General features: G+C 68.2%; 47 protein-coding genes and 1 other RNA gene (1 of these 48 running past the window's edge). 23 read left to right on the top strand and 25 right to left on the bottom strand.

Annotated features, from left to right (window positions below):
* Positions 1-78: 78 nt before the first annotated feature.
* From AC3WOE_RS00005 to AC3WOE_RS00015, 3 genes are read right to left on the bottom strand one after another with little or no spacing between them, the layout of a single operon-like run.
* On the bottom strand, positions 79-966 hold the full coding sequence (locus AC3WOE_RS00005; protein WP_492687444.1) for an EamA family transporter: 888 nt from the start codon (positions 964-966) through the stop codon (positions 79-81).
* Complete coding sequence (ppsR, locus tag AC3WOE_RS00010) at positions 966-1787, bottom strand: posphoenolpyruvate synthetase regulatory kinase/phosphorylase PpsR (RefSeq protein WP_492687445.1); 822 nt, start codon at positions 1785-1787, stop codon at positions 966-968. Before ppsR ends, AC3WOE_RS00005 begins: the two co-directional genes overlap by 1 nt.
* Before the next feature lie 47 nt (positions 1788-1834).
* Complete coding sequence (locus AC3WOE_RS00015) at positions 1835-3133, bottom strand: HD-GYP domain-containing protein (protein WP_492687446.1); 1299 nt, start codon at positions 3131-3133, stop codon at positions 1835-1837.
* Between the two features lie 310 nt (positions 3134-3443).
* On the opposite strand from AC3WOE_RS00015, the gene ppsA reads away from it, so the two are divergent.
* The 7 genes from ppsA (at position 3444) to dnaB (ending at position 11206) form a co-directional block, all read left to right on the top strand.
* Positions 3444-5840: a phosphoenolpyruvate synthase gene (gene ppsA / locus AC3WOE_RS00020; RefSeq protein ID WP_492687447.1), complete on the top strand. Its 2397-nt coding sequence runs from the start codon at positions 3444-3446 to the stop codon at positions 5838-5840.
* Between the two features lie 64 nt (positions 5841-5904).
* The gene (locus tag AC3WOE_RS00025) at positions 5905-7971 is read left to right on the top strand and encodes a sodium:solute symporter family protein (protein ID WP_492687448.1); all 2067 of its coding nucleotides are present in this window, start codon (positions 5905-5907) and stop codon (positions 7969-7971) included.
* Between the two features lie 147 nt (positions 7972-8118).
* Entirely contained in the window at positions 8119-8481 is a 363-nt protein-coding gene (gene rpsF / locus AC3WOE_RS00030; RefSeq protein WP_492687449.1) for a 30S ribosomal protein S6, read from the top strand.
* Positions 8482-8532: 51 nt separating this feature from the next.
* Positions 8533-8826 carry a primosomal replication protein N gene (gene priB / locus AC3WOE_RS00035; RefSeq protein WP_492687450.1) on the top strand — a complete coding sequence of 98 codons (294 nt, stop codon included), beginning with the start codon at positions 8533-8535 and terminating at the stop codon, positions 8824-8826.
* 44 nt (positions 8827-8870) lie between these two features.
* The gene (rpsR, locus tag AC3WOE_RS00040) at positions 8871-9161 is read left to right on the top strand and encodes a 30S ribosomal protein S18 (protein ID WP_119045494.1); all 291 of its coding nucleotides are present in this window, start codon (positions 8871-8873) and stop codon (positions 9159-9161) included.
* A gap of 12 nt (positions 9162-9173) precedes the next feature.
* Positions 9174-9626 (top strand): 50S ribosomal protein L9, encoded by a 453-nt coding sequence (rplI, locus tag AC3WOE_RS00045; protein WP_492687451.1) that lies wholly within the window; start codon positions 9174-9176, stop codon positions 9624-9626.
* A gap of 155 nt (positions 9627-9781) precedes the next feature.
* A complete protein-coding gene (gene dnaB, locus AC3WOE_RS00050) occupies positions 9782-11206 on the top strand; it encodes a replicative DNA helicase (protein WP_492687452.1) in 1425 nt (474 codons plus the stop codon).
* 179 nt (positions 11207-11385) lie between these two features.
* Here the strand turns inward: dnaB and AC3WOE_RS00055 are convergent, their stop codons facing one another.
* Positions 11386-12666, bottom strand: a complete 1281-nt coding sequence (locus tag AC3WOE_RS00055) for an MFS transporter (RefSeq protein WP_492687453.1) — start codon at positions 12664-12666, stop codon at positions 11386-11388.
* Positions 12667-12859: 193 nt separating this feature from the next.
* On the opposite strand from AC3WOE_RS00055, the gene AC3WOE_RS00060 reads away from it, so the two are divergent.
* On the top strand, positions 12860-13984 hold the full coding sequence (locus tag AC3WOE_RS00060; protein WP_492687454.1) for a PA0069 family radical SAM protein: 1125 nt from the start codon (positions 12860-12862) through the stop codon (positions 13982-13984).
* Here the strand turns inward: AC3WOE_RS00060 and AC3WOE_RS00065 are convergent.
* From AC3WOE_RS00065 to argA, 15 genes are all read right to left on the bottom strand, one after another.
* Positions 13981-15666, bottom strand: coding sequence for a phosphoethanolamine transferase (locus AC3WOE_RS00065; protein WP_492687455.1), 1686 nt, complete (start codon positions 15664-15666; stop codon positions 13981-13983). The two genes, AC3WOE_RS00060 and AC3WOE_RS00065, sit on opposite strands and share 4 nt — an antisense overlap.
* A 96-nt stretch (positions 15667-15762) precedes the next feature.
* Positions 15763-17403, bottom strand: coding sequence for a response regulator (locus tag AC3WOE_RS00070; RefSeq protein ID WP_492687456.1), 1641 nt, complete (start codon positions 17401-17403; stop codon positions 15763-15765).
* Positions 17404-17656: 253 nt separating this feature from the next.
* Positions 17657-18808 (bottom strand): molecular chaperone DnaJ, encoded by a 1152-nt coding sequence (dnaJ, locus tag AC3WOE_RS00075; protein WP_492687457.1) that lies wholly within the window; start codon positions 18806-18808, stop codon positions 17657-17659.
* A 67-nt stretch (positions 18809-18875) separates the two neighbouring features.
* Positions 18876-20840 carry a molecular chaperone DnaK gene (gene dnaK, locus AC3WOE_RS00080; protein ID WP_492687458.1) on the bottom strand — a complete coding sequence of 655 codons (1965 nt, stop codon included), beginning with the start codon at positions 20838-20840 and terminating at the stop codon, positions 18876-18878.
* Between the two features lie 76 nt (positions 20841-20916).
* Positions 20917-21441, bottom strand: coding sequence for a nucleotide exchange factor GrpE (gene grpE / locus AC3WOE_RS00085; protein WP_492687459.1), 525 nt, complete (start codon positions 21439-21441; stop codon positions 20917-20919).
* 81 nt (positions 21442-21522) lie between these two features.
* Complete coding sequence (locus AC3WOE_RS00090; RefSeq protein WP_492687460.1) at positions 21523-21957, bottom strand: RNA-binding S4 domain-containing protein; 435 nt, start codon at positions 21955-21957, stop codon at positions 21523-21525.
* On the bottom strand, positions 21954-23036 hold the full coding sequence (gene hemH, locus AC3WOE_RS00095; protein WP_492687461.1) for a ferrochelatase: 1083 nt from the start codon (positions 23034-23036) through the stop codon (positions 21954-21956). The genes AC3WOE_RS00090 and hemH overlap by 4 nt, the downstream gene beginning before the upstream one ends.
* A 224-nt stretch (positions 23037-23260) precedes the next feature.
* Positions 23261-24229 carry an adenylate/guanylate cyclase domain-containing protein gene (locus tag AC3WOE_RS00100; protein WP_492687462.1) on the bottom strand — a complete coding sequence of 323 codons (969 nt, stop codon included), beginning with the start codon at positions 24227-24229 and terminating at the stop codon, positions 23261-23263.
* 58 nt (positions 24230-24287) lie between these two features.
* Positions 24288-26543 carry an RNA polymerase sigma factor RpoD gene (gene rpoD, locus AC3WOE_RS00105; RefSeq protein ID WP_492687463.1) on the bottom strand — a complete coding sequence of 752 codons (2256 nt, stop codon included), beginning with the start codon at positions 26541-26543 and terminating at the stop codon, positions 24288-24290.
* Positions 26544-26903: 360 nt separating this feature from the next.
* A complete protein-coding gene (gene dnaG / locus AC3WOE_RS00110) occupies positions 26904-28805 on the bottom strand; it encodes a DNA primase (protein ID WP_492687464.1) in 1902 nt (633 codons plus the stop codon).
* 9 nt (positions 28806-28814) lie between these two features.
* The gene (locus AC3WOE_RS00115) at positions 28815-31973 is read right to left on the bottom strand and encodes a putative bifunctional diguanylate cyclase/phosphodiesterase (RefSeq protein WP_492687465.1); all 3159 of its coding nucleotides are present in this window, start codon (positions 31971-31973) and stop codon (positions 28815-28817) included.
* A 274-nt stretch (positions 31974-32247) separates the two neighbouring features.
* The gene (locus AC3WOE_RS00120) at positions 32248-32544 is read right to left on the bottom strand and encodes an H-NS histone family protein (protein WP_492687466.1); all 297 of its coding nucleotides are present in this window, start codon (positions 32542-32544) and stop codon (positions 32248-32250) included.
* A 305-nt stretch (positions 32545-32849) separates the two neighbouring features.
* A complete protein-coding gene (locus AC3WOE_RS00125; RefSeq protein WP_492687467.1) occupies positions 32850-33104 on the bottom strand; it encodes a hypothetical protein in 255 nt (84 codons plus the stop codon).
* Positions 33101-33379: an oxidative damage protection protein gene (locus AC3WOE_RS00130; protein WP_492687468.1), complete on the bottom strand. Its 279-nt coding sequence runs from the start codon at positions 33377-33379 to the stop codon at positions 33101-33103. The genes AC3WOE_RS00125 and AC3WOE_RS00130 overlap by 4 nt, the downstream gene beginning before the upstream one ends.
* An 88-nt stretch (positions 33380-33467) precedes the next feature.
* The gene (argA, locus tag AC3WOE_RS00135; protein ID WP_492687469.1) at positions 33468-34814 is read right to left on the bottom strand and encodes an amino-acid N-acetyltransferase; all 1347 of its coding nucleotides are present in this window, start codon (positions 34812-34814) and stop codon (positions 33468-33470) included.
* A gap of 77 nt (positions 34815-34891) precedes the next feature.
* On the opposite strand from argA, the gene AC3WOE_RS00140 reads away from it, so the two are divergent.
* The 7 genes from AC3WOE_RS00140 to AC3WOE_RS00170 all read left to right on the top strand — a co-directional run bounded on the left by AC3WOE_RS00140 (position 34892) and on the right by AC3WOE_RS00170 (position 45465).
* A complete protein-coding gene (locus AC3WOE_RS00140) occupies positions 34892-35284 on the top strand; it encodes a VOC family protein (RefSeq protein WP_492687470.1) in 393 nt (130 codons plus the stop codon).
* A gap of 25 nt (positions 35285-35309) precedes the next feature.
* Positions 35310-39152 carry an ATP-dependent RNA helicase HrpA gene (gene hrpA, locus AC3WOE_RS00145; RefSeq protein ID WP_492687471.1) on the top strand — a complete coding sequence of 1281 codons (3843 nt, stop codon included), beginning with the start codon at positions 35310-35312 and terminating at the stop codon, positions 39150-39152.
* A gap of 200 nt (positions 39153-39352) precedes the next feature.
* Positions 39353-41122 carry an HDOD domain-containing protein gene (locus AC3WOE_RS00150; protein WP_492687472.1) on the top strand — a complete coding sequence of 590 codons (1770 nt, stop codon included), beginning with the start codon at positions 39353-39355 and terminating at the stop codon, positions 41120-41122.
* A 10-nt stretch (positions 41123-41132) separates the two neighbouring features.
* On the top strand, positions 41133-43511 hold the full coding sequence (locus AC3WOE_RS00155; RefSeq protein WP_492687473.1) for a protein kinase domain-containing protein: 2379 nt from the start codon (positions 41133-41135) through the stop codon (positions 43509-43511).
* Between the two features lie 195 nt (positions 43512-43706).
* A complete protein-coding gene (locus tag AC3WOE_RS00160; RefSeq protein WP_492687474.1) occupies positions 43707-44075 on the top strand; it encodes a DUF4398 domain-containing protein in 369 nt (122 codons plus the stop codon).
* An 18-nt stretch (positions 44076-44093) separates the two neighbouring features.
* Positions 44094-45029, top strand: a complete 936-nt coding sequence (locus tag AC3WOE_RS00165; RefSeq protein ID WP_492687475.1) for an OmpA family protein — start codon at positions 44094-44096, stop codon at positions 45027-45029.
* A 25-nt stretch (positions 45030-45054) separates the two neighbouring features.
* On the top strand, positions 45055-45465 hold the full coding sequence (locus AC3WOE_RS00170; RefSeq protein WP_492687476.1) for a hypothetical protein: 411 nt from the start codon (positions 45055-45057) through the stop codon (positions 45463-45465).
* 131 nt (positions 45466-45596) lie between these two features.
* On the opposite strand, the gene ffs is transcribed toward AC3WOE_RS00170, so the two are convergent.
* From ffs to AC3WOE_RS00190, 4 genes are all read right to left on the bottom strand, one after another.
* An RNA gene (gene ffs / locus AC3WOE_RS00175) (signal recognition particle sRNA small type) lies at positions 45597-45694 on the bottom strand.
* Between the two features lie 10 nt (positions 45695-45704).
* On the bottom strand, positions 45705-46091 hold the full coding sequence (locus AC3WOE_RS00180) for a SirB2 family protein (protein WP_492687477.1): 387 nt from the start codon (positions 46089-46091) through the stop codon (positions 45705-45707).
* Between the two features lie 13 nt (positions 46092-46104).
* Positions 46105-47214, bottom strand: coding sequence for an AIR synthase-related protein (locus AC3WOE_RS00185; protein ID WP_492687478.1), 1110 nt, complete (start codon positions 47212-47214; stop codon positions 46105-46107).
* 37 nt (positions 47215-47251) lie between these two features.
* Positions 47252-48214, bottom strand: a complete 963-nt coding sequence (locus AC3WOE_RS00190; RefSeq protein WP_492687479.1) for a zinc-binding dehydrogenase — start codon at positions 48212-48214, stop codon at positions 47252-47254.
* 90 nt (positions 48215-48304) lie between these two features.
* Here AC3WOE_RS00190 and AC3WOE_RS00195 point away from each other — a divergent pair, with 90 nt between their 5' ends.
* From AC3WOE_RS00195 to AC3WOE_RS00215, 5 genes are read left to right on the top strand one after another with little or no spacing between them, the layout of a single operon-like run.
* Entirely contained in the window at positions 48305-49195 is an 891-nt protein-coding gene (locus AC3WOE_RS00195; RefSeq protein ID WP_492687480.1) for a LysR family transcriptional regulator, read from the top strand.
* A 42-nt stretch (positions 49196-49237) separates the two neighbouring features.
* Positions 49238-51100 carry a DNA polymerase III subunit gamma/tau gene (dnaX, locus tag AC3WOE_RS00200; RefSeq protein WP_492687481.1) on the top strand — a complete coding sequence of 621 codons (1863 nt, stop codon included), beginning with the start codon at positions 49238-49240 and terminating at the stop codon, positions 51098-51100.
* Between the two features lie 14 nt (positions 51101-51114).
* Positions 51115-51441, top strand: coding sequence for a YbaB/EbfC family nucleoid-associated protein (locus tag AC3WOE_RS00205; protein ID WP_492687482.1), 327 nt, complete (start codon positions 51115-51117; stop codon positions 51439-51441).
* A gap of 3 nt (positions 51442-51444) precedes the next feature.
* Positions 51445-52026 carry a recombination mediator RecR gene (gene recR, locus AC3WOE_RS00210; protein WP_492687483.1) on the top strand — a complete coding sequence of 194 codons (582 nt, stop codon included), beginning with the start codon at positions 51445-51447 and terminating at the stop codon, positions 52024-52026.
* Between the two features lie 12 nt (positions 52027-52038).
* Positions 52039-52431, top strand: a complete 393-nt coding sequence (locus tag AC3WOE_RS00215) for an MAPEG family protein (protein ID WP_492687484.1) — start codon at positions 52039-52041, stop codon at positions 52429-52431.
* Between the two features lies 1 nt (position 52432).
* Here AC3WOE_RS00215 and AC3WOE_RS00220 read toward each other — a convergent pair whose 3' ends face one another.
* Both AC3WOE_RS00220 and gloB read right to left on the bottom strand, forming a co-directional pair.
* A complete protein-coding gene (locus AC3WOE_RS00220) occupies positions 52433-54007 on the bottom strand; it encodes a transglycosylase SLT domain-containing protein (RefSeq protein ID WP_492687485.1) in 1575 nt (524 codons plus the stop codon).
* The gene (gloB, locus tag AC3WOE_RS00225; RefSeq protein WP_492687486.1) at positions 54004-54801 is read right to left on the bottom strand and encodes a hydroxyacylglutathione hydrolase; all 798 of its coding nucleotides are present in this window, start codon (positions 54799-54801) and stop codon (positions 54004-54006) included. The genes AC3WOE_RS00220 and gloB overlap by 4 nt, the downstream gene beginning before the upstream one ends.
* 39 nt (positions 54802-54840) lie before the next feature.
* Between gloB and AC3WOE_RS00230 the strand changes: the two genes are divergently transcribed.
* The 3 genes from AC3WOE_RS00230 to AC3WOE_RS00240 form a co-directional block, all read left to right on the top strand.
* A complete protein-coding gene (locus AC3WOE_RS00230) occupies positions 54841-55545 on the top strand; it encodes a class I SAM-dependent methyltransferase (protein ID WP_492688464.1) in 705 nt (234 codons plus the stop codon).
* A 136-nt stretch (positions 55546-55681) separates the two neighbouring features.
* A complete protein-coding gene (gene rnhA, locus AC3WOE_RS00235; protein ID WP_492687487.1) occupies positions 55682-56158 on the top strand; it encodes a ribonuclease HI in 477 nt (158 codons plus the stop codon).
* A 37-nt stretch (positions 56159-56195) separates the two neighbouring features.
* On the top strand, positions 56196-57671 hold the 5' portion of the coding sequence (locus tag AC3WOE_RS00240) for an amidohydrolase family protein (RefSeq protein WP_492687488.1). Its footprint extends 531 nt past the window's final position; the window shows 1476 of its 2007 coding nt (coding positions 1-1476); it begins with the start codon at positions 56196-56198; the stop codon falls past the right edge of the window.

Genomic DNA, 57671 nt, shown 5'->3' on the forward strand with positions numbered 1-57671 from the left:
GACTGGGGGTTTGGCGATTTCCAGTCTCTCAAAACCTCGCCGGGTGAACACCCGCAACAACCTATTGAACCTTCACACCTAGACGGCCAGTGCGATGACCCCGGCGCCGATCAGCGCCGCACCGGCGATGCGCCAGCCGCGCTCGCTCTCGCCCAGCAGCTGCCCACCGAGCAGGGCCGCGAACAGCATCGACACCTCGCGCGCCGGCGCCACGCGCGACAGCGGCGCCTCGCGCATGGCCAGCAGCACCAGGATGTAGGCCAGCGGCCCCAGGCCGGCCACGGCGAGCACGCCCTTCCACGAGCGCTTCAACTCGGGCCAGAAGCTTTGCGGCTGGCGCAGCAGCGTGGGCAGTTGCAGCGGCACGCGCAGCACATTGCCAAAGTAGTCCAGCATCAGCGGCGACACGGCCAGCACCTTGACCGCATAGCCGTCCAGCACCGTGTAGCCGGCGATCAGCGTGCCGGTGGCCGCGCCCCAGTAGACGCCGTGGCGGCGGCGTATCTGTGCCGTCGCTTCATGGTCCACGACGCCGCGGCCGATGAGGCGCGGGCCCAGGGTGATCAGCAGGATGCCGCCGACGACGCCCGCCAGGCCCAGCGCGCCGTAGACGCCCAGGTGCTCGCCCAGCAGCACGACGGCTGCGAGGGCCGACAGGAAGGGCCCGCTGCCACGGGCTACCGGGTAGACGACGGTCAGGTCGCTGGCCCTGTAGCCGGCGATCAGGCAGTTGAAGTAGCCGAGGTGGACGACGGCGCTGGCCGCCACAAAGCCCCAGGCCAGCCACGACCAGCGCGGCAGTTCGTCCAGTCCCACCCACAACACGGCGGGCAGCCACAGCACGCAGACGCCGAGGGCGCAGCTGAAGACGAAATGCGTGCCGCCGCCCCAGCGCTTGGCGGCGAGGTTCCAGATGGCGTGGAGGAGGGCGGCGGTGAGGACGAGGAGGAGGGCGTGGACCGGCATCAGTACATCAAACGGTCGGGCCGGATGTCGCGCAGGATGGTGGTCGCGATCTCTTCGATGGACTTGTGCGTGGACGACAGCCAGGATATGCCGTCGCGCTTCATCATGGCCTCGGCCTCGTTGACTTCGTAGCGGCAGTTCAGCAGGTCGGCGTATTTGCTGCCGGGCCGGCGCTCGTTGCGGATGGAGGCCAGGCGCTCGGGGTCGATGGTCAGGCCGAAGCATTTGCGCTTGTGCGGCAGCAGCGGCGCGGGCAGCTTGCGGCGCTCGAAGTCCTCGGGAATCAGCGGGTAGTTGGCGGCCTTGATGCCGTGCTGCATGGCGAGGTAGAGCGAGGTCGGCGTCTTGCCCGAGCGCGACACGCCGACGAGGATGACGTCGGCCACGTCGAGGTTGCGGGCGGACTGGCCGTCGTCGTGGGCCAGCGAGAAGTTGATGGCCTCGATGCGGTCGTGGTACTCCTTGCTCTCGGCCACGTCCGAGAAGCGGCCCACGCGGTGGTTGCTCTTGATGCCGAATTCGTCCTCCAGCGGCTCGATGAAGGTGCCGAACATGTCCATCACGCGGCCCTGGCAGTGCTCGCGCACCACCTTGAGCACGTCGCGGTCCACCAGCGTGGCGAACACGATGGGGCGCTGGCCTTCGCGGACCGCGGCCTCGTTGATCTCGGCGACGACGGCATGGGCCTTGTCGGCCGAGTCGATGAAGGGCCGGCGCACATGGCGGGCCTTGATGGAGAACTGGGCCAGGATGGAGTTGCCAAAGGTCTCGGCGGTGATGCCGGTGCCGTCAGAGACGAAGTAGACGGTTCGGGCATTCATGGCGGCATTCCATCGAGTTACGGCGCGGCCATGATAGCGACGGGCCTCTAGCCTTCGCCTTTGAGCTTGGCGATCAGCTCGCGCATGACGGCGCTTTCCTCGGCCGGCAGCAGGCCGGCGCGCAGCAGGGACTCGCGCTCCAGCTCGCGCAGCCGCCATTCCAGCTCACCCACCACCGTCATCAGCTCGACCTGCAGCTCCGCGTCGCGCTGCTCCGACAGCACGGCCACGAGGGCATCGGGGTCGTGGGCGTCCAGGCCCGTGCTGGAGAAGGCCGTCTGGATGCGCAGCAGGCGCTGCAGGCCGGCCTGCAGCACCGCCTTGAGCCCCGGGCGCGCGGCGGCGATGCGGTCCTCGATCCACGGTCGGGCTTCGCGAAACCGTTTGAGCATGGCCGCGATGTTGACGACGCGCGGGATGGCCATTTCCAGTGGCTGGGGCTCGACGGGCTTGGCGGCCGGAGTCTGGTCGGCCTGGGCCGCGGCCGTGATGGCCTCGGTCAGCTCGCGGCTGAATTCGCCGGGGATGAGTTTGGTGGCGACGCTGGCCCGCGTCAGCGGCGTCACGCCCGTCTCGATGAGGGCCATCAACCATTCCGCAGCCGCCAGGATCTGGCCCGCCAGGGGCAGGGCGGCACCCTGCACGCCGCGCGGGTAGCCGAAGCCGTCCAGGCGCTCGTGGTGGTGCAGCACGGCGCTGGCGACCTCCTTGCCGGCGCCCGGCATGCCGCGCAGCACGCGCTCACCGACGACGGGATGGGAGGCCACATGCCGCCATTCCTGCGGCCCCAGCGGCGTCCCGGGGCGCATGTACTGCGGGTCGATGTAGAGCTCGCCCACGTCGTGCAGCAGGCCGGCCAGGGCCAGCCTCTTGTGCTGTTCGGTCTCGCCGGGCAGCAGGCGCCGCGCCAGGGCCAGGGCCAGCATGGCGACGCCGACGGTGTGCTTGAGGCGGTCGCCCTGGTATTCGGCATACACCGTCAGCAGCGACTGCACCGGCGCGCTCAGCTTGAGCGTGGCCAGCGTGGCCGGCGCACTGGGATAGAGGTCGTGGGCGCAGAGGGCGCGCAGCAGCGGGTGCTGCTCGAACAGGGCCTGACCCAGCGGGCCGAAGCTCTCCGGCATGACGCCGTCGACGACCTGGATGCAGTCCTCGAGCGGCTTCTGCAGCTTGTGCATCAGCAGCCGGTCCCGCACCTTGTCATTGATCTTGGCGCCCTTGGCCAGCAGCTTGATGCCGTTCTGACTGACGATGTCTTCCCCCGCCTCGACGGAGCGGGACTCCCCGGTCTGGATCACATGATCCAGGTAGTGCGGGTTGACGTCGGGTGCGGATTCGGTCGTCACGCGGGGCATTGTGCACAGCCTCGGCCGCCGAAACCTGATGTGCATCAGCTGGCTGACAACGATTTCACGACACCCCGAAAGAGGGGGCGTTGCGAGATGGCCGGACTTATTGCACGGCCTTCTTTCGTACCCAGGTGAAACCCGGAGCCTAGAATCCGCCGCAATTCCTCGCGATCAGCCCCATGCGCCGCCCCATCCTCCGAGAAGAATCCAGAAATGGATGGAGCCGCGCCTGCCTCGAGCACATTGGCTCGGCCCCGGGCGCGGACGACGCGACGACACCGGTTTTTCAACCTCCCGGAGTTTTCCCATGTCCACCCTGTTCGAGGCGACCGCCCTGGTCGTACCGTTTGAGAACCTGAGGATGAGCGATGTCGAGGCAGTTGGCGGCAAGAACGCCAGCCTCGGCGAAATGATCTCGCAGCTCGCCGCCAGCGGCGTGCGCGTCCCCGGAGGCTTCGCCACCACGGCGCATGCCTTCCGGCAGTTCCTCAAGCACGAGGGTCTGGACGCGCGCATCGCGGCGCGCCTGAGCACGCTCAACACCGACGACGTCCGCGCCCTGGCCGAGGCCGGTGCCGAGATCCGCGGCTGGATCGAGAACCAGCCCTTCCCGGCCGACCTGGAAGCCGGCGTGCGCTCGTCCTTCGAGCAGTTGACGGCCGACAACCCGGGGGTGTCCTTCGCCGTGCGTTCGTCCGCCACGGCCGAAGACCTGCCTGACGCCTCCTTCGCCGGTCAGCAAGAGACCTTTCTGAATGTCGTCGGCATCGACGAGGTGCTGCACAAGATGCGCGAGGTGTTCGCCTCGCTCTACAACGACCGCGCCATCAGCTACCGCGTCCACAAGGGCTTCGCCCACAACGATGTGGCCCTGTCGGCCGGCGTGCAGCGCATGGTGCGCAGCGACCTCGGTTCGGCCGGCGTCATGTTCACCATCGACACCGAGAGCGGCTTTCAGGACGTTGTCTTCATCACCTCCAGCTACGGCCTGGGCGAGACGGTGGTGCAGGGCGCCGTGAACCCGGACGAGTTCTACGTCCACAAGCCGGCGCTGAAGAACGGCAAGCTGGCCATCATCCGCCGCAACCTGGGCTCCAAGCTGATCCGCATGGAGTTCGCGACGCCGGAGGAGAAGGCGGCGTCCGGCAAGCTGGTCAAGACGGTGGACGTGGTGCCCGAACACCGCAACCGCTACTCGCTGAACGACGCCGAGGTCACCGAGCTGGCCCAGTACGCCATGATCATCGAGCAGCACTACGGCCGCGCGATGGACATCGAATGGGGCCGTGACGGCGTCGACGGCAAGCTCTACATCCTGCAGGCCCGCCCGGAGACGGTGAAGAGCCAGGTCGCTGGCCAGGTCGAGCACCACTACAAGCTCAAGGCCCACAGCGCCGTGCTGGCCGAGGGCCGCGCCATCGGCCAGAAGATCGGCACCGGCCCGGTCCGCCTCGTCGACAGCGTCGCCGAGATGGAGCGCGTGCAGCCGGGCGACGTCCTCGTCACCGACATGACCGACCCGAACTGGGAACCGGTCATGAAGCGCGCCAGCGCCATCGTCACCAACCGCGGCGGCCGCACCTGCCACGCGGCCATCATTGCGCGTGAACTGGGCATTCCGGCCGTCGTCGGCTGCGGCGACGCGACGACCAAGCTCAAGGACGGCCAGCTCGTCACCGTGGCCTGCTCGGAAGGCGACACCGGCTACATCTACGACGGCCTGCTGGAGACCGAGGTCAGCGAGGTGCACCGCGGCGAACTGCCGTACTGCCCCATCAAGATCATGATGAACGTCGGCAACCCGCAGCTGGCTTTCAACTTCGCGCAGATGCCCTCGGGCGGCGTGGGCCTGGCCCGCCTCGAGTTCATCATCAACAACAACATCGGCGTCCACCCCAAGGCCATCCTGGACTATCCGAACATCGACGCCGACCTGAAGAAGGCCGTCGAGTCGGTGGCCCGCGGCCATGCCTCGCCGCGCGCCTTCTACGTGGACAAGCTGGCCGAAGGCATCGCGACGATTGCCGCCGCCTTCTTCCCGCGTCCGGTCATCGTGCGCCTGTCGGACTTCAAGTCCAACGAGTACCGCAAGCTCATCGGCGGCAGCCGCTACGAGCCGGACGAAGAGAACCCCATGCTCGGCTTCCGCGGCGCTTCCCGCTACATCAGCGGCGAGTTCCAGGACGCCTTCGCGATGGAGTGCGAGGCTCTCAAGCGAGTGCGCAAGGAGATGGGCCTGACCAACATCGAGATCATGGTGCCCTTCGTGCGCACCGTGAAGCAGGCCGAGAAGGTCGTGACGATGCTGGCCGAGAAGGGTCTCAAGCGCGGCGTCGACGGCCTGCGCGTCATCATGATGTGCGAGGTGCCGAGCAATGCCATCCTGGCCGAGCAGTTCCTGGAGCATTTCGACGGCATGTCCATCGGCTCCAACGACCTGACGCAGCTCACACTCGGCCTGGACCGCGACTCGGGCCTGGAGCAACTGGCCGGCGATTTCGACGAGCGTGACCCGGCCGTCAAGGCCATGATCTCGCGCGCCATCCGCGCCTGCCGCGCCACCGGCAAATACATCGGCATCTGTGGCCAGGGCCCCAGCGACCACCCCGACTTCGCCGACTGGCTGGCCGAGGAAGGCATCGTGTCGATCTCGCTGAACCCCGACACGGTGATCGAGACCTGGCAGCGCCTGGCCGCCAAGTAAGCCTTCGCGATTCAAGATCGGCCCGGGTTCTCCGCAGGGGAACCCGGGCTTTTTGTTGCCGATGATGGCGACCGTGTCCGCCCGCCTTCTCCACCGCCGCTACGCCCTTTTCGCGCTGAGCTTCATCGCGATGGTCGTCGGCCTGGGCCTGGCCGAGAGTCGCGGCCTGCCCAAGGCGTGGATCGGCTACACCTTCCTGGGCGTGACGGTGGCCGTCTACGCCGTCATCGGCATCCTCTGCCGCACCACCGACCCGGCCGAATACTTCGTCGCCGGCCGGCGCGTGCCGCCGCTGTACAACGGCATGGCCGCGGGCGCCGACTGGATGAGCGCCGCCACCTTCATCGGCCTGGCCGGCACCCTCTACGCCAGCGGCTACGCGGGCCTGGCCTATGTGCTGGGCTGGACGGGCGGCTTCGTGCTGGTGGCCCTGTGCATCGCGCCCTATCTGCGCCGCTTCGGGCAGTTCACCCTCGGCGACTTCCTGGCCGAGCGCTTCGACAGTCGCGCGCTGCGGCTGGTGGGCGCCTGCGCCGCCATCCTGGTCTCCTTCGTCTACCTGGTCGCTCAGATCTACGGCGTCGGCCTGATCACGACGCGGCTGACGGGTCTGGGCTTCGAGGTCGGCGTCTTCGTCGGCCTGGGCGGTGTGCTGGTCTGCTCCTTCCTGGGCGGCATGCGGGCCGTCACCTGGACCCAGGTGGCCCAGTACCTCATCATGATCCTGGCCTATCTGGTGCCGGTCATCTGGCTCAGCGTCAAGCAGACCGGCTGGCCGCTGCCCCAACTGGTCTACGGCCAGCAGCTGCACCAGTTGGCCGAGCGCGAGCGCGAGCTGATGCGCGATCCGGGCGAACTGCAGGTGCGCGCCATCCATCAGCAGCGCGCCGATGAGGCCGCGGCCCGCCTGGCCAACGTGCCCCAGGCCCTGGCCGACGAGCAGGCGAGGGCGGCTGCCCAGGTCGCCGCGCTGAAGGCCCAGGACGCACCGCTGGCCCGCATCCAGGCCGCCGAGAAGCAGCGCGCCGCCCTGCCGCGCACGCCGCCCGAGGCCGAGGAGCGCTGGCGGCGCGAGCAGGTCAGCGAGGCCCAGCTGGCCCAGCCGCTGTCCGGCCTCGTGCCCCATACGCAACCCTTTGCCGGCAACCCCGACGGTAGCCCACCGGAGCGCGAGCAGGCCAGCGCGGCGCGGCGCAATTTCATTGCCCTGGCCCTGTGCCTGATGGTCGGCACGGCCGGCCTGCCCCATCTGCTGACGCGCTACTACACGACCACTTCCGTCAGCACGGCGCGCCAGTCGGTCGCCTGGTCCCTGGTCTTCATCTGCCTGCTTTATCTGACGGCGCCGGCCCTGGCCGTGATGGTCAAGACCGAGGTCTTCAACAGCCTGGTAGGGACCTCCTTCGACCAGTTGCCGGCCTGGATTCGCCAGTGGCAGCGTGTCGACCCGACCTTGCTCTCGGCGGTGGACCTGAATGGCGACGGCAAGTTGCAACTGGGCGAGCTGCGCCTGCATCCCGACCTGGTCATGCTGGTCATGCCCGAACTGGGCGGCCTGCCCTATGTCATCTCCGGCATGGTGGCTGCCGGCGGCCTGGCGGCGGCCCTGTCCACGGCGGACGGCCTGCTGCTGGCCATTTCCAGCGCCCTGTCCCACGACCTCTACTACAAGGCCATCAACCCCGACGCCTCGCGCACGCGGCGCGTCACGTTGTCCAAGGCCCTGCTGCTGGCGGCGGCCCTGGCGGCCGCGGCGGTGGCGTCCAGCCGGCCGGCCGACATTCTGGCCGTTGTCACGGCGGCCTTTTCCATTGCCGGCTCGACCTTCTTCCCGGCCCTGGTCGCCGGCGTGTTCTGGCGCCGCGCCAACCGCGCCGGCGCATTGGCCGGCATGCTGACCGGCCTGGTCATCTGCCTCGGCTATCTCGTCATCGCCCACCCCGGCGCTCGGGCCTTGATCGGCTTGCCAGGCCCGGCGACGCTGATCTGGGACATCCAGCCCGCCTCCGCGGGCCTTTTCGGCGTGCCGGCCGGGGCCTTGGTCCTGGCCCTGGTCAGCTTGCTGACCGCCGCGCCAAGTCAGCGCGACCGTGACTTCGTCGATGGATTGCGCAGTCGCCCCAGGGCCTGACTTTGGACGCTGATTTGGCCGTTCCCGCCTTCCAGGCTAGAATCCTTGGTTCCCCCTTGCCGCACCGCGTGTAGACGCCGTGATGCGGCTTCCACAGACCGGTAGTCACTTTCGACAGCGCCGGGCTGGAATCCACAAGGAGTAAAAATGCGTCACTACGAAATCGTTCTGCTGATCCATCCGGATCAAAGCGAACAGGTTCCGGCCATGCTGGAGCGCTACAAGGGCCTGATCACCACCGGTGGTGGTGTCGTGCACCGAGTCGAGGACTGGGGCCGTCGCCAGATGGCTTACCTGATCCAGAAGCTCGCCAAGGCCCACTACCTGTGCCTGAACATCGAGTGCAGCAAGGAAATCCTGGCTGAGCTCGAGACCGGCTTCCGCTTCAACGACGCCGTGCTGCGCCACCTCACCGTGGTTCAGGACAAGGCCATCACGACCCCCTCGGTCATGATGAAGGCTGTCGAGCGCGAAGAAGCCCGCAAGGCTCCGCAACAGGAAGCGGCCTGAGCACTGCTCATCGCTAAAAGAACCAGGTTTTTCGAGCAGCGTGCTTACTGAGTGAACCAGCTTCACCTGCAGGCACAGATCCAGCAACTCGGTCTGATCCGTTACACCCCCGCCGGGCTGATGGCCCTGGACGCAAGCCTCAAGGCTGAGTCCGAAGTCATCGAAGCCGGCAAACCGCGCAAGATCTCCCTGGAGATCAAGGCGGTCGCGGTGGGCGACGTGGCCAAGCAGTTGCAGGCGCTGGGAGTCGGTGGCATCGCGATCTTTCGCGGCTTCCTGACCCACCAGCGCAACGGCCGGGGCTTCATCGCCCATGTCACCGTGATCGAACCCGCTGCTTCCTGAGACCTGGATGTATTGAATCCGGATAGATTTAACAGAGGTCCAACATGCCCCCTCTTCGTGGCAAAGGTCGCTTCTCCAAGGACAAGAAGCCCAAGCGCAACCAACAATCGTTGCTGTTCCGTCGCAAGCGTTTCTGCCGCTTCACCGTCGCCGGTGTCGAGCAGATCGACTACAAGGACATCGACACGCTGCGCGATTTCATCTCCGAAAACGGCAAGATCACGCCCGCCCGCCTGACCGGCACGCGCGCCTTCTTCCAGCGTCAGCTGACGGTGTCCATCAAGCGTGCGCGCTTCCTGGCCCTGCTGCCGTACAGCGACCAGCACAAGGTCTAAGGAGCTGACGACATGCAAGTGATCCTGCTCGAAAAAGTGGCCAACCTCGGCAACCTCGGCGACGTCGTCAAGGTCAAGGACGGTTATGCCCGCAACTTCCTGATCCCGACCAAGGCCGCCCGTCGTGCCACCGAGTCCGCGATCAAGGAATTCGAAGCCAAGCGCGCCGAACTCGAAAAGATCGCCGCCGCCAAGCTGGCCGAAGCCCAGAAGCTGGGTGAAGCCATCGCCGGCAAGACCGTCCGCATCGCCCAGAAGGCCGGCGTGGACGGCCGTCTGTTCGGCTCGGTGACCAACGCCGACGTGGCTGACGCGCTGACCAAGGGTGGCAATGCCATCGCCAAGTCGCAAGTGCGCCTGCCCAACGGTCCGCTGAAGACCGTCGGCGAGTTCCCGGTGAACGTTGCCGCCCACACCGACGTCGTCGTCGAAATCACCGTCCAGGTGGTTGCTGAAGCCGAGTAAATCTCGCTTCCCCTGATGGCGCGGTGACACTTGGTCGCCGCATCATCGAACGAAGGCCGATACCCTCAGGGTTTCGGCCTTCGGTTTTTATGGCCTGAGTTTTCCCGCGCCGCCCACCGGTTGCTCCCAATCCGTTCACAGCTTTATCCACAGGCATGTCCGCGATCTTTCCCGCTTCCTCCTCCGCCGCACCGCAAGACGATGAGGTCGCGCGGCTGCGCGTACCGCCGCACTCGGTCGAGGCCGAGCAGAGCGTGCTTGGCGGCCTGCTGATCGACAACTCGGCCTGGGACCGCGCCGCCGACCTGCTGACCGACAGCGACTTCTATCGCTTCGAGCACAAGCATGTCTACACGGCCATCGGCAAGCTCGTCAACGCCGGCAAGCCCGCCGACGTGGTGACGGTCTTCGACGAACTCACGTCCGTCGGCCGCGCCGAGGAGTGCGGTGGCCTGGCCTATCTGAACGCGCTGGCCCAGAGCGTGCCGAGTGCCGCCAATCTGCGCCGTTATGCCGAGATCGTTCGCGAGCGCGCCATCCTGCGCAAGCTGGTGTCGACATCCGACGAGATCGCCACCGCGGCAATGAACCCGCAGGGCCGCGCCGTCACGCAGATCCTGGACGAGGCCGAGGGCAAGATCTTCAAGATCGGCGAAGAAGGCTCGCGCAGCCGCCAGGGTTTCCAGAGCATGGACAACCTGGTTGTTGCGCTGATCGATCGCGTCAACGAGCTGGCTGAGGCTGGCTATCAGGACGTGACCGGCGTGCGCACCGGCTTCTACGACCTCGACAAGCAGACGGCCGGCCTGCAGCCGGGCGACCTCATCGTGCTCGCCGCGCGCCCTTCGATGGGCAAGACCGCGTTCGCGGTCAACATCGCCGAGAACGTGGCCATCAACGAAGGCCTGCCCGTCGTCATCTACTCGATGGAAATGGGCGCCGCCCAGCTCGCCCTGCGGATGGTCGGCTCCATCGGCCGCATCGACCAGAGCCATCTGCGCACCGGCCAGCTCAAGGACGACGAATGGGGCCGTCTGTCCGAAGCCGTCGACAAGCTCGGCAAGGCCGCCATCTACATTGACGAGAGCCCGGGCCTGTCGCCCAGCGAGGTGCGTGCCCGCGCGCGTCGGCAGGCACGCATCAGCGGTCAGCTCGGCCTCATCGTCATCGACTACCTGCAGCTGATGTCTGGCAGCGGCGGTGGCAGCGAGGAGAACCGCGCCACCGTGCTGGGCGAGATCTCGCGTGGCCTGAAGGCCCTGGCCAAGGAGCTGCGCTGCCCCGTCATCGCGTTGTCGCAGCTGAACCGCTCGGTGGAGCAGCGTCCCGACAAGCGGCCCATGATGTCCGACCTGCGCGAGTCCGGCGCCATCGAGCAGGATGCCGACATCATCATGTTCATCTACCGCGACGAGTACTACACCAAGGACGAGTGCAAGGAACCGGGCGTGGCGGAGATCATCATCGCCAAGCAGCGTAACGGCCCGGTGGGCACGGTGAAGCTGATGTTCCAGCGCATGCACACCAAGTTCGAGAACCTAGCGCCCGGCTATGTGGGCGTGGAGCGCGACGAGTACTGACCCGCCGTTGAAATAGAGAAGGCCCGACGCATGGCATCGGGCCTTCAGTCGTTGGCCCTTGAGCGGCCTGTTGAGGCTACAGCTCCGGCTTCCGACGATTCAACTCCAGGTGCGAGAGGGGCCGCTGGCCATCTCGTCAAGGCCGCGGGCGGGCGTAGGCCATGCCCTACGCGACGACATCAGTGCTGCAAGCCATCCCGTTTCGCCAGGGCCGGGAAAAGCTTGAACCACAGCCCGACGACGGCCAGCGTGCCCAAGCCGCCGAGCAGTACCGAGCCCACGGGACCGAGCAGGGCCGCCGTGGCGCCCGATTCGAACTCGCCGAGCTGGTTGCTCGCGCCGATGAAGACCGAGTTCACGGCACCGACGCGACCACGCATCTCGTCTGGTGTCTCGAGTTGCACCAGCGACTGGCGGATGACGACGCTGACCATGTCGGCGGCGCCGCTGACGGCCAGCACGGCGAAGGCGAGCAGGAAGGAGGTCGTCAGCGCAAAGGCGATCATGGTCAGACCGAACAGCGCCACGGCGCCGAGCAGCCAGCGGCCGGCGCGGCGCGCGATGGGATGGCGGGCCAGCCAGACGCCGACGATCACCGCGCCCAGGGCCGGCGCTGCCCGCAGCAGGCCCAGCCCTTCCGGGCCGGTGTGCAGGATGTCCCTCGCGAAGATGGGCAGCAGCGCCGTGGCGCCGCCAAGCAGCACGGCGAACAGGTCCAGCGAGATGGCGCCGAGCACGACGGGGCGCTGCCAGATGAAACGGATGCCCGCCGTCAGCTGCGCCAGATCGGGCGCGGCGCGGCGCGGCTGGACGGCGCGATGGCGGATGGTCAACACGTTGGCGATGGCCGCGAGCAGCAGCAGCAGCGACACGCTGTAGACCAGCGCCGCGCCCCAATGTGCCGCGTCGCCGGCATGGCCGAGTCCCGACGCGATGGTGGGCCCCAAGGCATAGAGGGCACCCCCCAGGGCCGGGCCGGCAATGATGGAGACCTGCATGGTCGAACTGGCCGCCGCCACGGCACGCGGCAGCAGGATGGGCGTCACCAGCATGGGCATCAGGGCCTGCTGCGATGGCATCTGCAGCGCCCGCGCACAACCCAGCAGGATGGACAGCATGAGGATGAGCCGCGGCCCCACCCAGTGCCCCGCGCTGCCCAGCGCCAGGCAGGTCGCGGCCAGGCATTGCATGCCGAGGCTTGCGGCCAGCAGCAGCCTGCGGTCGCGCTGGTCGACGAGATGACCGGCCGGCAGCGTCAGCAGCAGGGCGGGCAGGAATTGCGCGAGGCCCACCAGGCCCAGGTCCCAGGCGCTGGAGGTCAGGTCATACATCTGCCAGCCCAGGGCCACCATCAGCATCTGGTTGGCGGCGCCGCCGGTCACGCGGGCGCCCAGCAGGCGCAGATAGTCGCGTTGATCACGCAGGCGGGCCGGGGTGCCGGGATTCGCGTCGAGAGGCATGCAGGCGGGCTTGCGCGCCGGTCGGCAGGCGCAGGAGAACCAGGGGCCGGCGGATTATCCCGGCGCTTCAGGAGTCTGGCCTGCGGCGGCGGGTGCGCGTCCAGCGCTCGGCAAGCCGGGTCGAGTCGGCATGCCCGGAATCCAGCAGGGTCATGGCTTTTGCCCTTGGTCGCATACTGTATATATTTACAGTATGTCGCCCGCTCCCACCCGCATCGCCGCTGCCCAGCCGGCCCTGGTTCCGCTGGACTCCATCAAGGGCCGCGGCACGGCGACGGCCATGCCGCATCGCTTCGAGCAGCGCGAGCGCGAGCAGTACGACGACGGCTGGGGTTCGCTGGACCAGGAGGCGACCGAGGAGCACCTGCCACCGGCCACCGAGGTCATCGAGGAGCAGGCGAAGAAGATCGTCACCAGCAACCAGTCGCCCGACATCAGCTTCGACTATTCGATCAACCCGTATCGCGGTTGTGAGCATGGCTGCGTCTACTGCTTCGCGCGGCCGACGCACAGCTATCTGAACCTGTCACCGGGGTTGGACTTCGAGACCCGCATCGTGGCCAAGATCAACGCCGCCGAGCGCCTGCGCGAGACGCTGGCGGGCTCGAGGTACGAGCCGCGCTCGCTGGTGCTGGGCACGGCCACGGATGCTTACCAGCCCATCGAGCGCAAGCTCGGCATCACGCGGCGCCTCGTCGAGGTGCTGGCGGAAACGAGTCACCCCTTTTCGGTCGTCACCAAGTCCAGCGGCATCGAGCGCGAGCTGGACCTGATCGCGCCGATGGCGGCGCAGGGCCTGGTGTCGGTCTATCTGTCGATCACGACGCTGGACAACGAGCTGGCCCGCATCCTCGAGCCTCGCGCGGCGGCCCCGGCGCGGCGGCTGCGCACCATCAAGGCGCTGGCGGATGCGGGCGTGCCGGTGGGCGTCAGCGTGTCGCCCATCATTCCCTTCATCAACGAGCCCGAGCTGGAGCACATCCTGGAGGCGGCCCATGCGGCCGGTGCCAGCAGCGCCTTCAGCATTCCGATCCGCCTGCCCTGGGAGGTCAATCCGCTGTTCCAGGACTGGCTGCAGCGTCATTTCCCCGAGCGCGCCGACCGGGTCATGGCCCGCATCCGCGACATGCGCGGCGGCAAGGACAACGATGCACGCTTCGGCAAGCGGTTCACCGGCGAGGGCATCTGGGCCGACCTGCTGCGCGCGCGGCTGCGGCGGGTGGTGGTTAAGCTGGGGATGAGGACGGAGCGAAGGCCGGTGCAGCTGGCTCTATTCAAGCCGCCGCGCAAGCCTTCGGCGCAGGGCGATCTGTTCTAGCTCCGGCAACCCGCCAACAAATCCCACTCCGCCCTGTAGACATCCGCCCGCGCGCCCACCCAACCCATCACCGTATGGAAGAGGTTGTCATGCGAGGCCGGCTTGTCGCGCAGGCCGGCCAGGCAGCCGGGCTTGAGCGACTTCGCCAGGTCGCCGCCCTCGGGCGCCCACAGCACCATGGGCACATGGGTCTGCTCATCCGGCGCCATGGCGTACGGCATGCCGTGCAGATAGAGGCCGTTCTCGCCCAGGGACTCGCCGTGGTCGGAGACGTAGAGCATGCCGGTGTCGAAGCGCGTCTGCTGGGTTTGCAACCAGGCGATGGAGCGGGCCAGCAGGCGGTCGGTCGTCACCAGGGTGTTGTCATAGCCGTTGACGACCTGCTGGCGCTCGCATTCCTGCAGCAGGTTGCGCTTGCACTCGGGTTGGAAGGGTTTGAGGTCGTCCGGCGAACGCTTGAAATAGGCCGGGCCGTGGCTGCCCATCTGGTGCATGACGAGGACGAGGCCGCGCTTGAGGCGCTCGGGGTCCAGCGCGGCGATGCGCTTGTCGAGCTCATGCAGCAGGGCTTCGTCGAAGCATTCCTCTTCACCCAGTTCGTCCTTGTGGCACAGGCCTGCCGTCAGCGCCGCGGCGCCCTGGGGCAGCTTGGACGTCGGGCTGTTGGGCACGCGGTCGCACAGGCCCTTGCAGCCGCTCTGGTTGTCCAGCCACAGCACGGCCAGGCCGGCGCGCTGCAGCACGTCGAGCAGGTTCTCCTGCGGTTTGCCGGCGTCGAAATCGGCGCGGCCCTGGGGCGCGAACATGCAGGGCAGGGAGGCGGCCGTGGCCGTGCCGCAGGACGTCACCTGGCGCAGGCTCACCAGGCTGGCGCCTTGCAGCTTGGACAGCTCCGGGTTGGTCGGCCGCGCATAGCCGTTGAGGCTGAAGTTCATGGCGCGGGCGGTCTCACCGACGACGAAGAGCAGCAGCGGCGGCTTGGCGCCCTCGGCGCGCGGCAGCAGGTGCGCGTCGGCACCGATGACGACCGGCGGGCCCTTGGGACCGGAGAGGCTGCGCACGCCGACGGCGCTGACCGAATAGACGGCGTTCAGCGGCGTGACCATGTAGCGGATGGTCTTGTAGTTGCGCATCGTCGACGACAGCGTCGCGAACACGCTCAGGGCCAGCAGCACCATGGCGACGACGGCGAGGCCGAAGGCGGCGAGGTTGCCGCCCAGGCGCTTCGGGAAGCCTTGGGCCGGCGCCGCCGGCCGGCGCAGCAGCCACCAGGCGGGCAGGGCACCCAGCAACAGCAGGCTGGCCAGCAGCTTCCAGCTCAGCAGGTCGCGCGTCTCGCGCGCATCGGTCTGCAGCATGTTCACGACCATGGTGGGATCGAAGACGATGCCGTAGCTGCCGATGAAATAGGCCAGGGCACCGGCCGCCAGCAGCAGCAGCGCGATGACGCCCTTGATGAGGCGCGGCCAAGCCAGCAGGCTGAGCACGGCACCGGTCGCGGCGATCACCATGCCGGCGAAGGCGATGATGAAACCCACACCGATGCCGGGCATGGCCTGAAGCTGCTTCCACAGCGGCCAGTTGGCCAACAAGCCCATCCACAGGGCGGCCAGCCAAGCCTGGGTCAGGGGACGCGAGGTGTCGGGCTGGAACCAGGCCAGCAGGCGCTTGAGCAGAGACATCGAAGGGAAAACGAAGCAGCGGGGTCGGCGCGAATTCTCGCGGCCCTGCGTGACCTCCAGGCTCAGGTGATACGAGCCCGGCGAGAAAGGGTCAGTTCACGCGGCGACGGCCGTGGGTGATGTACGCAGGGTGACGCCGCCCGCCGCCCGCGCCTTGCTCGGGCCGCCGGTCATGGGCTTCACATAGCGACCGTGCAGGTCGTCGATCTGTTCGGCCAGGCCCTCGGCGCCATCGATCTTCTCGGCATGGCGCTTCAGCACCAGGCCGGCCATGTCGATGAGCTTGGCATTGCGTGTCGCCTCGCCTTGCTGGATAAGCAGTTCGACGGCCGTCTTGGCGCCGCCGCGCAGGGAATGGCGCATGGCCGTCTCGGCGACGTTGAAGATCTGCTGGTGGCAGTCGCGGAACTGGTCAGCTGCGCCCTGGTGTCCCTCGGACATGGACACCAGGATCTCGGTACTGGCCTTGGCCGTGCAGTGGCGCGTGCCCAGGTTCTTCAGGACGGGCATCATCTCCTCGAGCTCGACCTCCTGGCTGGACAGGCGGATCCACAGCGCGGTCAGCAGCGAGGCGGCTTCGAGGTCGAAGTTGCCGGCGTCGGCATGCTCGGTGAACTCGCGTGCGATGACCAGGGCCGCACCCACGCGACGTTCGAGCAGGCAGGCCAGGCCGCGGAAGACGAGGTCGAAGCGCTGCAGGCGGATGGACCCCGGCGCCCGCTCCAGCGCGGCGATGAGGGAGTCGTGGGTGTACTTGAAGCCCTTGAAGTCCTTGGCGTCGAAGCGCATCAGCCCGATCAGGATGAGGCTGAGCATGTCGAAGAGCTTGGAGCGCAGCCCCTGGGACATGGCCCGTTCCAGCATCTTCAGCGACTCGGCCCGCTGGCCCGCGTAGAAGCCCAGGGTGCCGCAGCGCTGCAGCCGCAGCAGGCAGCCGGGCGTCAGCGTCGCGGCGGTCTGGTAGGTCTTGAGCGCCTCGCCGAGGTCGCCCTGCTCCATCTGCACATGACCCATCAGGTCATGCGAATCGGCGTAGTCCGGCAACTCGCCGATCAGGTTTTCCAGCGTGCGGCGGGCCTTCTGCAGATTGCCGCTGGCCACTTCGGTGCGCGCCACGCCCAGGCGCGCCCAGGGCACGGTCTTGGCAGCGATGATGGCTTCGTAGAGGGTCTTGGCGTCGTCGAAACGCTTCAGGCGCAGCAGCAGCTCGGCGCCGATGCGGGCGGCATAGAGCCAGTATTTGTCCTTGGCCTCGAAACGCGCCAGGCAGAGGTTGGCGGCGGTCTCGAAGTCCTGGTTTTCGATGGCCTCGAAAATGCCCTTCAGGATGCGCTTGCGCTGGCGGGCGCTGGCCAGGCGCTCGGCCAGGTTGGCGCTGGTGTAGGGCTTGATCAGGTAGGCGTCCAGCGCCGCCTCGGCGGCTTCCGCCACCTTGGCATAGGTGGCCTCGCTGGTCACCATGACGAAGACGGTGGAGTAGGGCAGCAGGCCTTCGCGGCGCAACTCGTCCAGCAGGTCCTGGCCGGAGGTGTCGCTGCTGTCGAAGTGGTAGTCGCACAGCACGATGTCGAAGGTCTGGTGCTCCAGCATCACGCGGGCATCCTTGACGCGCGGCGTCTGGCGCACCGTGCCGACGCCCAGGTCGCGCAACTGGGCCGACATCAGGCTGCGCGAGTTGGCGTTGCTGTCGATGATCAGCGCCGACGCCTCCTGGATGGTCTGGTCCATCAGGAACATGTGGCCTCCCGCCCCGGCGCAAGGCCGTGGACTGTGATCGGGAAGGGCGCAGAAGGAGTCACTTATGAGGATTCGGAATCACGGTTGTCCGACTTTAGGGTTTTCGCGTCCAGCCGGGAAACCTCGTTTACGTGTGGGGGCGGCGCCTGCCGTGACTTAAGACGCAGGCTGGCGCGACGTTACCTGCGGAAAGCGGGCACAAAAAAGCCGTGGCCCCTTGCGGGACCACGGCTTAGACGCGCAAGCGAATGGCTTACTTGAACAGGTCCTTGACCCGATCCGTCCAGGTCTTGGCATTGGGCGAGTGCTTCTCGCCGCCCTTCTTCAGCGACTCGTCGAGCTCCTTGAACAGCTTCTTCTGATGCTCGGTAAGCTTGACCGGCGTCTCCACGGCGATGTGGCAATACAGGTCGCCGGGATAGCTGGAGCGCACGCCCTTGATGCCCTTGCCGCGCAGGCGGAAGGTCTTGCCGTGCTGGGTGCCTTCAGGCAGTTCGATCTCGGCCTTGCCGCCCAGGGTCGGCACCTCGATGTTGCCGCCCAGGGCCGCCGTGACGAGGGAGACTGGCATCGTGCAATGCAGGTCGTCGCCGTCGCGCTCGAAGATCTCGTGCTGCTTGATGCGGATCTCGATGTAGAGGTCACCCGCCGGGCCGCCGTTCACGCCGGGCTCGCCATTACCCGCCGAGCGGATGCGCATGCCCTCGTTGATGCCGGCCGGGATCTTGACCTCCAGCGTCTTCTGCTTCTTGACCTTGCCCTGGCCGTTGCAGGTCGTGCAGGGCTCGGGAATGATCTTGCCGGTACCGTGGCAGTGCGGGCAGGTCTGCTGGATGCTGAAGAAGCCCTGGCGCATGTGCACCGTGCCCGAGCCGCCACATGACCCGCAGGTCTTGGCGCTGGTGCCGGGCTTGGCGCCCGTGCCGCCGCAGGTTTCGCAGCCTTCCCAGCTGGGAATGCGGATCTGCGTTTCCTTACCGCGGGCGGCCTCCTCGAGCGTGATCTCCATGGCGTAGCTGAGGTCGCTGCCGCGATAGACCTGCTGGCCACCGCCGCCGCGGCGCTGGCCGCCCTGGCCGCCGAAGATGTCGCCGAAGATGTCGCCGAAGGCCTCGGCAAAGCCACCGAAGCCTTCCGCGCCCGGGCCGCCGCGGCCGGCACCCATATTGGGGTCGACGCCGGCATGGCCGTACTGGTCGTAGGCCGCGCGCTTCTGCGCATCGGACAGCATCTCGTAGGCCTCCTTGGCCTCCTTGAACTGTTCCTCGGCCTTCTTCGCCCCGTCGCCCTGGTTGCGGTCGGGGTGGTACTTCATGGCCAGCTTGCGGTAGGCCTTCTTGATGTCCTCCTCGGACGCGTTCTTGGCGACGCCGAGGATTTCGTAGTAATCGCGCTTGGAAGCCATGCTTCTCTTTCAACGGAAAAGCCCGGGCACGCTGTTCTGAGCGTTCCCGGGCCGGGTCATGGAGGGCTTACTTGCTGTCCTTGACTTCCTTGAACTCGGCATCCACGACGTTGTCGTCCGCAGGGCGCTTGGCTTCACCTTGCGGCGCAGCGTGCGGCTGCTCGGCGCCGGCGGCACCCGCCGCGGCACCCGCCGCGGCTTGCGCGGCCTGCTGGTCGGCGTAGACCTTCTCGCCCAGCTTCTGGCTGGCCGTCATCAGGGCTTCGGTCTTGGCCTCGATGGCGGCCTGGTCGTCGCCCTGGATGGCTTCTTCCAGATCCTTGGCGGCGGCCTCGATGGCTTCCTTCTCGGCAGCTTCGAGCTTGTCGCCATGCTCGCTCAGCGACTTGCGCACGCTGTGGACCATGCCGTCGGCCTGGTTGCGGGCCTGCACCAGTTCGACCTTCTTCTTGTCCTCGGCTGCATTGGCCTCGGCGTCCTTCACCATCTTCTCGATCTCGGCTTCAGAGAGGCCCGAGTTCGCCTTGATGGTGATCTTGTTTTCCTTGCCGGTGCCCTTGTCCTTGGCGCCGACGTGCAGGATGCCGTTGGCGTCGATGTCGAAGCTGACCTCGATCTGGGGCACGCCGCGCGGGGCCGGCGGGATGCCTTCGAGGTTGAACTCGCCCAGCGACTTGTTGGCCTGGGCCAGCTCGCGCTCGCCCTGGTAGACCTTGATGGTCACGGCCGGCTGGTTGTCGTCGGCGGTGGAGAAGGTCTGGCTGAACTTGGTCGGGATGGTCGTGTTCTTCTTGATCATCTTCGTCATCACGCCGCCCAGGGTCTCGATGCCCAGGCTCAGCGGGGTGACGTCCAGCAGCAGCACGTCCTTGCGCTCGCCGCCCAGGACCTGGCCCTGGATGGCAGCGCCGACGGCCACGGCCTCGTCGGGGTTCACGTCACGGCGCGGTTCCTTGCCGAAGAACTCCTTGACCTTGTCCTGCACCTTGGGCATGCGGGTCATGCCGCCGACCAGGATGACGTCGTCGATGTCCGACAGGGCCACGCCAGCGTCCTTGACCGCGGTGCGGCAGGGGGCGATGGTGCGCTCGATCAGTTCGTCGACCAGGCTTTCCAGCTTGGCGCGGGTCAGCTTGACGTTCAGGTGCTTGGGGCCGGTCGCGTCTGCAGTGATGTAGGGCAGGTTGACGTCGGTCTGCGACGAGTTCGACAGCTCGATCTTGGCCTTCTCGGCGGCTTCCTTCAGGCGCTGCAGGGCCAGCACGTCCTTGGTCAGGTCGACGCCCTGGTCCTTTTTGAACTCGGCAATGATGTAGTCGATGATGCGCTGGTCGAAGTCTTCGCCGCCCAGGAAGGTGTCGCCGTTGGTCGACAGCACTTCGAACTGCATCTCGCCGTCGACGTCGGCGATCTCGATGATGGAGACGTCGAAGGTACCGCCGCCGAGGTCATAGACGGCGATCTTGCGGTCGCCCTTGCCATGCTTGTCCAGGCCGAAGGCCAGGGCCGCGGCGGTGGGCTCGTTGATGATGCGCTTGACGTCCAGGCCGGCGATGCGGCCGGCGTCCTTCGTCGCTTGACGCTGGGCGTCGTTGAAGTAGGCCGGCACCGTGATGACGGCCTCGGTCACTTCCTCGCCGAGGTAGTCCTCGGCGGTCTTCTTCATCTTGCGCAGCACTTCGGCCGAGACCTGGGGCGGCGCGAACTTCTTGCCGCGCACTTCCACCCAGGCGTCGCCGTTGTCGGCGGCGGCGATGGTGTAGGGCATCAGGTCGATGTCCTTCTGCACTTCCTTCTCGGAGAACTTGCGGCCGATCAGGCGCTTGACGGCGTACAGCGTGTTCTTCGGGTTGGTCACCGACTGGCGCTTGGCCGAGGCGCCGACGAGGATCTCGCCGTCTTCCTGGTAGGCAATGATGGACGGCGTGGTGCGGGCACCTTCGGCGTTCTCGATGACGCGGGTGGTGTTGCCTTCCATGACGGCCACGCACGAGTTCGTGGTGCCCAGGTCAATGCCGATGATCTTTCCCATGAGGTACTCCTGAAGATTTGTTGATGTTTTCGATTTGTGGATAACTTGCCGTCCTTCAAGGGCAGCAGGTTGTGAATTACTTGGGAGCCGACACGGTCACAAGCGCCGGCCGCAGCACGCGATCAGCGATCAAAAAACCCTTCTGCAGCACGGTGACGACCGTGTTGGGTTCCTGACCCGGCGCCGGCACCATGGAGATGGCCTGGTGCTGGTGGGGGTCGAACTTGGCGCCCTGGCCGGGGTTGATCTCGACGACCTTGTTGCGCTCCAGCGCGCTGGACAGCTGGCGGCGGGTGGCGTGCACGCCTTCCAGCACCGTCTCGACGCTGGCGCTGGGCGTGGCGATGGCGGCCTCCAGGCTGTCCATGATGGGCAGCATGGCTTCGGCGAAGGCCTCGACGGCGAACTTGCGGGCCTTGGAGACATCTTCGTCGGCGCGGCGGCGCACGTTCTCGACCTCGGCCTTGGCGCGCAGATAGGCATCGCTCATCTCGGCGAGGCGGCCTTCCAGCTCGGCGATCTTGATCTCGGGGTTCAGTTCAGCGGCCGTGGGGTCGGCAGCGCCGGCTGCGTCTTCGGGCAGGGGGTTTTCGGTCGTCATGGCAGAAAAGGGGGCAATCGCGTCGACATGGGGCGCGATGCCCTGGTTTCAAGAGGGGGGATTCGAAACGAATTATCCGGGTCAACCCGGTGTGTCTAGGTCGTCGGCGTCGTCGAGGGAGGCCGACCAGCGGTCCCAGTCCGCCAGGCGGCGGCGATCCTGCTTGGTCGGGCGGCCTTGCTCGATGGTCGCTGCCGGCTCCGGCGCCAGGCGTCGGGCCTCGGCGGCGGCCTCCCGGGCCGTGATGCTGGCCTGGGTCTCGGCGTACAGGGCCTGGGCCTGCGGCGCCGGGCCGCGCTGGTTGGACAGGCCGAGGACCGACACCTCGCGGCTGACGACACCGATGCGCAGGCTCAGCAGGTCACCCACCTTCACGTCACGCGACGGCTTGACCGGCTGGCCGGCCATGCGCACGCGGCCGAGGTTGATCTCCTCGACGGCCAGGGCGCGGGTCTTGTAGAAGCGCGCCGCCCACAGCCATTTGTCCAGCCGCATCGAGGCCGGCGCCTCGCTCATTGCTTGGCTCCCGCCGCGAGGGCGCGCTGGCGCTGCAAGGCCAGGGTGTCGGGGTGGGCCGCCTCAAGCGTCCAGCCCTGCAGATGGCGCTGGGCCAGGCTGGCCAGCGCCTTGATGCCGGCCGGGTGGTCGTTCAGGCAGGGGATGTAGGCAAAGCGCTGGCCGCCGGCGGCCAGGAAGGCGGCGCGAGCCTCCTGGGCGATCTCCTCCAGCGTCTCCAGGCAGTCGGCCGCGAAGCCCGGGCAGATGACATCGACAGTCTTCAGCCCGCCCTTGGCCAGCTTGACGAGGCTGGGCTCGGTGTAGGGCTCCAGCCATTTGGCCTTGCCGAAGCGGCTCTGGAAGGTCACCAGCCATTCGCCGTCGTGCAGCCCCAGGGCCTCTGCCAGCAGGCGGCCGGTCTTCAGGCACTCGCAGTGGTAGGGGTCGCCCAGGTGCAGGGTGCGCTCGGGCATGCCGTGGAAGCTCATCACCAGCTTGTCGCCGCGGCCCTCGCGTTGCCAATGCTCGCGCACGGTCTGGGCGAGGGCGCCGATGTAGCCGGGCTCGTCGTGATAGCGGTTGATGAAGCGCAGCTCGGGCAGGTGGCGGGTCTGCAACGTCCAGCGCGCCACGTCGTCGATGACGCTGGCCGTGGTGGCGCCCGAGTACTGCGGATAGGCCGGCAGCACCAGGATGCGGCGCACGCCGTCGCGCTTCAACCCATCCAGCGTGGCGGCAATGGCGGGCTGGCCATAGCGCATGGCCATGGCCACGCGCACACCCAGCTTGCCTTGCAGCAGCTTGGCCTGCTTGTCGGTCCAGACCTTGAGCGGCGAGCCTTCGGGCGTCCAGATGGTGGCGTACTTGGCCGCGGACTTGGCCGGGCGGATGCGCAGGATGATGCCGTGCAGGATCAGGGCCCAGACCAGCCTGGGAATCTCGACGACGCGCGGGTCGGCCAGGAACTGGGCGAGATAGCGGCGCAGGGCGGGGGCGTCCGGCGCGTCGGGAGTGCCGAGATTGCAGAGCAGCACCGCGACGTCGGGACCCGCGGGTGCGGCGCCGTGGCGCTGCGGCGGTTCGGGGAGAAATGGCATGTCAGTTGGTATTTGCGGGCCGAGCGCCGGGCCGTTCCCTAGCCGGGCCGCCCAGGCGATTGGCGTGGCGGTCGATCCCGCACGCATCGCCGTCCTCTCGGGGGCTTCGGCCGGACACATGGCGCCCAGTGGGCGGCATGTGCCTGCCGAAGAGTTGCGGCACATGCCGCAGCGCGGTCTGCAAGACCGGCCAAGGTACTCCTTGGACGAGGGGCTCCATTTCTTCAGCGACGGGACTTGGGGCCGCCGAAAGGCTGGGGCTCGGTGTCGTAGAAGTGCAGCACCTCGAAGCGCACGATGGGCGATTGCTCATCGGTGGGCAGGCCGCCCAGGCCGATGACGCCGCTGCCGTGCAGGGTGCAGCTGCCGCGCTTCAGGCTGAGCAATTCGCCCGAGTCACCGAAGCGCACATAGGTGCCGTTGTAGGACAGGTCGGTCAGCTCGAAGCTGCTGCCCTGCCAGTCGATGCGGGCATGCGAACGCGACACCCGGGCGTCGGTGATGCAGTAGGTGGCCTGCACGCTGCGGCCCAGCACGATGGGCATGGCGCCGATGTCGAAGACGCGGTCCAGGTCCTGCCAGATGAGACGCATGCCATCGGGCTCGGTCGAGCGCATCGGCTCGCCGAACTGCGTGGCCGTGTCGTCGGCGCTGACCAGGGGCGCGGCGTCCATGCGATAGACGTGGACGGGCTCGATGCGGCCGCGCACGGAGATGCGGTCCAGGCTGCGAAAGCGCCCCTTGGAGGCGTGGTGCAGGCCAGCCAGCACCTCGGCCGTGATGAGGATCTCGCCGTCGCCGGCATGGTCGATGAGGCGGGCCGCGACGTTGACGGCGTCGCCGAAGCAGTCGCCGTTGAGCTCGACCACTTCGCCGCGCGCCAGCGCCACCTGCAGCCGCATGGCCAACAGGCCCGGGTTGTTCTGGCGGCGCGCGCGCTGCACGTTCTTCTCGAGCAGCTCCTGCATGCGCTGGGCGGCGCGCACACCGTCGCGTGGCGTCTCGAAAGCGGCCATCAGGCCGTCGCCCAGGGTCTTGATCAGCTGGCCGCCGCTCTCCAGCACGGCTTCGCTGATCTGGCCCACGGTCTGGGTAACCATGCCACTGGCTTCGGCGTTCCCGAGGGCCTCGTACAGCCCGGTGCTGCCGCGCAGGTCGGCAAAAAGGACGGTGCGCTCGCGGATCGCGGTCATATCGAAAGTTTAAGGGCGTAAAAAAGGCCGGGGGAGCCGGCCTTCGTGAATATCCCGATTACAGGTTATCCAGGTAGGTACGCAATTTATCTGAACGGCTCGGGTGCTTCAGCTTGCGGATCGCCTTGGCCTCGATCTGGCGGATGCGCTCACGCGTGACGTCGAACTGCTTGCCGACTTCTTCCAGCGTGTGGTCGCTCTGCATCTCGATGCCGAAGCGCATGCGCAGCACCTTGGCCTCGCGCGGCGTCAGGCTGTCGAGGATGTCCTTCACCACGTCGCGCAGGCCGGCCTGCATCGCGGCCTCGATGGGCGCCGTGTTGTTGGTGTCCTCGATGAAGTCGCCCAGGTGGCTGTCGTCGTCGTCGCCGATCGGCGTCTCCATGGAGATCGGCTCCTTGGCGATCTTCATGATCTTGCGGATCTTGTCTTCCGGGATCTCCATCTTCTCGGCCAGCGTCGGGGCGTCCGGCTCGTAGCCGAACTCCTGCAGGTGCTGGCGCGAGATGCGGTTCATCTTGTTGATCGTCTCGATCATGTGAACCGGGATGCGGATGGTGCGGGCCTGGTCGGCGATGGAGCGCGTGATGGCCTGGCGGATCCACCACGTCGCGTACGTCGAGAACTTGTAGCCGCGGCGGTATTCGAACTTGTCCACCGCCTTCATCAGGCCGATGTTGCCTTCCTGGATCAGGTCCAGGAACTGCAGGCCGCGGTTGGTGTACTTCTTGGCAATGGAGATCACGAGGCGCAGGTTGGCCTCGATCATTTCCTTCTTCGCGTCACGAGAGGCCTTCTCGCCCTCGTTCATCTTCTTGTTGATGTCCTTCAGGTCGTCCAGCGGCACCACGGCCTTGGCCTGGATGTCCGTCAGCTTCTGCTGCAGCTCCTGCACCGGCGGCAGGTTGCGGGCCAGGATGGCGCTGTAGGGCTTGCCCAGCGCCACTTCCTTCTCGGCCCACTTCAGGTTCAGCACATTGGGCGGGAAAGTCTTGATGAAGTGCTCTTGCGGCATGCCGCACTTGTCGACCACGATCTTGCGCAGTTCGCGCTCGTAGCGGCGCACGTCGTCGACCTGGCTGCGCAGGATGTCGCACAGCTTCTCGATCGTCTTGACCGTGAAGCGGATGGTCATCAGCTCGGCGCTGATGGCCTGCTGGGCCTTGTTGTAGGAGACCGACTTGTAGCCTTCCTTCTCGAAGGCCTTGCGCATCTTGTCGAAGGCGGCGGACATCGAGTCCAGCTTCACGAGCGCGGCGTTCTTCAGCTCTTCGAGCTTCTTGGTCAGGGCCTTGGAGCCGCCGTTGCCGTCGTCGTCGTCTTCCTCGTCGAACTCGTCGAAGTCTTCTTCGGCGACATAGTCGTCGGCCTCGTCTTCGGCCACGAAGCCGTCGACGACGTCGGAGATCTGCATCTCGCCGGCGCGGATCTTGGTGGCGAACTCGAGGATGTGGGCGATGGTCGTCGGCGAGGCCGAGATCGCCAGCATCATGGCCTGCAGGCCGCCTTCGATGCGCTTGGCGATTTCGATTTCGCCTTCACGGGTCAGCAGTTCGACCGTGCCCATTTCGCGCATATACATGCGCACCGGGTCGGTCGTGCGGCCGAATTCGGAGTCCACCGTCGACAGCGCGGCTTCGGCGGCTTCCTCGGCTTCTTCCTCGGTTGACGTGGCCGTCGTGTTGCCCTGGATCAGCAGCGTGGCGGCGTCGGGCGCCTGCTCGTAGACCGCGATGCCCATGTCGTTGAGCATGGAGATGATGGCCTCGAGGATTTCCTCGCTGACCAGCTTCTCGGGCAGGTGGTCGTTGATTTCCTGATGCGTCAGGAAACCACGCGTCTTGCCCATCTTGATGAGGGTCTTCAGCTCGCTGCGGCGCTTGTGGGCTTCCTCTTCGGTCAGCGCGGTCTCTTCCAGGCCGAACTCACGCATCAGCGCGCGCTCCTTGGCGCGGCTGACCTTCATGCGCAGGGGCTTGGCCTTGACGGTTTCCTCTTCGACCGCGGCGACCTCTTCGACTTCCGCCTCTTCGCCTTCGCCTTCGATTTCGGCGTCGATGTCGGAGAAGTCTTCCTCTTCCTCGGCTTCCTTCTTGGCGCCGGCCTTCTTGGACGTGGTTTCCGCCTTGGGCTTGCGGCCGCGCTTGGGCTTGTCGTCCTCAGCCACGGCGGCCTTGGCCGTCTTCGTGGCAGGCTTGGCCGCTGCCGCCTTCGTCGTCTTCGCGGGCGCCTCAGCCGCTGCCGTCTTGGCAGCAGGCTTCTTCTTGGGTTCTTCGGCGGGGGTAGCCTTGGGCGCGGTCTTCTTGGCGGTCATGCAGGTCCTTCGGGTTTGCGCGGTCAATTCAGAAATGCAGCAGCCACCGCGGCCAGCCCGGGCTCGGCGTCAAGCCGGCGGGGCATGGGGGCGGTGGCTTTCGTCGTCAAGGTATCGATCAGCGTGTGATCGAGGGACCCTGGCGTGGCGCGAACAAGCTGGCGTGATCGTTTGGTATGCAGAGCTGGCGGATGAGTTGGCCTTTAAAACCCCTTGGGTCGTCCCGTTGGGTTGCCCAGTGTCGCTGGGTGGCCGGGGTCCGGCATCTCTCTGCCGTCACTCTTGTTGACGCGCGCGGAAAACACGAGATTATCAGCGATCCGCGCTTGAATTGCAAAACCGTGACAGGAAAACCCGCGTTCAGGCCGCCTGGGCGCCCCCGCCCTTGAACTCGTCGGCGCGCGCCCGGAGCTGCCGGTAGCGCAGCCGGTCGGCCTCGCTGAGGGAGGGCTGGGCCAGCAGGCTGGCGATTTCGGCATCGATCTGGTCGCGACGCAGTTTGGCCAGGGCGGCAGTCAATTCCTTGGCGGGGCTGGCATCGGTGCCCAGGTCGTGAACCGGGTGGATGACCTGGGTGGCGCGGGCGCTCAGGCCGGTCTCGGCCAGGCCCACCTCGATGGCGGCCCAGGGCGTCGCGCCATGGTGGGTCAGCTGGCGCTCCAGCCACTGGATGAGCTCGCCATGCAGGCCGGGCAGGTCGTGCAGCAGCGCGCGGTCCTCGTCGGCCAGGGTCTCCCAGAGCTCGCTGTGCTGCAGCAGCAGGCGGGTGGCGTGGTCGGTGGCCGTGGCCGGCGCGGTTCGCGGGCCGGCGGGACGTTCCTCGGCCTCCTTGCGGGACTTCCAGTCGCCCTTGCCCTTCCACTCCCCCTTGGGCTTCCACTCGCCCTTGGGTTGCCAGCGCGGCTTCTCCGCCGGGGCAGCGCCACCTTCGGCGGCAGGTGCGGCGGCGGGGGGCGGTTCACCCAGCCACAGGGCCTGCAGCTCCGCTTCCGGCATCTGGCCCTGGCGGGCCAGTTCGCCCAGCAGCTGGCGGCGCAGCAGGCTGTCGGGCAGCAGATTCCACAGCGGCCTGGCCTGGTTGAGCATGCGTGCCCGCCCCTCGGGGGTGCCGAGGTCGCAACCCTCGCCCGCGACATTGACGAGCTGGCGCGACAGCGGCACGGCCGTCTCGATGCAGCGCTCGAAAGCCTCGGCGCCGAGTTCGCGGACGTAGGAGTCGGGGTCGTGTTCGGTCGGCAGGAACAGGAACTTGACCGTGCGGGTCTCGGTGGCGTGGGGCAGGGCGGCTTCCAGGGCGCGGCTGGCGGCGCGCCGGCCGGCGGCGTCGCCGTCGAAGCTGAAGACGACGGACTCGGTGTGCCTGAAAAGCTTGTGCACATGGTCGGCCGTGCAGGCCGTGCCCAGCGTCGCGACCGCATTGCCAATGCCGTGCTGGGCCAGGGCAACGACGTCCATATAGCCCTCGACGACGAGGACGTGGCCGCGCTGACGGATGGCCTGGCGGCCTTCGAAGAGACCGTAGAGCTCGCGGCCCTTGACGAAGACCGGCGTCTCGGGCGAGTTCAGGTATTTGGGCTCGCCCTTGTCCAGCACCCGGCCGCCGAAGCCGATGACCTCGCCCTGGACATTGCGGATGGGGAACATCACGCGGTCGCGGAAGCGGTCGTAGCGCTTCGCGTCCTCGCCGGGCTCGGCCTCGGGCGTGATGACGAGGCCGGACTCGACGAGTTGCGGATCGTCATAGCTCGGGAAGCCGCTGGCCAGCGAGCGCCAGCCCTCGGGCGCATAGCCCAGGCCGAAGCGCGCGGCGATCTGGCCGGTCAGGCCGCGCCCCTTCAGGTATTTGACGGCCCGCTCCGAGTCGCGCAGCCTGGCCTTGTAGAAGTCGGCGGCCCGGGCCAGCACGTCGGTCAGGCTCTGCTGCCTGGCCTTCTCGGCCTTGGCGCGTTCGCGCTGCTCGGGGCTGCGCTCGTCCTGAGGCACCTGCATGCCGACCTGCTGGGCCAGGTCCTCGACGGCCTCGACGAAGTTGGCGCCGGTGTGCTCCATCAGGAAGCCGATGGCGTTGCCGTGCACGCCGCAGCCGAAGCAGTGGTAGGTCTGGCGGACGGCGTTGACGTTGAAGCTGGGCGACTTTTCGCCATGGAAGGGACACAGGCCCTTGTGGTTGGCGCCGGCCTTTTTGAGTTCGACATGGCGGCCCACCACCTCGACGATGTCGACGCGGGCCAGCAGGTCCTGGATGAAGCCTTGGGGGATCACCCAGGGATTTTAAAGATTCGCCTGGGAGGGGCTGCGCAACTGGCCCACCCAGTCGCCGTTGCCGAAGGCATCCATCCAGCCGGGCAGGGCCGTGGGATGCATGGCTGCCGCTATGCCATTGCCCTGGCCGAGGCGGCAGCCCAGGCGCAGCAGCTCGCGGGCGTGGGCGCGGCTCTCGACGCCCTTGGCCAGCACGGTGCAGCCGATGTTGCGGGCCAGGCCGATGACGCTTTCCACCAGCGACAGGTCCTGGGCGTCGCCCAGCATGCCCTGCACATAGCTGCGGTCGAGCTTGAGGGTGTCGACGGGCAGGCGCTTGAGCGAGCTCAGCCGCGAATAGCCGGCGCCGAAGTCGTCCAGCGCGATGCCCACGCCAAGTCCGAGGCAGCGCTGGATCAGGGCCTGGGTGGCGACGGTCTCGACCAGGGCGTCGGACTCCAGCACGTCCAGGTGCAGCAGATGGGCGACTTCGGGCGACTGGCGCTGGATGAGTTCCTGCAGACGCTGCGGGAAGTCGTGGCGACGCAACTGCCGGGCGCCGACGTTGACGCTGACGGGCAGGCCCTTGCCATCGTTGACGCCGGCGCGCAGCCAGGCCATGGCCTGCGTCAGCGCCTGCTCGATGACCCAGTCGCCGATCTGCACGGCCAGGCCGGTCGTTTCGACGAGGGGCAGGAAATGGGCCGGGGCCAGCAGGCCGCGCTCGGGGTGCTGCCAGCGCAGCAGGGCTTCCACGCCCATCACCTGGCCGGTGCGCAGGTCGATCTGGGGCTGGTAATGCAGCAGCAACTCGTTGCTGTCCAGGGCCTTCTGCAGGCGAGCGACGGCGATCAGGCCGGCTTCGTCGCGCTGGTCCAGCGTCGGGTCGTGGAACTGGATGCCGCCGCGGCCGGCGTGCTTGGCGCGGTAGAGGGCGTGGCCGGCGTGGCGCAGCAGGGTTTCCGGGTCGGCGTCGTCCTGCGGATAGACAGTGGCGCCCATGCTGGCGCCGATCTCCAGGGCCAGGCCGTTGCCGGCGCGGCTTTCGCGGATGGCGACCGGCGTGGACAGCAGGCCCAGCAGGCGGTCGGAGGCGCGCTGGGCCTCCTCGGGCGTCTGCACCCGCATCAGCACGGCGAACTCGTCGCCATGCAGTCGCGCGAGCTGGTCGGCAGTGTCCGGCGCCGCGCCGCGCGCACCGCGCAGCGTGGCCTGCAGGCGGCCGCTCAGCTGCAGCAGCACGGCGTCGGCGACGAGGGGGCCGTGCTCGGCGTTGACGCGGGCGAATTCGTCCAGGTCGATGAGGCCGATGACGAGCTTGAAGCCGTCGCGGTTGGCCGCGCCCAGGGCCTGCTGCAGGCGGCGCATGAATTCGTCGCGGTTGGGCAGGCCGGTGGCGACGTCGAAGCGCAGGCTGCGGCGCAGTAGGTCCTGCTGGCGGATGCTCTCACCGAGATCGGTCAGGCTCAGCAGCCGCCAGCGCGCGCTGACGCCCTCGGGCTCCGGCACGGGGCTGAGCTTGGCGGCAAAGACATGCTGGCCGCCATCTTCCAGCTCGGCGTGCAACTGGCCGCTCCAGGGCAGGCCATCGTTCAGCACCGCCTGCAGCTCGGCGGGCTGGTGGCCGCTGCGCTGCAGGTTGGCGACGCTCAGCGGCGATGCCAGCCGGCCGACGAGGGCCTCACGCGGTGCGTGCAGGATCTCGCAATAGGCCGGGTTGACTTCGACGATGCGCCACTGCGTGTCGACGATGGCCAGGCCTTCGCTGGCCTGCTGGAACAGGGTGGCCGACATGCGCTCGCGCTCTTCGGCGGTGTGGCGCCAGCTCACGTCCGCCAGCGTCGCGATGAGGCCGCGAGCGCGGCCACGGTTGTCGCGCAGCGGCACATGGGCCTGCAACTCGTGCCAACGCCAGTCGCCCCCGTCGGCGGCCAAACGCACCGACAACCCGAGCTGCTTGCGCAGCGGATCGCCCAGCAGTTCGCGCAGCGCACGGCGCAGTGGTTCGCGGTCGCGCGGGTGGGCCAGGCGCACCCAGTCCAGCGGCGCCGTGCCGGCCTTGGTGCCGTCGACGGGCGTCGTCAAGGCCGTCCAGCGTGCCGAGGCATGGCGGCGGCCTTCCGGCAGGCGCCACTCCGCCAGGGCCAGGCCCTGGGCATCGAGGGCGCTGCGCCAGCCGTCGCGGTCACGCAGCTGGTGGTGGCTGAGGGCGATGAGGGCCAGGGGCAGCAGGGCCAAGCCGCCCCCGAGGGCATAGGCGACCAGGGTCGGCGGCGCATTGAGCGCCCACAGGGCGAGCAAGCCGGCACCCAGAGCGGCGTTGGCACGGGGCGAGGCCTGCAGCGCGTGCAGGCAGAGCAGCAGATGCGGCAGCAGCAGGGCGGCGCCGGCCTGCGGCAGCCAAGTCAGGCCGGCCTGGGCGATGACTGCCGCAGCGGCCAGCAGCCGGGCGGTCCAGCGGCCACCCCGGCGCGGGCGCTGGGTGCTGGCCTGCAGGATGGTGCCCAGGCTCAGCAGGGCCATGCCCCAGGCGGCCGCCAGCTCGAGGGCGCCGCCGAGGCTGCCTCGCCAACCCGTGCCCGCGGCCATCAGGGCGGCCAGCGAGAACAGGCCGGCCAGCCCAGGTGCGGCCAGGCCGGCCAGCAGGCCGAACAGCAGGACTTCACGCCGCCCGGCGAGCCGGCCCGTCAGGCGCAGCCGGCGTAGCAGGCTGCGGTTCAGCGCGACGGCGAGCAAGGGCAGGGCGAGGGCGGTCAGCACCGGTGCCGAAACGAGGAGATCCAGGGCGGCGGCCGGATCGGCGGGCGAGTGCATCAGCAAGGGCAGCCCGCCGCCCAGCAGCAGGCCCGCCATCACCAGAGGCAGCACCCAGGCGCTCAGCCGCCACAGTGCCAGCAGCCCCAGGGCCGACAGCAGCATGGGGAGGAAGAGGTCCTGCGCCGGCATGGCGGTCGAGGCTTGGGGAATGCGCAGCAGGGGCGGCAGCGACTCGGCGGCCAGCCCCCAGGCCGTGACGAGACCGCCCCCCAGGCCCGCCAGCGCGGCCAGCCCGACGCGGCGCAGCCGGCGCCAGCCCCGCCGATCATGAATGCGGCGCGGGCCGGGCGGCAGGGTGGTCGAGGGCGGCGTCTGGACGCTCAGGTCGGGCGCCTGATCGTCGGAATCCGGAACACCGGAATGCAAATCCATGACTCAGGCCCCGAGCCGATACCCGGCGCGGCGCAAGCAGCGCTGCGCTGGCCGGGGCGATGGGCGGCAATGGGCGGACATGGCTTCAATCTCGTTGTCACGGCGCTGCGACAACCCCGGGATAAACCCGAAAGGCAGTGGTGCAGACAGCGCGACGAAAGGCATGGCGCAGTTTAGGCGCGAGGTGCGCCAAAAAAGAAAAGGGCCATCCCGTAGATGGATGGCCCGGCAGACGGCGCGCCACTGGGGGCGCACGGCGGAATTTATTAACTGATCAGACGGCGAAATCGGTCAGCTTGGCGCCGCCGGCAACGGCCGCCTTGAGCCATTTGGGTTGCAGGCCGCGGCCGCTCCAGGTTTCACCGGTGGCCTGGTTGCGATACTTGGCAGCCACCTTGGAGACCTTGACCGGCTTGGGGGTGCGCATGCTGAGGTCGGCCACCGTCAGGCCATATTCGCTCATCAGGGATTTCACCTTGGCCACGGCTTCGCTGCGTTCGCGATCCTTGGTTTGGCTGATCTGCTGATCAAGCGCCTCGCGCTGGGCCAGGAGTTCTTTCAGGGTGGACATGCTGCTATTCCTCTTGCGATTTGAGCGGGGAGGCTCGAGACATCGGTCGTCGCGGCCTTGGAGGCCTGGGGCCAGGTGCCCGCGAGTATCTCCGTGCGGCAATTAAATCGCGACGACCCGTATAAATGCAAGAGTTTTCGTTGGCCAGTAGCGACGAGTTTCTTCTGGCACGGGGTTAATTGCCCATTTCTTCGTATCCGGTAAGGGCGCCGGCCAGCAGGGGTCCGGGGGGATTGGATGGAAAAAGGGCCAGCGACTTGCGTCCCGGCCCTTGGTGTCTGGCTGCTGAATTCTGCGCGGCTATTTCAGTTGCTGGGCGGAACGTAGCCCGCCACCGTTTCGGCGCCAGCGCCGAAGAAGAATGGTGTGACCGCATCACTTGCGCTGGCGCGCAAATGAGTGTTCCCCCAGTTTTTCACTGAGCTGCGCTCAGTTCGCTGGCGGGACATAGCCCGCCACCGTTTCGGCGCCAGCGCCGAAGAAGAATTGGTGGTGATCACGTCACCTGTGCTGCGCCCAGATGAGTGCTCCCCCAATTCTTCCTTGAGCTTGTCGCTCAAGCCGCTGGCGGGACGTAACCCGCCACCGTTTCGGCGCCAGCGCCGAAGAAGAATTGATCCGCCTGGCGCATCAGGTATTGGCGGGCGCGCAGGTCAGCAAGGTTCAGGCGGTTTTCATTCACCAGCATGGTCTGGTGCTTCATCCAGGCGGCCCAGGCTTCCTTGCTGACGTTTTCCCAGACCTTCTTGCCGAGTTCGGTTTGCACGGGGTAGGGCGGGAAGTCCAGCCCTTCGGCTTCCTTCTTCAGATAGGCGCATTGAACGACGCGGGGCATGACGGACTCCTGGGACGCGAAAAGAGAATACGACCGGCACTTTAGCGCGCCGGCCTTTTGGACAGGGCAGATGGGGCCTTGGCGAGGCCTAGATGTTGAATTTCTTGACCAGCACCAGCGAACGCCGATCCCAGTTGTATTTGCGCTTGCGCTCTTCGGGCAGCCACTCGGGGTCGACCTGCTGGAAACCGCGCTTGATGAACCAGTGCATGGTGCGTGTCGTCAACACGAAGATGCTGTCCAGGCCCATGGCCTTGGCGCGCTGCTCGATTCTTTTCAGCAGGCGGTCGCCGTCGCCCTGGCCCTGGACTTCGGCGGACACGGTGAGGGCGGCCATCTCGGCGGTGCGCGCTTCCACATAGGGGTAAAGCGCCGCGCAGCCGAAGATGACGCCGTCATGCTCGATGACGGTGTAGAGCTCGGCGTCACGCTCGATCTCGGTGCGGCTGCGCTTGACCAGGGTGCCGTCGCGCTCGAAGGGCTCGATGAGCTGGATGATGCCGGCCACATCGTCGGCGCTGGCCTCGCGCAGGCTCTCCAGCTTCTCGTCGACCACCATGGTGCCGATGCCGTCGTGGGTGTAGACCTCCTGCAGCAGGGCGCCGTCCACGGCGAACGGAATGATGTGGGAGCGCTCGACGCCGGCGCGGCAGGCCTCGGCGCAGTGGCGCAGATAGAAGGCCACGTCGGTCGGCTCGGGGTTGGGCGCGGCCTTGGCCAGCATGCGGTCGGCGTCGGCCACGGCCAGTTCGGTGTCGATGGGGCTTTCCGGGTCGTCCGGGTTCTCGGGCACGCCGTCGACCTCGCAGACGAACAGCAGCTTGTCGGCCTGCAGGGCGATGGCGGTTGACGTGGCCACGTCTTCCATCGACAGGTTGAAGGCCTCGCCAGTCGGCGAGAAGCCGAAGGGCGACAGCAGCACGATGGCGCCGATGTCGATGGCGCGCTGGATGGCGGCACCGTCGACCTTGCGCACCAGGCCGGAATGCTGGAAGTCCACGCCGTCGACGATGCCGACCGGCCGGGCGGTCAGGAAATTGCCCGAGACGACCCGCACGGTGGCGTTGGCCATCGGCGTGTTGGGCAGGCCCTGGCTGAAGGCGGCTTCGATCTCGAAGCGCAATTGACCGGCGGCCTCCTGGGCGCAGTCCAGGGCGACGGCATCGGTGACGCGGCGGCCGTGGCTGTAGCGGGGCGTCTGGCCCTTGGCGGCCAGCTGTTCATTGACCTGGGGGCGAAAACCGTGGACGAGGACGATCTTGATGCCCATGGCGTGCAGGATCGACAGGTCCTGTACGAAGGCGTTCAGCTTGCCGGCCGCGACCAGTTCACCCGGCATGCCGACGACGAAGGTCTCGCCGCGGTAGGCATGGATGTAAGGCGCCACGGCGCGAAACCAGGGCACGAAGGTATGGGGAAAGACAAGACCGGTCATGGGGCGGAATTGTGCGGCCTACTTGACGCTGTCATGCGTGCTGCCGACGATGCGCCTCCCACCCCAAGGAGATCGCGATGAAGGACTACCAAGACGTCTACATGACCCCCGGCGCCTTCAGCTGGAACGAGTTGGGCACGCCCGATCCCAAGGCCGCCTGCGAGTACTACGGCAGCCTGTTCGGCTGGACTTTCGACACCATGAACATGGGCCAGGGCGACTATCACGTCATCAAGGTCGGCGAGGTGGCCGTGGGCGGCGTGATGACGCCGCCGGCACCCGGCCCGGCCATGTGGGGCGCCTATGTCACCGTCGAGAACTGCGACGCCACGGTCGAGAAGGCCAAGAGCCTTGGTGGGACAGTCTGCGCCGGGCCCTTCGACATCCCCACCATCGGCCGCATGGCCGTGCTGCAGGACCCGCAGGGCGCCGTCATCCAGGTCATCAGCTACTTCCCAAGAACCGAGTAAGCGCTTGCGGGACAATCCCGCCCCAATGAGTTCCGAACGACCCGAGAGCCGGTTGCCTCAACCGGCTCTTTCCATTTCCTTTCCCGAAAGCCTGCCGGTCTCGGCCAGGCGCGACGAGATCGCTCAAGCGATGGCCGCGCACCAGGTCGTCATCGTCTGCGGCGAGACCGGCTCCGGCAAGACCACCCAGTTGCCCAAGATCGCGCTGGCGATGGGCCGTGGCCGCATCAACGGCGGCGGCCTGATCGGCCACACCCAGCCGCGGCGGATTGCCGCCAGCAGCGTGGCCAAGCGCATCGCCGAGGAGCTGAACACGCCGCTGGGCGACGTCGTCGGCTACAAGGTCCGCTTCCAGGACCGGCTGTCCAAGGGCGCCTCGGTCAAGCTGATGACCGACGGCATCCTGCTGGCCGAGACGCAGAGCGATCCGCTTTTGCGCGCCTACGACACGCTGATCATCGACGAGGCCCACGAGCGCAGCCTCAACATCGACTTCCTGCTCGGCTATCTGCGCGAGCTGCTGCCGCGCCGGCCCGACCTGAAGATCGTCGTCACCTCGGCCACCATCGACGCCGAGCGATTCGCGAAGCACTTCGAGAGCGCCAAGGGCCCGGCGCCGGTGCTGATGGTGTCGGGGCGGCTGTTCCCGGTCGAGCAGCGCTACCGTCCGTTCGAGGAAAGCCGCGAATACGACCTCAACAACGCCATCTGTGACGCCGTGGACGAGCTGTGGCGCGAGGGTGGGGGCGATGTGCTGGTCTTCCTGCCCGGCGAGCGCGAGATCCGCGAGGCGGCCGAGGCGCTGCGCAAGCACCATCCACCGGGCGTGGACATCCTGCCGCTGTTCTCGCGCCTGTCGGAGGCCGACCAGAACAAGGTCTTCGAGCCCCACGGCGCGCGCCGCATCGTGCTGGCCACCAACGTGGCCGAGACGTCGCTCACGGTGCCGGGCATCCGCTACGTCATCGACCCGGGTCTCGCGCGCGTCAAGCGCTACAGCTACCGCAACAAGGTCGAGCAGCTGCTGATCGAGAACATCAGCCAGGCGGCCGCCAACCAGCGCGCGGGCCGCTGCGGGCGGGTCAGCAACGGCATCTGCGTGCGGCTGTACAGCGAGAAGGAGTTCAACGAACGGCCCAGGTTCACCGACCCGGAAATCCTGCGGTCGAGCCTGGCCGGCGTCATCCTGCGCATGAAGTCGCTGCACCTGGGCGACGTGGAGCGCTTCCCCTTCCTGGAGGCGCCGCGCCCCAAGGCGATCGCCGACGGCTACCAACTGCTCAACGAGCTGGGTGCTACCGACGACGCCAACGAGCTGACCGCCCTGGGCAAGGAACTCGCGCGCCTGCCGCTGGACCCGCGTGTGGGCCGCATGATCCTGGAGGCGCGCAGCAGGGAGGCGCTGACCGAGGTGCTGGTCATCGCCTCCGCGCTGTCCGGCCAGGACGTTCGCGACCGCCCGCAGGAAGCCGCCCAGGCTGCAGATGAGAAGCACAAGAAGTTCGACGACGAGAAGTCGGAGTTCATGGGCTATCTGAAGCTGTGGAAATGGCTGGGCGCCTCGAAAGGCGGCGAGGGCGAGCACAAGCTGTCCCACCGCAAGCACGAGGCGCTGCTGCGCGAGAACTTTGTCAGCCCGCGCCGCGTGCGCGAATGGCGCGACGTGCATTCGCAGCTGCAGACCGTGGTGGCCGAGCATGGCTGGCGGCTCAACCAGAGCCCGGCGACCTACGAGCAGGTGCACCTGTCCATGCTGGCCGGCCTGCTGGGCAACATCGGCCAGAAGAGCGACGACGAGGACTGGTATCTCGGTGCGCGCGGCATCAAGTTCTACCGTCATCCCGGCGCCCACCTGAGCAAGAAGCCGGGGCGCTGGATCGTGGCCGCCGAACTGGTCGACACCTCGCGCCTCTATGGCCGCGGCCTCGCCAACATCGAGCCGCAGTGGCTGCCGCCGATTGCCGGCCACCTGATCAAGACCCAGCTGCTGGAGCCGCACTGGGAGAAGAAGGCCGCCGAGGTCGTGGCGCTGGAGCGCGCGACTCTCTACGGCATCGTGCTCTACAGCAACAAGCGCGTGAACTTCGGCCGCGTCGACCCCAAGGCGGCGCGCGAGATCTTCATCCGCGAGGGCCTGGTCAATGACGACCTGCCCGAGGACCTGGTCAAGCAGCTGCCCTTCCTGGGCCACAACCGCCGCCAGATCAGCAAGGTCGAGGCGCTGGAGCACAAGTCGCGCCGCCAGGATGTGCTGGTCGACGACGAGCTGATCTACGCCTTCTACGACGACAAGCTGCCGGCGAACGTATTCAGCGGCGCCACGCTCTTGAAGTGGTGGCGCGAGGCCAGCAAGAGCAACGACAAGCTCTTGCAGCTCAGCCAGGACGAGCTGATGCGCCACGAGGCCGCCGGCGTCACCAGCGAGGCCTTCCCCAAGGTCATCCGCCTGGGTGGCGTGGACTGCGCGGCCAGCTATCTGCACCAGCCCGGCGACCCGCGCGACGGCCTGACGGTCACCGTGCCCATCTTTGCGCTCAACCAGGTCAGCGAGGAGCGCGCCGAATGGCTGGTGCCCGGCATGCTGGCGGCCAAGGTCACGGCCCTGCTGAAGAGCCTGCACCAGAAGCCGCGCGCGCGCCTCACGCCGCTGCCGGACTTCGTCGCCGAGTTCATCGAGCTGCAGCCCTTCTGCCACGGGGGGCTGGTGGACACCCTGCTCAGGGCCGTGAAGGACCGCAGCCAGATCGCCGTGCAGCGCAACGACTTCAAGCTGGAGCAGCTGGCGCCGCATCTCTTCATGAACTTCCGCATCGTCGACGAGCATGGCCGCCAGCTCGGCCAGGGGCGCCAGCTCGCGGCGCTGAAGGCAGAGCTGGGCGGGCAGGCGAGGTCGGCTTTCCAGGCACTGGCGGCGCTGAAGCTGCCGGCCGCGGAGCCGGCACCCAAGCCGCAACCTGAGCGCGGCATTCGTGCCGAGATCGTCAAGCCCGTCGCGCCCGCGCGAGACGCCAGCCAAACGTACACCGACTGGACTTTCGGCGAGCTGCCCGAGCTGCTGGAAGTGCAGAAACCGGGTTCTGGCGGCCAGACCCTGATCGGCTTCCCGGCCCTGATCGACAAGGGCAACGCGGTCGAGATCGAGGTCTTCGACGAGCCCGAGGTCGCCGCCGCCAGGCACCGTGCCGGCCTGCGCCGCCTCATCGCGCTGCAACTTAAGGAGCCGCTGAAGTTCCTGGAGAAGAACATCCCCGACCTGCAGCGCATGTCCGTCCTCTTCATGGGCCTGGGCACGGCCGAGGAGCTGCGCGACCAGATCATCGGCGTGGCCCTGGACCGTGCCTTCCTGGGCGACCCCTTGCCCACCGATGCGATGAGCTTCAGGAAGCGCATCGAGGAAGGCCGCAGCCGCCTCAACCTGATCGCCCAGGAGGTGGCCCGCGCCGTGCATGCGGTGCTGCAGGAGTTGGCCAACGCGACCCGCAAGCTGAAGGACTCGCGCCCGGCCAAGGACGTGTCGGACGACATCACGGCCCAGTTGCAGCGCCTGGTGCCCAAGCGCTTTGCGCTGGACACGCCCTGGGCCCAGCTCCAGCATCTGCCGCGCTACCTGAAGGCCATCACGGCCCGCCTGGACAAGCTGCGTGCCGATGCGGCGCGTGACGCCAAGCTGATGAGCGAGGTCAGGCCGCTGGAGCAGCGCTACACGCGCCGCCTGGCCGAGCTCAAGGGCGTGAAGGATGCGCGCCTCGATGACTTCCGCTGGCAGCTGGAGGAGTTGCGGGTCAGCCTGTTTGCGCAGGAGCTCAGGACGCCGCAGCCCGTCAGCGTGAAGCGCTTGGACAAGGTCTGGTCTCAACTGGCCGGCTGAAACCAGGAATTGGCTGACATGCCCGGGCTGGGTGAGGGTGTACAAGCGGCTAAGCGTGAGCTGATGCACACAAGCGATCGATAGCCGTCGGATGGGGAGGAAATCCGTCGCATTTCGACGCTTGCCTGCAAGCCCGGTGCTTCTAGCCTGGAGTCCAATGCAGGAACTACATCTGTTTACAGCCCCGCCTCACGTTTGCCGTGCCTGAAACCAGTCCCGCCGCCCCACCGTTGAAAGGCTTTGGCCGCTTCGAGCTGCGCGCTCTGCAGTCCAAGAGTGCGCGCAGCCTGATCTGGCGTGTCTTCGATCCGCGCCATGGCCAGGAGCTGCTGCTGTGCATGCCGCGCGACAAGCCCAATAGCGCGGCGGCCCTGGAGCATTGGCTGCGCATGGCCCAGGGGGCCGAGCGGGTGCAGCACCCCAATCTGGCGCCGCCCTTCGAGATCGGCCAGGTCGAGGGCTGGCCCTATGTGGCCTATGACCGCGCCCTGGGCGAGACCCTGGACGAACGCCTGGCCCGCCAGGCCGCGCCCCTGCCCATCGACGCCGCCCACTGGATCGCCCAGCTGCTCGAAGGCCTGGCCTTCGCCCACGAGGCCGGCCACGCGCATCGCGACATCCAGACCTCCAGCCTCGTCATCGACGCGGCCGACAAGGTGCGCCTCGTCGGCCTGGAAGTCGCCCAGGAAGTCTTCCCCGCCACGGTCGACTTCAGCGCCGTGACCCGCCGTGCCGTGCGCGAGTCGGCCGAGGAGGACGTGCTCTGCGTCGGCCTGCTGCTCAACCGCATCCTCAGCGGCAAGCCGGTGCTGGAGGAGAACGACCTGCAGCATGTGGTTCAGCAGATGCAACCCATCGGCCGCGAGATGGTGCGCCTGGGCTGGGAGACGCCGCATCCGATTGCCGATCCGCTGCGCGCCATCTGCAACCGCGCCACCGACCGCCAGCTGCGCCAGCGCTACCACCTCGCCCGCAGCTTCCTGCGTGCGCTGGACGGCTGGCGTCAAGCCGCCGCCCATGACGATGGCGGCCCCATCGTGCTGCTGCTGGACAAGTTGCAGCGCATGGGCCACCTGCCGACGACGACCAGCGGCCTGCACCGCTTCGCCGGCGGCTCCGGTCTGGAAGCCCAGCACGCCAGCGCGCTGTCGGAGTTCGTGCTCAAGGACATGGCCCTCAGCCTGGAGCTGGTGCGCCGCGTCAACAACGCGCTGAAGCAGGCCGGTCACCAGGGCGAGACCATCCTGAACATGCAGCGCGCCATCCAGATGCTGGGCCTGGACGGGCTGCAATACGCCGCCAACTCGCTCAAGCCCTGGCCGGGCCCGCTGGCGCCGGTAGCCGCCGAGATGTTGCGCCAGCTGATGGCGCGCGTGACCAAGGCCGCGCAAGTGGCCCAGGCGCTGCGTCCGGCCGGCTATGACGGCGAGGTCGTGCATCTCATCACCGTCATGCAGAACCTGGGGCGACTGCTGCTGCAGTACCACTTCCCGGACGACGCCCAGCAGATACGCCAGCTGATGGTGGCGCCCGAACCCACCGAGGAGCAGCCCAACCCACCGTCCATGAGCGAGCAGGCCGCCGCCTATGCGGTGCTGGGTTGCGATCTCGACGCGCTGGGCACCGCCGTGGCCCGCCACTGGGGCCTGGGCGACGAGCTGCTGCAGATGATCCGCCGCCAGCCGCTGGACGCTGCCGTGCACCCACCTCGCAGCGACGCTGACACGCTGAGGCTGACCTGCAGCTTCGCCAACGAATTGGTGGACGCCCTGGGCCTGCCTGAGGCGCGCCGTCGTCCGGGTGTGGACGCCGCCACGCGGCGCTACGCCAAGGCGCTGGGCGTGGGCATGCGCGAGGTCATGGAGGCCTTGAATCCGGGCGCTGCCAAGCCGCCGGTGCCACCGGTGGCTGACGTGCCGACGTCCCCGGGCTCGTTGCGCGAACGCCTGTCCACCCGCGGCGGCTCCTGAAGCTCGCACCATGGCCGACGACCTGCCTCCCCAGCTCGGCCGCTTCCGGCTGCTGCAGCGCTTGGGTGAGGGCGCCCAGGCTACGGTCTGGCTGGCCCACGACCCGCTGCTGGACCGCGAGGTCGCCGTCAAGCTGCTCAAGGCCATGGCCGAACCCGGCAGCGTCGACGAGTGGCTGCACGAGGCCCGCGCCGTCAGCCGCCTGACCCACCCCAACATCGTGCCGGTCTTCGAGGCCGACACCCAGGGCGGCTGGTCCTATCTCGTCTTCGAATACGTGTCCGGCGGCACGCTGAGCCAGCGCCTGCGCGCCGGCCCGGCGCCCACTGCGGCCGAGGCCGTCACGCTGATGCTGGGCATCCTGGACGGTCTCACCGCCGCCCACGCCGCCGGCCTGGTGCACCGCGACCTCAAGCCCAGCAACATCCTCATCGACGCCCGCGGTCGGCCGCGCGTGATGGACTTCGGCATCGCCGCCCGCGTGTCCACCAACACCAACGCGCCGTCGCGCGTCGTCGGCACGCCCGGCTATATCTCGCCCGAGGCCGCACGCGGCGCGCCGCCCCATCCGCAGATGGACGTCTTCGCCGCGGCCGTCATGCTGGCCGAGATGCTGAGCGGCCAGCGCCTCAACCACGACCCCGATCCCTGGCGCGCCATCCAGCGCGTGCAGACCACCGACCTCGTGCTGCCTTCGGGCCTGGACAGCAGCGTCGATGACGCGCTGCGCGCCATCGTGCAACGCGGCCTGGCGCGCGAGCCGTCCGCGCGCTGGCCCAGCGCGGCCCTGATGCGCGACGCGCTGGCGGCCTGGCTGCGCCCGGTCGCCGAACCCGACGCCGAGGCCGAAGCCCCGGTGCTCGACTTCCTGCTGCGCCGCATGCGGCACAAGAGCGACTTCCCGGCGCTGACCGATGCCATCGGTCGCATCCAGCGCCTGACGCAGTCCGAGAACGAGAGCCTGGCCAGCCTGTCCAACGAGATCCTCAAGGACGTGGCCTTGACGCAGAAGCTGCTGCGCCTCGTCAACACGGCCCAGTACCGGCACACCGGCGGCGGGGGCATCAGCACGGTGTCGCGCGCCGTCGCGCTGATCGGCTTTGCCGGCATCCGCAACCTGGCCTTGAGCTTGGTGCTGCTGGAACGCATGGAGAACAAGAGCCATGCCAAGCGGCTGCGCGAGGACTATCTGCGTTCGCTGATGGCGGCGTCTCTGGCCCGCGAGCTCTGCCCCAACCCGCGCGAGGCCGAGGAGGCCTTTCTCGGCGCGATGTTCCATCACCTCGGCCGCTCGCTGACCGAGTTCTATTTCCCCGAGGAGGCCGATGCCGTGCGCCGCCTCGTCAGCCCCGCCGAGGATGGCCAGCCGGCCCTCAGCGAGGCCTCGGCCTCGGCCCAGGTGCTGGGCATGAGCTACGAGGCCCTCGGCCTGGGGGTGGCCAGGCAGTGGGGCCTGCCGGACAGCCTGCAGCGCGCCATGCGCCGCCCGACCGGCGAGCCGCCGCAGCGTTTGCTGGAAGAAGGCACCGAGCGTCAGCGCTGGCTGGCCCGTGCCAGCAACGACATGGCCGACCTCATCCTGAACACGCCGCCCGAGCAGGCCCATGCCAAGCTGCGCGCACTCGCGCAGCGGCATTCGCGAGCCCTCGGCATCAGCGCCGAGACCTTCGAGAAGGCGGCCGACACCGCGCGCCAGCATCTGGCGCAGACGACCGAGGCCCTGGAGTTGCACCTGCCGCGCGACTCCAAGGCCCAGCGCCTGCTGGCGCCGGTGACGCCGTCGGTCCACGACTCGCTGACGGCCCATGAGCTGGCGCCCACCCTGGTCATGGAGCGCACCCAGGATGCCCCGCCGCAAACGCCGGTCGACCAGGCCGTGCAATTGCTGGCCGCCGGCGTGCAGGACATCACCGACGCCATGGTCGACAACTTCCAGCTCAATGCCGTGCTGCGCATGATCCTGGAGACCATCTACCGCGCCCTCGGCTTCCGCCGCGTCGTCTTCTGCCTGCGCGATGCGCGCGGCCAGGCGCTGACGGGCCGCCTTGGTGTCGGCGCCGACGTCGAGCGCCTGGCGCCGCTGCTGCGCGTGGACCTGGCGACCCAGCCGCTGGACCTCATCGCCGCCGTCTGCCTGAAAGGCGCCGACACGCTGATCCAGGATGCGCGCGCGGACAACATCGCTTCCCGCATGCCGAGCTGGTTCCGCGGCGAACTCAAGGCGCAGAGCTTTCTGCTGCTGCCGCTGATGCTCAAGGGCTCGCCCCTCGGGCTGATCTATGCGGACCATGCTCAGGCCGGCGTCGTGCGGCTGGGCGAGAAGGAACTGTCGCTGCTGCGCACCCTGCGCAACCAGGCCGTGATGGCCTTCAGGCAGGCGACAGGCTAAGTCCAACGCCCCACCCGACAGGGGTGTAGGGCATGTCCCACAAGTCGTGAGGCCGCAGGCTGACCGCTGCCGCGCCGGCATTCCGACTGGTGACTCACGGGTCATCGCGAATACTGGATTTGCATCCAAAGAAGAACCCGAACCCGGCGGGGTGGCGATGCTGATCGCCGGGAATTGCAAACCACAGGAGTTCGTATGAATCCGCATCCGATGAAGGGCCGGGCTGTTCTGTTGGCGGCATTTGCTGCCGCAGCCCTGTCGGCGTGTGCCACCCACGGTGACCCACCCAAGGAACAGATCGCGGTGGCCAATTCCGCCGTCGACACCGCAACCGGCAATGCCGCCGAGGCGCCTGCGGAGTTGTCCACGGCGCGCGACAAGCTGGCCCGCGCCAACGCCGCCATGGCCCGCAAGGACTATGTGCAGGCGCGCCAGCTGGCCGACGAAGCGGCAGCCGACGCCGCCCTGGCCCAGGCCACGGCTCGCAACGTCCGCTCCAGTCGCGCGCTGGCCGAGGTGAACGAAAGCATCCGCCAGCTGCAGGCGCAGCTGAACCGTTCCTGATTCATCGAAAGGACAGCCATGAAGACCATCGCCCAACTGACTGCCCTGGCCGCCGCCACGGCCTTGTTCGCCGGCTGCGCCAGCGCCCCCACCGTCACGCCCGCCCTGCGCGAGGCCCGCTCCACCGTGCACAGCGCCGAGGCCGATCCGGCCGTGCTGAAGTACGCCTCGCTGGACATCAAGAAGGCCTCCGACTCGCTGAAGCGCGCCGAGGAACTGAGCGCCAAGCGTGAAGCGCCGGCCGACATCGACTCGGCCGCCTATGTCGCCTCGACCCAGGCCCGCACCGCCATGGCCATCGGCCGCGCCGCGACACAGGAAGAAGCCATCAAGGCAGCCGAAGCCGACCGCGAACGCGCCCGTGCGGACGCCAATGCCAACCGCGCCAACATGGCGCAGGCCCAGGCAGCCAACGCGCAGATCGCTGCGGCCAACGCCAGCGCCGATGCCAATGCGGCGCGCCAGCAGGCCGCCGCCGCCAACGCCGATGCCGCGAACGCCCAGGCTCAGGCCGCCAATGCCCAGGCCCAGGCCGCGGCCCTGCAGCAGGAGTTGAACGAGTTGCAGGCCAAGCAGACCGACCGCGGCATGCTGGTGACGCTGGGCGACGTGCTGTTCGAGTTCGGCCGCGCCGATATCAAGCCCGCCGCGCAGACGTCCATCGCCAAGCTGGCCCACTACCTGAACCAGCACCCGGATCGCCGCATCCTCATCGAGGGCTTCACCGACAGCGTCGGCAGCGACTCGGCCAATCTGACCTTGTCCCAGCGACGCTCCCAGGCCGTGGCCGACGCACTGCGCGCCCAGGGTGTGGACCCCACCCGTATCGCCACCCGCGGCTATGGCGAGGCCTATCCGGTGGCCAGCAATGCCAGCACGTCGGACCGCGCCATGAACCGTCGCGTCGAGGTCTATATCTCGAACGACAACCAGCCGGTCCGAGCCCGCGGCTGATGCCGCGCCTTTGAAGGAGATCACCATGAACCGATGTCACACCACCGCCTGGCTGGCCGCTGCCCTGCTCGCAATGGGCGGCGTCGCCCAGGCTGCGCCCAAGGCCAGGAATGTCGACCCGTTGCGCCTGCAGTACGAGCGCGAACGCGCCAACTGCATGACCGGCCAGACCAACCAGCCGCGCGATGTCTGCCTGAAGGAAGCCGGGGCTGCCCACGCCCAGGCTCGTCAGGGCAAGCTGATCTCGCCGAGCGACCAGCCCGACCAGTGGGCCAACAACGCCCTCAAGCGCTGCCAGGCCCAGCCGGTGGAAGACCGCGAGATGTGCGAGCGCCGCGTGCGCGAAGGCACGGTCACCGGCAGCGTGGCAGGGGGCGGCCAGCTGACGACGCTGGTGGTGCGCTCGACCGACATCCCGAAGCAGCCGGGTGGTTGAAGCCGGGCGGGCCAGCGGCCCGTCCCTTGCAAAACGAATCGGCCGGCCTCCTGATGCAGGAGCCGGCCGATGGCGTTTGTGTTGCCGCGCTGGCGTTCAGGCGGCAGAAGCCTGAACAGGAAGAAGGGGAGGGTGACGAGCCTTACCCCCGGCACTGGTTGCAACGCTTAGGGCTGCTTGGTTCCCCACCTGACCCGGTTGGGCGCGCTTCCATGCGGGGAGGCCCGTCGGGGGCCATTCTAACCGGGTAGGAACTGGCGGTTGATCGAAAGGTCCATTGCCAGGGCCAGCAGGGCCAATGCGGTGAGATAACCCAGCAGGTGCAGGCGAGCCTGGCTCATCGCCCAGTGGCCGCAGATCATGTAGCCCACGAGCGCCACGAGCTTCACGCCCAGCCACCAGTCACGCATGGGGTTGTAGCCGATGGAGCCCCACAGGCTCAGGCCCGTGACGACGAGGCAGGCGTTGACGCCGAACACCAGCACCAGCAGGCGGGCGTCTTTCGCAAACGCCTGCACCTGGGCCGCTCCGAACTGGACCAGCAAGCCGCGCACAAAAAACAGGCCCACACTGCACCAAGCCAGCAGCACATGCCACTGGATCATCTCGGTGTAATACCAACTCATGGGCGAGGCGCGTTCAGCGCAAGGCCAGGTCGTCTTCGCTGAAGCGGATGTTGAGCGGCTCGATCAGCAGCTGCTTCTCGCCGGCCTCGACCTTGCCCGCCACCCAGGCCTCGATGCCGCAATCGCGTGCCACCTGCGCGGTCCGCTCGGCGTCCTCGGCCTTGACGAAGATGGCGAAGCCGGCGCCCATGTTCAGCGTCGAATAGGCCTCGCGGTCGTCCTGGCCGGCCTGCTTCTGGATGAAGTCCAGCACGGCCGTCTTGGGCGGCACGGTGTGGATGCGGTAGGTCAGGGCGCTGGGGTGGCGCAGCAGCTTGCGCCAGCCGTGGCCGGTGATGTTGGCGCAGTAGTGGGGCGCGATGCCGGCCTTCCACAGCGCCTCGATGACGGGCGAATACAGGGCCGTGGGCGCCAGCAGGGCTTCGCCGTAGGTGACGCCGGGTTCGATCTCGGTCAGATAGCCCCGGGGCAGGCGCTCGGCCAGCTTGCGGGCCAGGCTCAGGCCGTTGGCGTGGATGCCGCTGGAGGCCAGCAGCACGATGGCATCGCCGGCGCCCAGCTTGTCGCCGACGGACAGCCGTTCCTTGGGGTTGATGAGGCCGGTGCAGGAGGCGGCCAGGTCGATGCGGCCGTCCTCCACGATGCCGGCCAGGGCCGGCGTCTCGCCGCCGCCCCAGGCGACCTGGCAGGTGTCGCAGGCGGCCTTCCAGCCGGCCACCAGGGCTTGCGCGCGCTGGGCGTCGCCGAACCAGTCGCTGCCGCCGGCGGCCCAGTAGGCCTGCACGACCAGGGGCGTGGCGCCGACCGTGATCAGGTCGTTGACCGCCATGGCGATGGTGTCCTGGGCGATGCCGGCGAAGAAGCTCTTGCCCGTCAGCTTGGCCATCTCGTCGGCCACCAGGGTCTTGGTGCCCAGGCATTCGACGATGGAGGCGATGTAGAACGGCCCCACGTCCACGACATAGGCCGATTCGCCCCGCGAGGCCTTGACCTCGCTGAAGCCGTGTACAGCGAGGTGGGAGGCGGTGGCGGCGGCGGCGCGCTGGGCCGTGATCTTCAGCGGGTCGATCAGGTCGTAGTTGACGCCGGCTTGGTCGTAGGTGAGGGGGGCTTGCGAGGTCATGGCGCGGGATTATCCCCGGTGGCCCCGCGTTGGCGCCTCAGGCCACGCTCACGACGATCTTGCCGCCCGCGGTCTCAGCGTCCAGCAGCCGGTGGGCGGCCTGGATCTCGTCGAAGCGGAACACCGCCGCCGGCTGCGCGCGCAACTCGCCCCGCTCGGCCTGATCGATGAGGGCCTGCAAGGGCAGGTCGGCGAGTGGGTATTCGGCCGTACCGTAGACGAAGGCGCTGCCAAAAAAGCTCAGCTGCCGCCCGCTGGGCAGGTCACGCATGGGGTCGAACTCGGCCAGCGGCGCGCCGCCGCCGAGGAAGCCGGCCAGGCAGGCCCGGCCTCCGCGGCCGAGCCGGCGCAGGCTGTCGCGCAGCGTGGAGGTGCCGATCAGGTCCAGCACGGCGTCCAGCCCTTGCAGGGCGTCGACGCCTTCCGCCGTGAAGGCGGCGCTGGCGCCCAGTGCGGTGACCCGGTCCGTGCTCTGCGGGCTGCGAACCTGGGCCAGCACGACGGCGCCGGCGCGGGACGCGAGTTCGACGGCGGCCTGGCCCAGCGCCGATCCGGCGCCGCGCACCAGCAGCCGCTCGCCCGGCTGCAGTGACAGGTTGTCGTGCAGGCAGCTCCAGGCCGTGGCATAGGTTTCCGGCAGGCTGGCCAGCCGGGACCAGTCCAGGCGGGTCTGCACGGCGACGACGTTGCTGGCCGGCACGCAGACCTTCTCCGCGTAGCTGCCGGCGCGGCTGCGGCCCAGGCCGCCCATCAGCGCGATGACGGTCTGGCCACGATCAAGCCGGCCGCTCGGGTCCGCCTCGACGCTGCCGACGCATTCGATGCCGGAGATGGCTGCGACCTCGCCCCACAGGCCTTGCCTGAAGTACTGCTCGGCTCGGTTCAGGCCAAAGGCGCGCACGCGCACCAGCACCTCGCCGACGGCGGGCTCGGGATCGGGGACGGTCTGGATGAGGAGTTGCTCCGGGCCGCCGTACTGCTGTCTGACGATCGCTCTCAAGGGTCTTCCTTCAGGTGATGGGTGAGGTCCTCAGCGTAGGAAACGAGATGTTTTAAGGAAATTAAATAGTTGTGGCTCAGAATGTCATGAATGCAGACAGTTCACTTCACCTTGCAGGAGCTGCAATGCCTCGACGCCGTCGTGTCCGAGGGCAGCTTCCAGGCTGCGGCCGCCAAGCTCGGGCGCAGCCACCCGGCGGTGCATGCCGCCGTCGGCAGCCTGGAGCGCGGCACGGGCTTGGCGCTGCTGGACCGCGAGGGCTATCGCGCCCGGCTGACGGCCGCCGGCACGGCCTTCCACCGCCAGGCGGCCGAGGTGCTGGCGCGGGCCGGTGGCCTGGAGACCCTGGCGCGGCAGCTCGTGCAGGGCGATGAGTCCGACCTGAGCGTGGTGGTCGGCGACCTGACGCCGTCGGCGCCGGTGCTGCGTCATCTGAAGAAGTTCTTCGCCGCCAGCCCCGGCACGCGGCTGCACCTGCATTTCGAGGCCCTCAGCGGCCCCTGGCAACGCCTGCTGGCCGACGAGGCCGACCTGATCGTCCACCACGTCGACAAGTCCGACACGCGCTTTGAATGGCTGGACCTGCAGGCCGTCACGCTGGTGCCAGTCGCGGCGCGCGGCTATCTGCCCTTCGAGCCCGGCGCCCAGCTGCGTCCCGAGCAGATGAAGTCGCTGGTGCAGGTCGTCATTCGCGACTCGGCCGGTACGCCGGGGCGCGACTACTTCCTGATCCCTGGCGCCCCCAGCTGGACCGTGGCCGACCAGCAGACCAAGAAGGACCTGATCCTGAACGGCATGGGCTGGGGGCATATGCCGCTGCACCTGGTCGACAAGGATCTGCGCGCCGGGCGGCTGGTCTCGCTGGAAGGGCGGCATTTCAAGCGCTCGCGGCTGGACATCGTCGTCGCCCGGCGCCGCGGCCGCGCGATCGGCGCCGTGGCCGAGGCGCTCTGGCAGTCCTTCGCCGGGCTGGCACGCTGACCTGGCCGGGCGGTCTCTCCGCCCTCTCTAGAATCGCCGCCCATGAGTTATCAGGTCCTGGCCCGCAAATACCGTCCGCAGAGTTTCGAGCAGCTCGTCGGCCAGGAGCATGTCGTGCAAGCCCTGGCCAATGCCCTGACGCAAGGCCGGCTGCACCACGCCTATCTGTTCACCGGCACCCGCGGCGTCGGCAAGACGACGGTGTCGCGCATCCTGGCCAAGAGCCTGAACTGCACCGGGCCCGACGGCACGGGCGGCATCACGGCCCAGCCCTGCGGCGTCTGCCCGGCCTGCCGGGACATCGATGCCGGCCGCTTCGTCGACTATGTGGAGCTGGACGCGGCCTCCAACCGTGGCGTCGAGGAGATCTCGCAGCTGCTGGACCAGGCGGTCTACAAGCCGGTCGTCGGGCGCTTCAAGGTCTACATGATCGACGAAGTGCACATGCTCTCGAACACCGCCTTCAACGCGATGCTGAAGACGCTGGAGGAGCCGCCCGACTACCTGAAGTTCGTGCTGGCGACGACCGACCCGCAGAAGGTGCCCGTCACCGTGCTGTCGCGCTGCCTGCAGTTCAATCTGCGCCCGATGGCGGCGGCCGACGTGCAGATGCACCTCACCAATGTGCTGGGCGCCGAAAGCGTGCCGGCCGAGCCGGGCGCGCTGCGCCTGCTGTCGCGGGCGGCGCGTGGCTCCATGCGCGATGCGCTGTCGCTGACCGACCAGGCGATTGCCTTCGGTGCCGGTTCGCTGAGTGAAGCCGGCGTGCGCCAGATGCTGGGCAGCGTCGACCGCGGCCATGTGGTGGCCATCGTCGACGCGCTGGCCGCGGCCAGCGGCGAGGCCGTCGTGGCCCAGGCCGATGCGCTGCGTGGCGCCGGCCTGTCGGCCGCCGGCACGCTGGAGGACCTGGCCACGCTGTTCCAGCAGATGGCCCTGGCCCAGGCCGCGCCTGCCGCCCTGGACGACAGCGACAACGAGACGGCCGAGATCCGCCGCCTCGCCGCTGCGCTGCCGGCCGACGAGATCCAGCTGATGTACAGCATGGCCCTGCACGGCCGCGCCGAGCTGCATCTGGCACCCGACGAATACGCGGGCCTCCTGATGGTGCTGCTGCGCATGCTGGCCTTCCGCCCGGCCGGCACCCAGCCCAAGGCCATCAAGGCTGCGGCCCTGGTGAGGCCGCCGGCAGTCGCCAAGGCCGTCGTCGCCGTGCCGTTGCCCAAGCTGGCGCCGCCGGTCGTTGCAGCTGTCGCCGCACCCGTCGCCGCCCCCAAGGTGCTTGAACCGGCTCCCGTGGCGGCAACGCCTGCCGTGGCCGAGCCTGCGGCGCCCAAGCTGAGCGATCGCCTGCGTCCCAAGCCCGTCGAAGCCGTGGCCGAGGAAGAGGCCATGGACCCGGACGGCCCACCGCCCGACGACGCGCCGCCGCCGTGGATGGACGCGGATGACGCGCCCGCCGCAGTGGCCGCAACCGCCCGCGAGCCCGAGGCGCCGCGCCGTGCCGAGCTGCGCGAGACGCCCGAGGGCGCGCAATGGGCCGAACGCATCGCGGAGATCAATCTTGTCGGCATGACCGGTGAGCTGGCCCGTCAGGCCCAGGCCCTGGGCTGCACGACCGTCGAAGGCCGCGAGGTCTGGAAGCTGCGCGTCGAGCGCGAATCGCTGCGGGCACCGGCCCTGGTCAGCAAGCTCGAGGCGGCGCTGGACGCCAGGCTCGACATCGAGGTTGGCGTCGCCGAAGACTCTATCGCCCTGCGCACGGTGGCCCGTGCCGAGGCCCAGCAACGCGCGGCCGAGGACCTGGCCGCCCAGCATCCGATGACGCGGACGCTGCTTTCCCAATTCCCGTCGGCACGCATCCTGCCGGGCTCCGTGCAGCCCGTGCTGACTCCCACTCCCTAGACAAGGACACGATCATGATGAAGGGCCAACTCGCCGGCTTGATGAAGCAAGCCCAGGCGATGCAGGACAACCTGAAGAAGGCGCAGGACGAACTCGCCAACATCGAAGTCGAGGGCCAGAGCGGCGCCGGCCTCGTCAAGGTGGTGATGACCTGCAAGCACGAGGTCCGCCGCGTCACCATCGACCCCAGCCTGCTGGCCGATGACAAGGACATGCTGGAAGACCTCGTCGCTGCGGCCTTCAACGACGCAGCGCGCCGTGCCGAGCAGACCAGTTCCGAGAAGATGGGCAAGCTGACCCAGGGCATGCCCCTGCCGCCCGGCATGAAATTCCCCTTCTGAACCTTGACGGCGCTCGAGACCCTCATCGAGGCGCTCAAGCGCCTGCCCGGCGTTGGCCAGAAATCGGCCCAGCGCATGGCCTACCACCTGCTGCAACACGACAGGTTGGCCATGCCGCGCCTGGCCGAGGCGCTCACGTCGGCCGGCGAGCGCATCAAGCATTGCGAGCGCTGCCACACCTTCAGCGAGACGCCGATCTGCAGCGTCTGCGCCGATGCCGAGCGCGACGCGCGCCTGCTCTGTGTGGTCGAGACGCCGGCCGACCAGGCGGCGCTGGAGCGCACCGCCTCCTACCGCGGCTACTACTTCGTGCTGCTGGGCCGTCTGAGCCCGCTCGACGGCGTCGGCACGCGCCAGATCGGCGCGCCCGAACTGCTGGCGCGGGCGAGCGAGGAGGGCGTCGATGAGGTCATCCTCGCCACCAGCTTCACTGCCGAGGGCGAGGCTACCGCCCATGTGCTGGCCGAGGCGCTGCGCGCGCGCGGCATCAAGTCGACGCGGCTCGCGCGCGGCGTGCCGGTGGGCAGCGAACTCGAATATGTGGACCTGGGCACCATTGCCCATGCGCTCAGCGATCGGCGCTGAGGAGGAGATCCGATGACGATTGCCCAGTTCTGCCTGCTTGTGGTTTGCCTGCTGCCCATGGGCTGCGCCCTGATGGCCAAGTCCAAGGGCTTCGGCAAGCGCCGGCGCGAGGGCGGCTTCGACAACAACCAGCCGCGTGAGTGGCTGGCGAAGCTGGACGGCTGGCAGGCGCGCGCCAATGCGGCCCAGGCCAACAGCTGGGAGGCTCTGCCGATCTTCATCGCCGGGCTCTTTGTCGCGTCTCAGCACCAGGCGGCTCAATCGACCGTGGACCTGCTGGCCCTGGGCTTCCTGGCCCTGCGCCTGGGCTTCATCGCGGCCTATGTGGCCGACAAGGCGTCGCTGCGCTCCACGCTGTGGATCGCAGGCCTGGCGGCCTGCGTGGCGCTGTTCCTGGTTCGCTAGCTCAGGGCGCCGCCGCTGCCACCACGGTGCGGCCCTTGCCGGCCACCTTGGCCTTGGGCTGCGGCTTGGCTGCGGCAACCTTCACGGGCTTGGCCGGTGCCGTCGTGTTCTTGGCCACGGGTGCCTTGGCGGGCGTGTTGGCGGTGTAGACGACGATGGCCTGGCCCGGCTTGAAGCGGCCGTTGGCGGCCAGCTTGTTCCACTGCGCGACCTGCTCGGTCTTGACCTTGTAGCGCGCGGCGATGCTGGCCACGGTGTCTGCCTTGCCCGCCTTCAGGCTGACGCGGCGCAGCGACGGCGCGTCGGGGGCGAGGTTGAGGCTGGCGTTGTCGGCCAGGCGCTCGGAGACGTCGGCCAGGATGTTTTCGCCGCGCGGCACCAGCAGCGTGGAGCCGCCCTTCACGAGCATCTTGGGCGGGATCTTGTTGATGTCGCGCAGCAGGGCTTCGCTCATGCCATTGCGCCTGGCGGCCTCGCCCGGGCTCATGGTCTTGGGCACGACCCAGGCCGTCCAGCTGGCCATGGGGCCGTTGTGGCGGGCCAGGTTCTCGGCGAAGGCGCTGGCCTGGTCGAACGGCAGCAGCACCTGGGAGGTGGCCGCGGCCAGGATGACCGGCTTGTTCATCTGCGGGTTGAACTGCTGGAAGGTTTCCAGCGAGATGCCGGCGAACTGGGCGGCCAGGGCCACGTCGATGTCGCGTTCGATCTTGACGCTGAGGAAGTAGGGGTGGTTGGCCACCACGGGCAGGGCCAGCGCATAGCGGTCGGGTGCGAAGACGATGTTCTTCACGGCCTGCAGCTTGGGCACGTAGTAGCGCGTCTCGTCGGGGATCTTGAGGCTGGCGTAGTCGGTCGGCAGGCCGAGCTTCTGGTTGCGCGCGACGGCCTTCTGCACATTGCCCGGGCCCCAGTTGTAGGCGGCCAGGGCCAGATGCCAGTCGCCGAACATCTTGTAGAGGCGGCCAAGATAGTCGAGGGCGGCGCGGGTGGACGCGAGCACGTCGCGCCGATCGTCGCGGAAGATGTTCTGCTTCAGGTCGAAGTCGCGGCCGGTGGCGGGCATGAACTGCCACATGCCGGTGGCCTTGGCCGACGACACGGCATGCGTCACGAAGGCGCTTTCGACGAAGGGCAGCAGGGCCAGCTCGGCCGGCATGTTGCGCTTCTCGACTTCCTCCATGATGTGGAAGAGGTAGCGGCTGCCGCGCGTCGTCATGCGCTCGACGTAGTCGGGGCGGGCGCTGTACCAGGCCTCGGCCTTGCGCACCCAGTCGTCGTCCAGGTCCTGCAGCTGGAAGCCCTTGCGCACGCGGGCCCACAGGTCGGCGTTCACGTCGGGACCGTCGAGGTCGATCTTCTCGCCGGGGCGCAGGTTGTCTTCCAGCAGCTCGGCGGCCATGGCGCGCACGGGTGCTGCCGGCGCGGCGGTTTCGGCCGTGACGCTGGCGACAGCGGCGGCTGCGGGAGGGGAGAGGGGGGTGTCGGGCGCAGGCGCTTCCGCGGGTGGGGGGGTGGTGGCGCAAGCTGCCAGCAGGACCGCGAGCAGCAGAGGCGAGAGTCGGTGAATCAGTGTCATCGGAATCCGTTCTTCCATTCGCGCAGGGTCGCGAACACATCGACCGGGCTGGGCGCGGCCGGGAGTTTCAGGGGCGCGTGGCGGCGGGCGGCCTCACGCAGAGCGGCTTCGGTACAGCGCAGGAAAGGGTTGATGCGAATCTCGTTGCCGATGCGGCCCGGCAGCGTCGGGCGGCCGGCGGCGCGCTCCGTTTCGCACCAGGCGGCATAGGTGGCGAGGGCCGCGTTGCCGGGGTCCACCTCGCGCGCGAAACGCAGGTTGGACAGGGTGTATTCATGGGCGCAGCAGACGCGCGTCTGGGGCGGCAGCGCGGCCAGCGACTGCAGCGAGGCATGCATCTGCGCCGGCGTGCCCTCGAAGAGGCGGCCGCAGCCGCCGCTGAACAGGGTGTCGCCGCAGAACAGCAGCGGATCGTCGCCAGGGACCTCGGCAGCGAAGTAGGCGATGTGGCCCGCCGTGTGGCCGGGCACGTCCATGACGGCGAACTTGAGGCCCAGCAACTCGACCGTGTCGCCGCCGCGCAGGCGCTGCACGGGCTCGGGCAGCTTCTCGTGAACGGGACCGTAGATGGGGCCCGCCAAGCGTGGCCGCAGCGCGTCGACACCGCCGACGTGATCGCCGTGGTGGTGGGTCAATAGAATGCCCGCCAGCGTCAGGCCCCGGGCATCGAGCGCCGCGGCCACCGGCGCGGCATCACCGGGATCGACGACGACAGCCTCGCGGCCGTTGTCCAGCAGCCAGAGGTAGTTGTCGTCAAAGGCGGGAATCGGCCTGAGCGTCCAGTTATGCGTCAATGGCGCCAACACATGACAGATAAAGCGCCGAGTATAGATTTGGCAGCCTGGTTGCAGACCCCGCCCGGCCGCCATCTGCTGGCCTGGGAACAGGCCCAGGTCGATGCGGCCGTGATCGACTTGTTCGGCTTTCATGCCTTGCAGCTCGGTTTGCCCGAACTCGACGGTCTGTTGACCAACCGCATGCCGCACCGCTGGCTGGTCGGCCGCGATCTGCTCTGCGACTTCGACGCCCTGCCTTTCGAGAGCGCCAGCCTGGACCTCGTGCTGCTGCCGCACGCCCTGGAACTGGCCTGCGACGCCCACGCGTTGCTGCGCGAGGTGGAGCGTGTGCTGCGCCCCGAAGGCCGGCTCATCGTCTTCGGCCTGAACCCGGCCAGCCTCTGGGGTTTGCGCCAGAAGCTGGGGCGCCTGAAGCGTCGCGGCGAGCCTTATCTGCCGCGCGATGGTGACTTCATCGGCTACTGGCGCATGCGCGACTGGCTCAAGCTCTTGAGCTTCGATGTCGAGGCGGCGCGCTTCGGCGTCTACCGGCCGCCGCTGCGCTCGGAAGCCTGGCTGCAGCGCTGGCGCTGGGTCGACGGCGTCGGCTCGCGCTGGTGGCCGGTGCTGGGCGCCGTCTATTTCATCCAGGCGGTCAAGCGCGTGCAGGGCATGCGCATGATCGGCCTGGCCAAGAACAAGCGCATGGCGGCCAAGACCGCGCCGGCCGTCGCGCTGAACAACCATCACAAAAGAAAATAGACCACCCCGTACCGGCTTCGCCGGCCCCCTCAAGGGGGCGCAGCTGGTGGCCCGGCAAAGCCGGTTCCACGGCTGCCGCTGAGTCGCTACCTACTGAGGGGCCATCAGGCCACCAGAACAACAACAGGTTTTCGCAATGACAGACAAAACGCCTTTGGCCATCAAGAAGCCCCAGGTCACCATCTACACCGACGGCGCCTGCAAGGGCAACCCCGGTCCCGGCGGCTGGGGCGCCTGGCTGTCCAGCGGCGGCCACGACAAGGAACTCTTCGGCGGCGAGGCCGGCACCACCAACAACCGCATGGAGCTGACAGCGCCCATCGAGGCCCTGGCCTCCCTCAAGCGCAGCTGCGACGTCATCGTCTATCTCGACAGCGAATACGTCCGCAAGGGCATCACCGAATGGATCACCAACTGGCAGCGCCGCGGCTGGAAGACGGCCGACGGCAAGCCGGTCAAGAACGCCGACCTGTGGCAGCGCCTGGACGCGCTGCGCAAGCTGCACACGGTGGACTGGCGCTGGGTCAAGGGCCATGCCGGCGACCCCGGCAACGAGCGGGCCGACATGCTGGCCAACAAGGGTGTCGCCTCCATAGCCCGGTCACGTCAGTAAAGTCCGCGCCACTCCGGTACCTGAAGGGATCGTGTCCATGAAGTTGCTCCCCCCGTTGATCGCGCTGCTGCTGGCGGGCGCCGCCCAGGCCCAGACCTACACGGTGATGTGCGCCAAGGTCAGCTGTGGCCACCTCAAGGTCAATGAGACGGCCACCCGCATGGAGACCGACCACAGCTACCGCAACAACGGCCGTGGCCCGGACCAGAAGGAAGTGCTGGAGTTCGCGCCCGACGGCGCCTGGCTGAGCTACCGCACCGAGGGCGTGTCCACCTACGGCGCGCGCATAGCCGAGTACTTCGAGTTCAAGGACGGCCGGGCCAGCTGGCGCTCACCCGTGGACCAGGGCGACAAGCCCGGCCTGGGGCGCGATCTCGTCTACTTGCCCGTGCAGGGGACGCCGGCCTGGGCCGGCCGGCTGGCCAAGACCCTGCTGCAGCGACCCGGCCATCGCGCCGGCGCCCTGCCGGTGGGCCAGATCTCGATCGAGCGTGTGCAGACCTTGAAGCCGGCCGGTGCCAGCTTCGAGGTGGGCCTCTACGCCATCGAGGGCTTCGACCTCGACCCCAGCTACCTCTGGTTGCGCGAGGACAACCACGGCTTGTTCGCCCAGGTCTCGCCGGGCTGGGGCGGCACGCTGCTGCAAGGCTTCGAGGCCGAGATGGAACGGCTGGCCGACGCGCAGAAGGCCGCCCAGGTCGCGCGGCTGCAGAAGCTCGCCGCCGAACTGCCCAAGCCTCTGCCCGGCCTCACCGTCATCGAAGGCGTGCGCTGGTTCGACTCGCAGGCCGCCGTGCTGCGCGGGCCGGCCGACGTCTATTTGTTCGAGGGCCGCATCGCCTTCATCGCCAAGCCCGGCAGCTTGGCCGACGCCGCGCCGGAGCAGCGCATCAGCGGCAAGGGCCGCACCCTGCTGCCCGGCTTCATCGACATGCATGCGCACCTGGACGCCAGCGCGCTGCTGCTCAACCTGGCCTCGGGCGTGACGTCGGTGCGCGACGTGGGCAACAGCAATGCCGACCTGGCCGAGTTGCGCGGCCGCATCGAGCGCGGCGAAATCCTGGGCCCGCGTGTCGCGGCCAATGGCTTCATCGAGGGCAAGAGCCCGTTCTCGTCGCAGGCCGACTTCGTGCCCGACAGCCTGCCCGAGGCGCTGGCCGCCATCGACTGGTACGCGGCCCATGGCTACCGCCAGCTCAAGCTCTACAACTCCATCCGCCCCGAATGGGTCAAGCCCATGGTGGCCCATGCACGGAGCTTAAGCCTGCGCACCGGTGGCCATGTGCCGGCCTTCATGACGGCGCGCCAGGCCGTCGAGGCGGGCTACGACGAACTGCACCACATCAACCAGGTGACGCTGAATTTCCTGGTCGGCAAGGGCGATGACACCCGCACCCTGCTGCGCTTCAACCTGGTGGGCGACAAGGCCGCCGACCTCAAGCTCAACGACCGCCGCACCCAGGACTTCATCGCCCTGCTGAAGAAGAAGGGCACCGTCGTCGACGCGACGATG

The sequence above is a fragment of the Roseateles sp. FW305-36 genome (assembly GCF_058787015.1).

Excerpts from the sequence above, each read along its gene's own strand:
- AC3WOE_RS00005 (WP_492687444.1), bottom strand. The coding sequence starts at position 966 with ATGCCGGTCCACGCCCTCCTCCTCGTCCTCACCGCCGCCCTCCTCCAC.
- ppsR (WP_492687445.1), bottom strand. The coding sequence starts at position 1,787 with ATGAATGCCCGAACCGTCTACTTCGTCTCTGACGGCACCGGCATCACC.
- ppsA (WP_492687447.1), top strand. The coding sequence starts at position 3,444 with ATGTCCACCCTGTTCGAGGCGACCGCCCTGGTCGTACCGTTTGAGAAC.
- AC3WOE_RS00025 (WP_492687448.1), top strand. The coding sequence starts at position 5,905 with ATGGCGACCGTGTCCGCCCGCCTTCTCCACCGCCGCTACGCCCTTTTC.
- rpsF (WP_492687449.1), top strand. The coding sequence starts at position 8,119 with ATGCGTCACTACGAAATCGTTCTGCTGATCCATCCGGATCAAAGCGAA.
- rpsR (WP_119045494.1), top strand. The coding sequence starts at position 8,871 with ATGCCCCCTCTTCGTGGCAAAGGTCGCTTCTCCAAGGACAAGAAGCCC.
- rplI (WP_492687451.1), top strand. The coding sequence starts at position 9,174 with ATGCAAGTGATCCTGCTCGAAAAAGTGGCCAACCTCGGCAACCTCGGC.
- dnaB (WP_492687452.1), top strand. The coding sequence starts at position 9,782 with ATGTCCGCGATCTTTCCCGCTTCCTCCTCCGCCGCACCGCAAGACGAT.
- AC3WOE_RS00055 (WP_492687453.1), bottom strand. The coding sequence starts at position 12,666 with ATGCCTCTCGACGCGAATCCCGGCACCCCGGCCCGCCTGCGTGATCAA.
- AC3WOE_RS00060 (WP_492687454.1), top strand. The coding sequence starts at position 12,860 with ATGTCGCCCGCTCCCACCCGCATCGCCGCTGCCCAGCCGGCCCTGGTT.
- AC3WOE_RS00065 (WP_492687455.1), bottom strand. The coding sequence starts at position 15,666 with ATGTCTCTGCTCAAGCGCCTGCTGGCCTGGTTCCAGCCCGACACCTCG.
- AC3WOE_RS00070 (WP_492687456.1), bottom strand. The coding sequence starts at position 17,403 with ATGTTCCTGATGGACCAGACCATCCAGGAGGCGTCGGCGCTGATCATC.
- dnaJ (WP_492687457.1), bottom strand. The coding sequence starts at position 18,808 with ATGGCTTCCAAGCGCGATTACTACGAAATCCTCGGCGTCGCCAAGAAC.
- dnaK (WP_492687458.1), bottom strand. The coding sequence starts at position 20,840 with ATGGGAAAGATCATCGGCATTGACCTGGGCACCACGAACTCGTGCGTG.
- grpE (WP_492687459.1), bottom strand. The coding sequence starts at position 21,441 with ATGACGACCGAAAACCCCCTGCCCGAAGACGCAGCCGGCGCTGCCGAC.
- AC3WOE_RS00090 (WP_492687460.1), bottom strand. The coding sequence starts at position 21,957 with ATGAGCGAGGCGCCGGCCTCGATGCGGCTGGACAAATGGCTGTGGGCG.
- hemH (WP_492687461.1), bottom strand. The coding sequence starts at position 23,036 with ATGCCATTTCTCCCCGAACCGCCGCAGCGCCACGGCGCCGCACCCGCG.
- AC3WOE_RS00100 (WP_492687462.1), bottom strand. The coding sequence starts at position 24,229 with ATGACCGCGATCCGCGAGCGCACCGTCCTTTTTGCCGACCTGCGCGGC.
- rpoD (WP_492687463.1), bottom strand. The coding sequence starts at position 26,543 with ATGACCGCCAAGAAGACCGCGCCCAAGGCTACCCCCGCCGAAGAACCC.
- AC3WOE_RS00115 (WP_492687465.1), bottom strand. The coding sequence starts at position 31,973 with ATGGATTTGCATTCCGGTGTTCCGGATTCCGACGATCAGGCGCCCGAC.
- AC3WOE_RS00120 (WP_492687466.1), bottom strand. The coding sequence starts at position 32,544 with ATGTCCACCCTGAAAGAACTCCTGGCCCAGCGCGAGGCGCTTGATCAG.
- AC3WOE_RS00130 (WP_492687468.1), bottom strand. The coding sequence starts at position 33,379 with ATGCCCCGCGTCGTTCAATGCGCCTATCTGAAGAAGGAAGCCGAAGGG.
- argA (WP_492687469.1), bottom strand. The coding sequence starts at position 34,814 with ATGACCGGTCTTGTCTTTCCCCATACCTTCGTGCCCTGGTTTCGCGCC.
- AC3WOE_RS00140 (WP_492687470.1), top strand. The coding sequence starts at position 34,892 with ATGAAGGACTACCAAGACGTCTACATGACCCCCGGCGCCTTCAGCTGG.
- hrpA (WP_492687471.1), top strand. The coding sequence starts at position 35,310 with ATGAGTTCCGAACGACCCGAGAGCCGGTTGCCTCAACCGGCTCTTTCC.
- AC3WOE_RS00155 (WP_492687473.1), top strand. The coding sequence starts at position 41,133 with ATGGCCGACGACCTGCCTCCCCAGCTCGGCCGCTTCCGGCTGCTGCAG.
- AC3WOE_RS00160 (WP_492687474.1), top strand. The coding sequence starts at position 43,707 with ATGAATCCGCATCCGATGAAGGGCCGGGCTGTTCTGTTGGCGGCATTT.
- AC3WOE_RS00165 (WP_492687475.1), top strand. The coding sequence starts at position 44,094 with ATGAAGACCATCGCCCAACTGACTGCCCTGGCCGCCGCCACGGCCTTG.
- AC3WOE_RS00170 (WP_492687476.1), top strand. The coding sequence starts at position 45,055 with ATGAACCGATGTCACACCACCGCCTGGCTGGCCGCTGCCCTGCTCGCA.
- AC3WOE_RS00180 (WP_492687477.1), bottom strand. The coding sequence starts at position 46,091 with ATGAGTTGGTATTACACCGAGATGATCCAGTGGCATGTGCTGCTGGCT.
- AC3WOE_RS00185 (WP_492687478.1), bottom strand. The coding sequence starts at position 47,214 with ATGACCTCGCAAGCCCCCCTCACCTACGACCAAGCCGGCGTCAACTAC.
- AC3WOE_RS00195 (WP_492687480.1), top strand. The coding sequence starts at position 48,305 with ATGCAGACAGTTCACTTCACCTTGCAGGAGCTGCAATGCCTCGACGCC.
- dnaX (WP_492687481.1), top strand. The coding sequence starts at position 49,238 with ATGAGTTATCAGGTCCTGGCCCGCAAATACCGTCCGCAGAGTTTCGAG.
- AC3WOE_RS00205 (WP_492687482.1), top strand. The coding sequence starts at position 51,115 with ATGATGAAGGGCCAACTCGCCGGCTTGATGAAGCAAGCCCAGGCGATG.
- AC3WOE_RS00215 (WP_492687484.1), top strand. The coding sequence starts at position 52,039 with ATGACGATTGCCCAGTTCTGCCTGCTTGTGGTTTGCCTGCTGCCCATG.
- AC3WOE_RS00220 (WP_492687485.1), bottom strand. The coding sequence starts at position 54,007 with ATGACACTGATTCACCGACTCTCGCCTCTGCTGCTCGCGGTCCTGCTG.
- rnhA (WP_492687487.1), top strand. The coding sequence starts at position 55,682 with ATGACAGACAAAACGCCTTTGGCCATCAAGAAGCCCCAGGTCACCATC.